Source organism: Pseudomonas sp. NPDC079086, from assembly GCF_044542155.1.
GTDB lineage: Bacteria > Pseudomonadota > Gammaproteobacteria > Pseudomonadales > Pseudomonadaceae > Aquipseudomonas.
Window position 1 is genome coordinate 1,700,685 of record NZ_JBITTY010000001.1, and the last position, 55,172, is coordinate 1,755,856.

At 58.2% G+C, this 55,172-nt stretch carries 58 protein-coding genes (2 of these 58 cut by a window edge); 37 read left to right on the forward strand and 21 right to left on the reverse strand.

Annotated features, from left to right (window positions below):
* Positions 1–871, forward strand: partial view of an NAD-dependent epimerase/dehydratase family protein gene (locus ACIGEK_RS07945; protein WP_397492753.1) — the 3' portion only. Its footprint begins 122 nt before the window's first position; the window shows 871 of its 993 coding nt (coding positions 123–993); its start codon lies beyond the left edge, outside the window; it ends in the stop codon at positions 869–871.
* Positions 872–887: 16 nt separating this feature from the next.
* Here ACIGEK_RS07945 and ACIGEK_RS07950 read toward each other — a convergent pair whose 3' ends face one another.
* On the reverse strand, positions 888–1,199 hold the full coding sequence (locus ACIGEK_RS07950; RefSeq protein ID WP_269380095.1) for a hypothetical protein: 312 nt from the start codon (positions 1,197–1,199) through the stop codon (positions 888–890).
* A 335-nt stretch (positions 1,200–1,534) separates the two neighbouring features.
* On the opposite strand from ACIGEK_RS07950, the gene ACIGEK_RS07955 reads away from it, so the two are divergent.
* Complete coding sequence (locus ACIGEK_RS07955) at positions 1,535–2,380, forward strand: ATPase (protein WP_397492754.1); 846 nt, start codon at positions 1,535–1,537, stop codon at positions 2,378–2,380.
* An 81-nt stretch (positions 2,381–2,461) separates the two neighbouring features.
* Here ACIGEK_RS07955 and ACIGEK_RS07960 read toward each other — a convergent pair whose 3' ends face one another.
* The 3 genes from ACIGEK_RS07960 to ACIGEK_RS07970 are packed head-to-tail and all read right to left on the reverse strand — an operon-like array spanning position 2,462 to position 5,036.
* Positions 2,462–3,511 carry an alkene reductase gene (locus tag ACIGEK_RS07960; protein ID WP_397492755.1) on the reverse strand — a complete coding sequence of 350 codons (1,050 nt, stop codon included), beginning with the start codon at positions 3,509–3,511 and terminating at the stop codon, positions 2,462–2,464.
* Positions 3,512–3,528: 17 nt separating this feature from the next.
* A complete protein-coding gene (locus ACIGEK_RS07965; RefSeq protein ID WP_397492756.1) occupies positions 3,529–4,695 on the reverse strand; it encodes an MFS transporter in 1,167 nt (388 codons plus the stop codon).
* Positions 4,696–4,733: 38 nt separating this feature from the next.
* Positions 4,734–5,036 carry a helix-turn-helix transcriptional regulator gene (locus ACIGEK_RS07970; protein ID WP_090382593.1) on the reverse strand — a complete coding sequence of 101 codons (303 nt, stop codon included), beginning with the start codon at positions 5,034–5,036 and terminating at the stop codon, positions 4,734–4,736.
* A 127-nt stretch (positions 5,037–5,163) separates the two neighbouring features.
* Between ACIGEK_RS07970 and ACIGEK_RS07975 the strand changes: the two genes are divergently transcribed.
* On the forward strand, positions 5,164–5,739 hold the full coding sequence (locus ACIGEK_RS07975) for an ACP phosphodiesterase (RefSeq protein ID WP_397492757.1): 576 nt from the start codon (positions 5,164–5,166) through the stop codon (positions 5,737–5,739).
* On the opposite strand, the gene ACIGEK_RS07980 is transcribed toward ACIGEK_RS07975, so the two are convergent.
* Together ACIGEK_RS07980 and olsB are read right to left on the reverse strand one after the other, a co-directional pair.
* Positions 5,736–6,530, reverse strand: coding sequence for a lysophospholipid acyltransferase family protein (locus ACIGEK_RS07980; protein ID WP_397492758.1), 795 nt, complete (start codon positions 6,528–6,530; stop codon positions 5,736–5,738). The genes ACIGEK_RS07975 and ACIGEK_RS07980 overlap by 4 nt on opposite strands.
* An 83-nt stretch (positions 6,531–6,613) precedes the next feature.
* Positions 6,614–7,363 carry an L-ornithine N(alpha)-acyltransferase gene (gene olsB / locus ACIGEK_RS07985; protein ID WP_397492759.1) on the reverse strand — a complete coding sequence of 250 codons (750 nt, stop codon included), beginning with the start codon at positions 7,361–7,363 and terminating at the stop codon, positions 6,614–6,616.
* Positions 7,364–7,511: 148 nt separating this feature from the next.
* Here olsB and ACIGEK_RS07990 point away from each other — a divergent pair, with 148 nt between their 5' ends.
* Positions 7,512–8,390, forward strand: coding sequence for an acyl-CoA dehydrogenase (locus tag ACIGEK_RS07990; RefSeq protein ID WP_397492760.1), 879 nt, complete (start codon positions 7,512–7,514; stop codon positions 8,388–8,390).
* A 3-nt stretch (positions 8,391–8,393) separates the two neighbouring features.
* On the opposite strand, the gene ACIGEK_RS07995 is transcribed toward ACIGEK_RS07990, so the two are convergent.
* Both ACIGEK_RS07995 and ACIGEK_RS08000 read right to left on the reverse strand, forming a co-directional pair.
* Entirely contained in the window at positions 8,394–9,146 is a 753-nt protein-coding gene (locus ACIGEK_RS07995; protein ID WP_397492761.1) for an anti-sigma factor family protein, read from the reverse strand.
* Positions 9,143–9,649, reverse strand: a complete 507-nt coding sequence (locus ACIGEK_RS08000; protein ID WP_397492763.1) for a sigma-70 family RNA polymerase sigma factor — start codon at positions 9,647–9,649, stop codon at positions 9,143–9,145. The genes ACIGEK_RS07995 and ACIGEK_RS08000 overlap by 4 nt, the downstream gene beginning before the upstream one ends.
* 155 nt (positions 9,650–9,804) lie before the next feature.
* Between ACIGEK_RS08000 and ACIGEK_RS08005 the strand changes: the two genes are divergently transcribed.
* From ACIGEK_RS08005 to ACIGEK_RS08035, 7 genes are all read left to right on the forward strand, one after another.
* Positions 9,805–10,863, forward strand: coding sequence for a catalase family peroxidase (locus tag ACIGEK_RS08005; RefSeq protein ID WP_397492764.1), 1,059 nt, complete (start codon positions 9,805–9,807; stop codon positions 10,861–10,863).
* Positions 10,860–11,393, forward strand: coding sequence for a cytochrome b (locus tag ACIGEK_RS08010; protein ID WP_397492765.1), 534 nt, complete (start codon positions 10,860–10,862; stop codon positions 11,391–11,393). The genes ACIGEK_RS08005 and ACIGEK_RS08010 overlap by 4 nt, the downstream gene beginning before the upstream one ends.
* 92 nt (positions 11,394–11,485) lie before the next feature.
* Positions 11,486–12,271, forward strand: coding sequence for an MBL fold metallo-hydrolase (locus ACIGEK_RS08015; protein ID WP_397492766.1), 786 nt, complete (start codon positions 11,486–11,488; stop codon positions 12,269–12,271).
* A 282-nt stretch (positions 12,272–12,553) separates the two neighbouring features.
* Positions 12,554–13,645: a serine hydrolase domain-containing protein gene (locus ACIGEK_RS08020; protein WP_397493108.1), complete on the forward strand. Its 1,092-nt coding sequence runs from the start codon at positions 12,554–12,556 to the stop codon at positions 13,643–13,645.
* Positions 13,642–13,980 (forward strand): amidase, encoded by a 339-nt coding sequence (locus ACIGEK_RS08025; RefSeq protein WP_397492767.1) that lies wholly within the window; start codon positions 13,642–13,644, stop codon positions 13,978–13,980. The genes ACIGEK_RS08020 and ACIGEK_RS08025 overlap by 4 nt, the downstream gene beginning before the upstream one ends.
* A 103-nt stretch (positions 13,981–14,083) precedes the next feature.
* Entirely contained in the window at positions 14,084–15,241 is a 1,158-nt protein-coding gene (locus tag ACIGEK_RS08030; protein ID WP_397492768.1) for a phosphatidylserine/phosphatidylglycerophosphate/cardiolipin synthase family protein, read from the forward strand.
* 75 nt (positions 15,242–15,316) lie between these two features.
* Complete coding sequence (locus ACIGEK_RS08035) at positions 15,317–15,928, forward strand: DUF2846 domain-containing protein (RefSeq protein ID WP_397492769.1); 612 nt, start codon at positions 15,317–15,319, stop codon at positions 15,926–15,928.
* Positions 15,929–16,003: 75 nt separating this feature from the next.
* On the opposite strand, the gene ACIGEK_RS08040 is transcribed toward ACIGEK_RS08035, so the two are convergent.
* A complete protein-coding gene (locus ACIGEK_RS08040; protein ID WP_397492770.1) occupies positions 16,004–17,179 on the reverse strand; it encodes a thiolase family protein in 1,176 nt (391 codons plus the stop codon).
* Between the two features lie 183 nt (positions 17,180–17,362).
* Here ACIGEK_RS08040 and ACIGEK_RS08045 point away from each other — a divergent pair, with 183 nt between their 5' ends.
* From ACIGEK_RS08045 to ACIGEK_RS08060, 4 genes are all read left to right on the forward strand, one after another.
* Complete coding sequence (locus ACIGEK_RS08045) at positions 17,363–19,045, forward strand: fatty acid--CoA ligase (protein WP_397492771.1); 1,683 nt, start codon at positions 17,363–17,365, stop codon at positions 19,043–19,045.
* Between the two features lie 370 nt (positions 19,046–19,415).
* Positions 19,416–21,311 carry a DUF1302 domain-containing protein gene (locus ACIGEK_RS08050; RefSeq protein WP_397492772.1) on the forward strand — a complete coding sequence of 632 codons (1,896 nt, stop codon included), beginning with the start codon at positions 19,416–19,418 and terminating at the stop codon, positions 21,309–21,311.
* Positions 21,312–21,342: 31 nt separating this feature from the next.
* The gene (locus ACIGEK_RS08055) at positions 21,343–22,710 is read left to right on the forward strand and encodes a DUF1329 domain-containing protein (RefSeq protein WP_397492773.1); all 1,368 of its coding nucleotides are present in this window, start codon (positions 21,343–21,345) and stop codon (positions 22,708–22,710) included.
* A 204-nt stretch (positions 22,711–22,914) separates the two neighbouring features.
* Complete coding sequence (locus ACIGEK_RS08060) at positions 22,915–25,638, forward strand: LuxR C-terminal-related transcriptional regulator (RefSeq protein WP_397492774.1); 2,724 nt, start codon at positions 22,915–22,917, stop codon at positions 25,636–25,638.
* On the opposite strand, the gene ACIGEK_RS08065 is transcribed toward ACIGEK_RS08060, so the two are convergent.
* Complete coding sequence (locus ACIGEK_RS08065) at positions 25,627–26,496, reverse strand: hypothetical protein (RefSeq protein WP_397492775.1); 870 nt, start codon at positions 26,494–26,496, stop codon at positions 25,627–25,629. The genes ACIGEK_RS08060 and ACIGEK_RS08065 overlap by 12 nt on opposite strands.
* Before the next feature lie 84 nt (positions 26,497–26,580).
* Here ACIGEK_RS08065 and ACIGEK_RS08070 point away from each other — a divergent pair, with 84 nt between their 5' ends.
* Positions 26,581–27,261, forward strand: coding sequence for a TetR/AcrR family transcriptional regulator (locus ACIGEK_RS08070; RefSeq protein WP_397492776.1), 681 nt, complete (start codon positions 26,581–26,583; stop codon positions 27,259–27,261).
* Between the two features lie 79 nt (positions 27,262–27,340).
* On the forward strand, positions 27,341–28,282 hold the full coding sequence (locus ACIGEK_RS08075) for an alpha/beta fold hydrolase (protein ID WP_397492777.1): 942 nt from the start codon (positions 27,341–27,343) through the stop codon (positions 28,280–28,282).
* Between the two features lie 108 nt (positions 28,283–28,390).
* On the opposite strand, the gene ACIGEK_RS08080 is transcribed toward ACIGEK_RS08075, so the two are convergent.
* Positions 28,391–29,230 carry a metal-dependent hydrolase gene (locus ACIGEK_RS08080; RefSeq protein WP_397492778.1) on the reverse strand — a complete coding sequence of 280 codons (840 nt, stop codon included), beginning with the start codon at positions 29,228–29,230 and terminating at the stop codon, positions 28,391–28,393.
* A gap of 399 nt (positions 29,231–29,629) precedes the next feature.
* Here ACIGEK_RS08080 and ACIGEK_RS08085 point away from each other — a divergent pair, with 399 nt between their 5' ends.
* Both ACIGEK_RS08085 and trfA read left to right on the forward strand, forming a co-directional pair.
* Positions 29,630–30,649, forward strand: coding sequence for an AraC family transcriptional regulator (locus tag ACIGEK_RS08085; protein WP_397492779.1), 1,020 nt, complete (start codon positions 29,630–29,632; stop codon positions 30,647–30,649).
* A gap of 1,102 nt (positions 30,650–31,751) precedes the next feature.
* The gene (gene trfA, locus ACIGEK_RS08090) at positions 31,752–32,477 is read left to right on the forward strand and encodes a plasmid replication initiator TrfA (RefSeq protein WP_397493109.1); all 726 of its coding nucleotides are present in this window, start codon (positions 31,752–31,754) and stop codon (positions 32,475–32,477) included.
* A gap of 326 nt (positions 32,478–32,803) precedes the next feature.
* On the opposite strand, the gene ACIGEK_RS08095 is transcribed toward trfA, so the two are convergent.
* Positions 32,804–33,538 carry a TraX family protein gene (locus tag ACIGEK_RS08095; protein WP_397492780.1) on the reverse strand — a complete coding sequence of 245 codons (735 nt, stop codon included), beginning with the start codon at positions 33,536–33,538 and terminating at the stop codon, positions 32,804–32,806.
* 318 nt (positions 33,539–33,856) lie between these two features.
* On the opposite strand from ACIGEK_RS08095, the gene ACIGEK_RS08100 reads away from it, so the two are divergent.
* From ACIGEK_RS08100 to ACIGEK_RS08150, 11 genes are all read left to right on the forward strand, one after another.
* Positions 33,857–34,543, forward strand: coding sequence for an OmpA family protein (locus ACIGEK_RS08100; RefSeq protein WP_397492781.1), 687 nt, complete (start codon positions 33,857–33,859; stop codon positions 34,541–34,543).
* A complete protein-coding gene (locus ACIGEK_RS08105; protein WP_397492782.1) occupies positions 34,543–34,842 on the forward strand; it encodes a hypothetical protein in 300 nt (99 codons plus the stop codon). The genes ACIGEK_RS08100 and ACIGEK_RS08105 overlap by 1 nt, the downstream gene beginning before the upstream one ends.
* On the forward strand, positions 34,829–35,161 hold the full coding sequence (locus ACIGEK_RS08110; protein ID WP_397492783.1) for a hypothetical protein: 333 nt from the start codon (positions 34,829–34,831) through the stop codon (positions 35,159–35,161). The genes ACIGEK_RS08105 and ACIGEK_RS08110 overlap by 14 nt, the downstream gene beginning before the upstream one ends.
* The gene (locus tag ACIGEK_RS08115) at positions 35,158–35,694 is read left to right on the forward strand and encodes a DotI/IcmL family type IV secretion protein (RefSeq protein ID WP_397492784.1); all 537 of its coding nucleotides are present in this window, start codon (positions 35,158–35,160) and stop codon (positions 35,692–35,694) included. Before ACIGEK_RS08110 ends, ACIGEK_RS08115 begins: the two co-directional genes overlap by 4 nt.
* A 13-nt stretch (positions 35,695–35,707) precedes the next feature.
* Positions 35,708–36,133, forward strand: a complete 426-nt coding sequence (locus ACIGEK_RS08120; protein WP_397492785.1) for a hypothetical protein — start codon at positions 35,708–35,710, stop codon at positions 36,131–36,133.
* Positions 36,134–36,368: 235 nt separating this feature from the next.
* Complete coding sequence (locus ACIGEK_RS08125; protein WP_397492786.1) at positions 36,369–36,656, forward strand: hypothetical protein; 288 nt, start codon at positions 36,369–36,371, stop codon at positions 36,654–36,656.
* Between the two features lie 25 nt (positions 36,657–36,681).
* Positions 36,682–36,972 (forward strand): hypothetical protein, encoded by a 291-nt coding sequence (locus tag ACIGEK_RS08130; RefSeq protein WP_397492787.1) that lies wholly within the window; start codon positions 36,682–36,684, stop codon positions 36,970–36,972.
* A 1-nt stretch (position 36,973) separates the two neighbouring features.
* Entirely contained in the window at positions 36,974–37,135 is a 162-nt protein-coding gene (locus ACIGEK_RS08135) for a hypothetical protein (RefSeq protein ID WP_397492788.1), read from the forward strand.
* The gene (locus ACIGEK_RS08140) at positions 37,125–37,316 is read left to right on the forward strand and encodes a hypothetical protein (RefSeq protein WP_397492789.1); all 192 of its coding nucleotides are present in this window, start codon (positions 37,125–37,127) and stop codon (positions 37,314–37,316) included. Before ACIGEK_RS08135 ends, ACIGEK_RS08140 begins: the two co-directional genes overlap by 11 nt.
* Positions 37,303–37,839, forward strand: a complete 537-nt coding sequence (locus ACIGEK_RS08145; protein WP_397492790.1) for a hypothetical protein — start codon at positions 37,303–37,305, stop codon at positions 37,837–37,839. The genes ACIGEK_RS08140 and ACIGEK_RS08145 overlap by 14 nt, the downstream gene beginning before the upstream one ends.
* Entirely contained in the window at positions 37,832–40,015 is a 2,184-nt protein-coding gene (locus tag ACIGEK_RS08150; RefSeq protein ID WP_397492793.1) for a hypothetical protein, read from the forward strand. Before ACIGEK_RS08145 ends, ACIGEK_RS08150 begins: the two co-directional genes overlap by 8 nt.
* Positions 40,016–40,053: 38 nt before the next feature.
* Here the strand turns inward: ACIGEK_RS08150 and ACIGEK_RS08155 are convergent, their stop codons facing one another.
* Complete coding sequence (locus ACIGEK_RS08155) at positions 40,054–40,767, reverse strand: hypothetical protein (RefSeq protein WP_397492794.1); 714 nt, start codon at positions 40,765–40,767, stop codon at positions 40,054–40,056.
* 95 nt (positions 40,768–40,862) lie between these two features.
* On the opposite strand from ACIGEK_RS08155, the gene ACIGEK_RS08160 reads away from it, so the two are divergent.
* On the forward strand, positions 40,863–41,360 hold the full coding sequence (locus ACIGEK_RS08160; protein ID WP_397492795.1) for a hypothetical protein: 498 nt from the start codon (positions 40,863–40,865) through the stop codon (positions 41,358–41,360).
* Positions 41,361–41,731: 371 nt separating this feature from the next.
* Here ACIGEK_RS08160 and ACIGEK_RS08165 read toward each other — a convergent pair whose 3' ends face one another.
* From ACIGEK_RS08165 to ACIGEK_RS08200, 8 genes are all read right to left on the reverse strand, one after another.
* On the reverse strand, positions 41,732–42,076 hold the full coding sequence (locus ACIGEK_RS08165) for a hypothetical protein (protein WP_397492796.1): 345 nt from the start codon (positions 42,074–42,076) through the stop codon (positions 41,732–41,734).
* 56 nt (positions 42,077–42,132) lie between these two features.
* Positions 42,133–42,594 (reverse strand): hypothetical protein, encoded by a 462-nt coding sequence (locus ACIGEK_RS08170; protein WP_397492797.1) that lies wholly within the window; start codon positions 42,592–42,594, stop codon positions 42,133–42,135.
* Positions 42,595–42,599: 5 nt separating this feature from the next.
* On the reverse strand, positions 42,600–43,412 hold the full coding sequence (locus tag ACIGEK_RS08175; protein ID WP_397492798.1) for a hypothetical protein: 813 nt from the start codon (positions 43,410–43,412) through the stop codon (positions 42,600–42,602).
* Positions 43,413–43,422: 10 nt separating this feature from the next.
* Positions 43,423–45,975 carry a type IV secretory system conjugative DNA transfer family protein gene (locus ACIGEK_RS08180; RefSeq protein WP_397492799.1) on the reverse strand — a complete coding sequence of 851 codons (2,553 nt, stop codon included), beginning with the start codon at positions 45,973–45,975 and terminating at the stop codon, positions 43,423–43,425.
* A gap of 71 nt (positions 45,976–46,046) precedes the next feature.
* The gene (locus ACIGEK_RS08185; protein WP_397492800.1) at positions 46,047–46,373 is read right to left on the reverse strand and encodes a hypothetical protein; all 327 of its coding nucleotides are present in this window, start codon (positions 46,371–46,373) and stop codon (positions 46,047–46,049) included.
* 15 nt (positions 46,374–46,388) lie between these two features.
* Positions 46,389–47,126: a hypothetical protein gene (locus ACIGEK_RS08190; protein ID WP_397492802.1), complete on the reverse strand. Its 738-nt coding sequence runs from the start codon at positions 47,124–47,126 to the stop codon at positions 46,389–46,391.
* A 10-nt stretch (positions 47,127–47,136) separates the two neighbouring features.
* Positions 47,137–47,970 (reverse strand): hypothetical protein, encoded by an 834-nt coding sequence (locus ACIGEK_RS08195; protein ID WP_397492803.1) that lies wholly within the window; start codon positions 47,968–47,970, stop codon positions 47,137–47,139.
* A 15-nt stretch (positions 47,971–47,985) separates the two neighbouring features.
* Positions 47,986–48,630, reverse strand: a complete 645-nt coding sequence (locus tag ACIGEK_RS08200) for a hypothetical protein (protein WP_397492804.1) — start codon at positions 48,628–48,630, stop codon at positions 47,986–47,988.
* Between the two features lie 299 nt (positions 48,631–48,929).
* On the opposite strand from ACIGEK_RS08200, the gene ACIGEK_RS08205 reads away from it, so the two are divergent.
* From ACIGEK_RS08205 to ACIGEK_RS08230, 6 genes are all read left to right on the forward strand, one after another.
* Positions 48,930–49,250: a hypothetical protein gene (locus ACIGEK_RS08205; protein WP_397492805.1), complete on the forward strand. Its 321-nt coding sequence runs from the start codon at positions 48,930–48,932 to the stop codon at positions 49,248–49,250.
* Positions 49,251–49,252: 2 nt separating this feature from the next.
* Complete coding sequence (gene mobF / locus ACIGEK_RS08210) at positions 49,253–53,785, forward strand: MobF family relaxase (protein WP_397492806.1); 4,533 nt, start codon at positions 49,253–49,255, stop codon at positions 53,783–53,785.
* Positions 53,778–54,143, forward strand: coding sequence for a hypothetical protein (locus ACIGEK_RS08215; protein WP_397492807.1), 366 nt, complete (start codon positions 53,778–53,780; stop codon positions 54,141–54,143). The genes mobF and ACIGEK_RS08215 overlap by 8 nt, the downstream gene beginning before the upstream one ends.
* Positions 54,136–54,546: a hypothetical protein gene (locus ACIGEK_RS08220; protein ID WP_397492808.1), complete on the forward strand. Its 411-nt coding sequence runs from the start codon at positions 54,136–54,138 to the stop codon at positions 54,544–54,546. The genes ACIGEK_RS08215 and ACIGEK_RS08220 overlap by 8 nt, the downstream gene beginning before the upstream one ends.
* Position 54,547: 1 nt before the next feature.
* A complete protein-coding gene (locus ACIGEK_RS08225) occupies positions 54,548–54,721 on the forward strand; it encodes a hypothetical protein (RefSeq protein WP_397492809.1) in 174 nt (57 codons plus the stop codon).
* 137 nt (positions 54,722–54,858) lie between these two features.
* Positions 54,859–55,172 carry the beginning of a metallophosphoesterase gene (locus ACIGEK_RS08230; protein WP_397492810.1) on the forward strand. It continues 424 nt past the right edge of the window, so the window shows 314 of its 738 coding nt (coding positions 1–314); it begins with the start codon at positions 54,859–54,861; the stop codon falls past the right edge of the window.

Genomic DNA, 55,172 nt, shown 5'->3' on the forward strand with positions numbered 1-55,172 from the left:
CGCGCGTGGCGCGGAGTTTGTCCAGGGCGATTTGTCCGACCCCGAGCTGGTGCAGCAGCTGTGCCGGGATGTCGACGCGGTGGTGCACTGCGCCGGCGCGGTCGGGGTGTGGGGCCGTTACGAGCACTTCTATCAGGCTAACGTCACGGTCACCGAGAACGTGGTGGATGCCTGTCTTAAGCAAAAGGTGCGGCGGTTGGTGCACCTGTCTTCGCCATCGGTGTATTTCGACGGTCGGGCGCATGTTGGTCTGCGTGAAGAACAGCTGCCCAAGCGCTTTTCCGATCACTATGGCAAAACCAAGTTTCTCGCCGAGCAGCAGGTGTTTGCCGCCCAGGAGTTTGGTTTGGAGGTGCTGGCGCTGCGTCCGCGCTTTGTAACCGGTGCGGGCGATACCAGCATCTTTCCGCGCTTGATCAATATGCAGCGCAAAGGGCGTTTGTCGATCATCGGTAACGGCCTGAACAAGGTCGATTTCACCAGCGTGCATAACCTCAATGAGGCATTGATGAGCTGTCTGCTGGCCGCCGGGCCAGCGCTGGGGCAGGTCTACAACATCAGTAATGGTGCGCCGGTGCCGCTGTGGGACGTGGTCAATTATGTGCTGCGCAAACTCGACCTGCCGCTCGTGACCCGCCATCTGCCCTATGGCCTGGCGTATGGTGCGGCGGCCTTGAATGAGGGAGTGTGCAAGCTGCTGCCGGGGCGACCTGAGCCGACCCTGTTCCGCCTGGGTGTGGCTGTGATGGCCAAGGATTTCTCCCTGGATATCAGCCGTGCGCAGCAGTACTTGGAGTATGAGCCCAAGGCCAGCCTGTGGAGCGCGCTGGATGAGTTCTGCGCCTGGTGGCAGGCGCATCACCCGAGTTGACTACGCGAGGCGCGGCTCAGGCGTAGACGCGTTGCCCGCGATACATCCGTACCGAAGCGCTGGCGGGGCGTTGAGCGAGTTCTTCCACCAGCAGCGGGTGCCCGGCCTGCATACGTGGTGCGGCGCTGGGCTGAGCGAAAGGCCGGTCGCTGTATTGGGCCAGCAGCTGTCCCAGTTGCCGGGTTTCTTCGCTGCTTGAGGTGAGGCAGGCGCTGAGCATGCTGTTAATCGCATCTGGCTGGCTCATGCGGATGTCCACAGTCAGTTCTTCGCGCAGCCTGCGGCGCAGACTCTTCATGCAATCCAACACTTCTCTGTTCAGCTCCATGGATCTTTCCCCCCTAGCTATTACAAGTGGGCATGTGGACTGGGTGCCATCCATCCGCAATGCCTCCGGCCTGGTCTCGCCGCGTTTCCCGCGTGCGGATCGCGCCTGCAGCACCTTTGCTCCCTGGTGCTACGAAAACGTCGCAAATAGACAATTGCAAAGCGCATACCAGTTCACATTCTGTGGAACTGCGCAGGCTGCAGCGAGTCGATGGCCTGTGCCGTGCCCTTCGTCGGTGCGCCTCGCACTGGCATGGCGCGACACTGAAGCGCTGCGCGCGAACCGTTATACTGCGCGGCAAATTGCTATCCCCGCGCTTTCTTGAAGGTTGACCCATGCGTAACGATGCCCACGACGAACTCGATCACGTGCCCAGCCTGCGGGCTGATCAGCGCGATCACGATGACTACGCCACCGATCACCCGGAGCCAACACGCGGCAATACCTATGGCCGCGCGCCGGTCGCCGCACCGGTTAAGTCGGCCAGTACCGGCCCACTCTGGGCGCTGGTCGGCGCCTTGATGATTGCCCTGGGCGGGCTCGGCTGGTGGAGTTTTCAGCAGATCAGCCTGATGGAGCAGCAGCTGGTGGCCACCCAGGAAAGCTTTGCGCGCATCAGCGAGGAAGCTGCCGGGCGAATTCAGGATATTTCCGGCAAGGTGGTGGCCACCGAGTCCACGGTCACCAGCGGCAGCGAAGCGCTGAAGCTGCAGGTCAAGCAGTTGGAAAGCAAACTGGCGGAGCTGAGCAAGCAGCAGCAGGGTGCAATCAGTAAACAAAGCGAGCAGAGCAAAAGCCTTGAGCAGTTGGCCGCGCAGCTGAAAGGCCAAGCTGGTGGCGGTGAGAAGCTTGAGGGCATGCTCAACAAACTCAGTGCCGATCAGGCTGTGTTGAAGAACGAGCAAGCCACTCTGAAAAGTGCGCTGGCCGGACAGGCTAAAGTTGATGAGAAAATTGCCGTTTTGAGTGCTGAAGTCGCCGCGCTTAAGAAGCTGGGCAACCCTAACCAGGCGATCGCCCGTCTGGAGCAGGATTTGCTGGTGGTGAAAGGTGATCTGGAGACCCGCTCCGCCGGTAGCAGCACCGCCGAGTTCGATGCCTTCCGTGCGCAGATGACCCGCAACATCAATACCCTGCAAGCGCAGGTGCAGAATTTGCAGCAGCAAATCGACGCCCGCTAAGCGCCGAGACACGTGCTTATACCGCAGCAAAGAAAAAGCCCGCCAATTGGCGGGCTTTTTTATGCCGGTGTAACCGCCGTCTTACAGCGTTGGGTAGTCGATGTAGCCGACCGGGCCTGAGCCGTAGAAGGTTTCCGGGTGCGGTGTATTCAGTTCGGCATCCTGGGCCAGACGTGCTGGCAAGTCTGGGTTGGCGATAAACGGAATACCGAAGGCCACGGCATCGGCTTTACCGCTTTGCAGCCAGGCGTTGGCCTGATCTTTGGTGAAGCGCTCGTTGGCGATAAACACGCCGCCGAAGGCTTCTTTCAGGCTCGGCGACAGGCTGTCGTCGGCTTCTTTTTCACGGGCGCAGATAAAGGCGATACCACGCTTGCCCAGCTCGCGAGCGACATAGGTAAAGGTCTCGGTGCGGTTGGCGTCGCCCATGTCATGGGAGTCGGCGCGCGGTGCCAGGTGTACGCCGACGCGGCCAGCGCCCCAGACGTCAATTGCGGCATCGGTGACTTCCAGCAGCAGGCGCGCACGGTTTTCCAGGCTGCCGCCGTAGCGGTCGCTGCGCTGGTTGGTGCTGCTCTGCAGGAACTGATCGAGCAGGTAACCATTGGCACCGTGAATTTCTACGCCATCAAACCCAGCCGCTTTGGCGTTTTCGGCGCCCAGGCGATAGGCATCAACGATGTCGGCGATTTCTTCAGTTTCCAGCGCGCGCGGGGTAACGAAGTCCTTCATTGGACGTACCAGGCTGACATGCCCGGCTGGCTGGATGGCGCTCGGCGCTACCGGCAGTTGGCCGTTCAGATAGATCGGGTCAGAAATGCGTCCAACGTGCCACAGCTGCAGAACGATCTTGCCGCCAGCGGCGTGCACGGCTTTGGTGATATTGCTCCAGCCACGCACCTGCTCATCCGACCAGATGCCGGGGGTGTCTGGGTAGCCGACGCCCATTGGCGTGACGGCGGTGGCTTCGCTGATGATCAGGCCGGCGCTGGCACGTTGCACGTAGTACTCGGCCATCAAGGCATTGGGTACGCGGCCTTCATCGGCGCGGGTGCGGGTCAGCGGCGCCATGATGATGCGGTTGTTCAGTTCAAGCTCACCGATTTTGATCGGGTCGAAAAGTGTAGTCATGGGACGGTCCTCTCAGGTTATTCGTTGAGTGCAAGTTCAGGTGCAGGGGTACGGGTGCTGAAGGTCAGCAGGGTGGCGAGCAGTGCCAGTACGGCCAGGGCTGCCGCGGCCAGGGGGACGCGGGTCAGGCCAAAACCTTCGGCAATCACCAGGCCGCCCACCCAGGCGCCGAGGGCATTGCCGAGGTTGAAGGCGCCGATATTCAAGGTCGATACCAGGTTCGGTGCGCCGCTACCAAAGGCCACCACATTGACCTGCAAGGCCGGTACGGCGGCAAAGGCGGCGGTGGCCCAGAGGAACAGGGTGATCTCGGCCGGGATCAGCGCTTGGCTGGTCCAGCTGAACAGGGTGGAGACCACCGCCATGGCAACGAACACGCCGAGCAGGGTGGCTTTCAGGTTGCGATCAGCCAGGCGCCCGCCAAGTACGTTACCCAGGGTCAGGCCGAGGCCGATCAGCAGCAGGGTCCAGGTCACGCCGTTGGGCGACACCCCGGTGACATCACCGAGCAGCGGCGCGATATAGGTGAATAGGGCAAACATCGACGCGGAGAACAGTACCGTGGTGCTCAGCGCTAACCACAGGCCAGCACCGCGCAGGGCACGTACTTCGCTGGCAAAGTCGGCCTTGGTTTCATCGGTTTTGTTCGGCAGTACGCGCCACAAACCGATCAGGGCGATTACGCCAATCAAGGTCACTGCCCAGAAGGTCGAGCGCCAGCCAGCGTACTGACCGAGCGCGGTGCCCAGCGGCACGCCGAGCACGTTGGCCAGGGTCAGGCCAGTAAACATCAAGGCCACTGCCGAAGCGCGGCGATTGGCCGGTACCAGGCTAGCGGCGACTACCGAGCCGATACCGAAAAATGCACCATGGCAGAGGGCGGTGATTACCCGGGCAAGCATCAGCATCTGGTAGTCGCTGGCCAGGGCGCAGAACAGGTTGCCGGCGATAAAGATGCTCATCAGCGTCAGCAAGGAGGCTTTACGCGGCCAACTGGCAGTGGCCAGGGCCATAAAGGGTGCGCCAATGGCCACGCCGAGGGCATATCCGGTGACCAGCCAGCCAGCACCGGGGATAGATACACCAAGGTCGCCAGCCACTTCCGGCAGCAGGCCCATGATGACGAATTCCGTGGTGCCAATGGCAAACGCGGACAAAGCGAGGACGATAAGCGCTGCAGGCATGCCGTCAGCTCCTGAAAAATGGTGGATGAAAAGTTGGGTTAAAGCGCTTGGCTGATGTGGTTGAGGAACGCCTGGATGGTCTCTTCATTGCGCTTAAAGAAGTTCCACTGACCAACCTTTTTGCTGCTGATCAGGCCGGCGCGTTGCAAGGTCGCCAGGTGTGCAGAGACTGTCGACTGCGACAGTCCGGTGCGTTGGTCGATCTTGCCGGCGCAGACACCGATTTCCAGCGGGTGGTCCTGGTCGGCGAAATACGCCTGCGGGTCTTTCAGCCAATGCAGGATGTCGCGCCGCACCGGGTGGGCCAGTGCTTTGATTACTTCATCAATGTCGAGTTGCATGCGGGTTATCCCCTGTAGCCTGTAACGCCATATCGCGATGGGACGAACTTTATATCGGTTGTTAGCGATATACAGATCGTTCGTGGCGATAGTCATCATCATGCCGGCTGATGTGTAAGCTGTGACCATGAACTATCTCGCGCATTTACACCTCGGCGGCGACGCGCCGGCCCAACTGCTGGGCAGCCTGTATGGCGATTTTGTCAAAGGGCCGCTGGCCGGGCAGTGGCCGGTGGATATCGAGGCCGCGATTCGTCTGCATCGGCGTATCGATGTGTTCACTGACAGCCATCCGCTGCAATTGCAGGCGCGAGCACGCTTTGCCGCAGAACGGCGGCGCTACAGCGGCATCTTGCTGGATGTGTTTTTCGATCACTGCCTGGCGCTGAACTGGGCCGACTATGCCGCAGAGCCGCTGCCGCGCTTTACCGGGCGGGTGTATCAGGTGCTGGCCGCCGAGCCGTGCTTGCCCGAGCGCCTTGCGCTGATCGCGCCGCGCATGGCTGCGCAGGACTGGCTGGGCAGTTACCGCGAGTTTGCCGTGCTGGAGCAGGTGGTCGCGGGGATCGACCGGCGCCTGTCGCGGCCTGGCTTGCTGATAGGCGGCCTGGTTGAACTGGAGCGGCTGTATCAGCCGCTGCTGGAGGATTTTCGCCAGTTCTATCCTGAGTTACAGGCCTTCGTTGCCCGCGAGCGCGGTTAGGCCGCCTGGCTTTCTGTTTCAGGCCGTTCTGTTTCAGTTGCGTCTGCCGCGCCAAACAGCGCCTGGCTGATCGCCTGCTGCGCCGCGCGGGCCAGGGCATTGCGGTTCAGCTCGCTGCTGGCAATCGGCGTCAGCAGCTGGATCTGCACTTCGCTCAGCTCGCTGCCGAGCAGGCGCAGCAGGTGCGAGAGCATGTCGTCATCACCGATAAACGGCGCCACGCTGCACGGCTGGCCATTGCGCAGGTAACGGATGGCCACCGGCTGCACAGACACACCGCTGTCGATCGCACTGCTCAGCAAGCGGCCATGAAAGGTGCGCAGGCCGAGGCCATCGGTGGTGGTGCCTTCGGGGAAGATCAGCAGGTTGCGCCCGCGTTGCAAGTGGTTGCCCAGCTGCTGGCTGAGCAGGCCGCTATCACCTGAGCCGCGGCGGATAAACAGCGTGCCGGCCTTATGCGCCAGCCAGCCAGCCACTGGCCAGGTACGCACCTCGGCCTTGGACAGAAAGGACAGCGGGGTGAGCATGCCGAGCAGCGGAATATCGGTCCAGGACACGTGATTGCTGACCCACAGCATCGGCTGACGTGGCAGCTCGCCCTGTACCTGCAAGCGGAACGGCAAGGCCGCCGCCAGGCGCGCGAGAAACCAGCGGGTCAGGCGTTGCCGAGTCGGCATCAGGTCATGCCGCACCAGGCGTTCGAGCAGGGTGATAGCCGCCGCCAGCAGGGTGCCGAGGCTGATCACTAACAGCAGGCGCGCCAGGCGCAGGTACAAACGCACTTTCTTCATCGAACTCTCTCGCGGCAAAAACACAAACGCCGGCACTGTCTACAGAGTGCCGGCGAGTTGCGCAACATTACTCCGACCTGCTGTTAAACAGCGGCTTTGAAATGCCGTGCATAGCGCGGGCACAACTCGTCACGCTTGAGCAGGATAAATACGTCGGCAACCTGGAAATCCTGGTCCCAGCATGGCTCGCCGCAGATCTTCGCGCCTAGGCGCATATAGGCCTTGAGCAGTGGCGGCATTTCGGCGATCACGTTACTCGGCACATCCAGCGCCGGCAGCGGGGTTTTCGGCTCGGCGCGCAGGTGTTCGTTGCACAGGTAGCGCTCACGTAGGCGCTGCATGATTGCCTGGGCCTGAATGCCGCCGTCTTGCATGGAGATGCTGGCGCAGCCCATTAGGTAGCGGTAACCACCTTCGTTGAGCACTTCGGCCAGCTCGCCCCAGAGTACGGCGATGGTCGCGCCGTTGCGGTAGGCGGCGTCGACGCAGGTGCGGCCGATTTCCAGCACCGGGCCTTGCAGTTGCACCAGACCGTGCAGGCTGAATTCTTCTTCGCTGTAGAAGCGTCCCAGGCTGGCGGCGGCGCGGTGGTCGAGCAGGCGCGTGGTGGCGACCAACTCGCCGCTGTTCAGGTCGCGCACGCCGATGTGCTGGCAGTGAATGTCGTAATCGTCCATGTCCAGGCCCAGCTCAGCACCCTTGAGCTTGGCGTCGAATTCGGCGCTGAACACGCGAAAACGCAGTGCCTGGGCTTCGCGCAGGGCGGCGGCACCGTGCAAACGTTCGGCTTGTAGGCGGCGAGCGGGAGTAGCTTTAAGTGCCATCTGAGTCATGCCTGAGTCTCCGTTAGCCGGCTTTTTGCCTTGCAGCCGGTCGATCTTGTTGGACAAGCTCAGGCTAGGTAGCGGCGGTGTCACCTCCGTGAAGATTCAGTGATGCTTGTGTGACACTGTTTTCCATATCCCATCAAAGGAGTGCGGCATGCCCTGGCAACAGTTGTTGAGCCCTCAGCCCCGTTTGCCCAGCGCGAGTCTGGAGGAGTGGTACGCCAGTCTGCTGGAGCGTTTGGGGCCAGTAGCGCCCCTGCAAGTGGCTATGCTCGGTGGCCGTTTTGCGGCTACGCCGGGCTTGGCCTTTCTGGCCGGCTACCAAGGCGCGTTGCGCGCACTCTGGCCAGCCGCGCCCTGGACGTTGGGCGCGTTATGCGTGACGGAGAATCGCAGCACGCGACCGGCCGACATGAGCACACGCATCAGTGCGCTGGTGCTGGATGGGCGCAAAGATTTTGTCACCGCTGCCGATGCCGCTGATTGGCTGCTGGTGGCCGCCCGTGAGGATGAACCCGGGCAGCCTGTGCAGTTGGCCGTCGGTGTCGTGCGCAATGGTGCGCCAGGTGTGCGCATCGAAACATTGCCCGCGTTGCCGTTGATGCCGGATATCGGTCACGCCCGCCTGCACCTGGATCACGCGCTGTGCGAGTTGCTGCCCGGCGATGGCTGGGATGCCTACGTCAAACCTTTTCGCAGCATCGAGGATTTGCATGTACTGGCTGCGCTTACCGCCTGGCTGTATGGCGTGGGCCAGGACAATGCTTGGCCGCAGCCGCTGCTATTGCGCCTGCTGGGCCTGCTGGCAGGGTGTGCGGAGGCGACTCGCCTGTGTCCGAATACGCCGAGCAACCATCTGCTGCTGGCAGGGTTGTTTGCCCAGTTCGCCGCACTACGGCCTGATATCGACACTGCCATGACGGCCGGCCCCGCCGAATGGGCGGCGCTGTGGCAGCGCGATCGCAACCTGCTGGAGATCGCCCGCACGGCGCGTGAGAAGCGTCTGGAGAAGGCGCTGCAGACGCTGGTCTGAATACTAGAGGCGCAAGGCCTGCTGTAGCGCCGCGCTGCGTGGATCGCCGGCGTCGCTGACCAGGGCATAGTTGTAGCCGGCGCGTGACCAATAGCGGGCCTGCAAGGGGCCGTCTGCGCGTTCGCCGCTGGGCATGTTGGCGTACAGCGCCCCGGGCTCGCGCAGGTAGAGGCTGATGCGTCGGCCCTGAGCATCCTCGAACAGCAACAAGGCGGCTGCTCCCTGCTCGGTGGTCAGCAGCCGCGCGCCGACTGCCTGCAGGCCCTGGGCGGCGAGGTCCGGCAGAGGCGTGGCCTGGGCGAAGTGTCCGGCCAGCCAGCGCTGCAGCTCGGCCGGCTGGCTGACTTTCACATCCACCATGGCGGCTTTGTCGAGGGCAAACAGGCGATGGGCCTCCAGGGCATCCTGCATCGGCGGGTTGGTGGCCAGCAGGGTCTGGTTGCGCGCCTGCCAGCCGCCCAGGCCGCCCAGGCCGATGGCCAGCACCAGGGTGGCCGCAGTGGCCAGGCCGCGTTGCCGGGCTGCGCGCTGGCGGCGGCGAATGGCCAGCGGGTCGAGCCTGCTGTTGGCGGCCAGCGGCTGCAGGTTGGCCAGGGCCGTGCGCAGAGCCAGGGTGTCGCGCCGCCAGCCAGCTACCTGCTCCGCCACGGCGGGGTTGGCGGCCAGATAGGCTTCTACGGCGTGACGCCGCTCAGCTGGCAGGCGATCGTCGAGGTAGGCGTGCAGGTCGTCTTCGCTGGGCTGCATAGGGGTCATTTCAGTCTCCGCAGGGCGGGCAGGGGGCTTTTGCCGTCACTCAGGGCGCGCAGTGCCTTGCGCGCTCGCGACAAGCGCGACATTACCGTGCCAATGGGAATATCCAGGCTGTCGGCGGCTTCCTGGTAGCTCAGGCCTTCGACGCTGATCAGCAACAGCAGGGCGCGTTGCTCGGTCGGTAGCTTGGCGAAGGCATCCAGGGTGGCATGGGCGATGATCACATCGTCAAGGGTCGTGGTTTGCGGTTCTTCCTCATGACCGAACAGGCTGAGCCAGCGTGCGTGGCGTTTGGCGCGGCGCTGGCTGTCGAGAAACTGGCGATAGAGGATGCTGAACAACCAGGCGCGCAACTCGCCGTCCGGGCGTTTGCTGCGCCACCGCGACAGCGCGCGCTCCAGGCTGGCCTGGACCAGGTCGTCGGCGCTGGCCGGCTCGCGGGTCAGCCAGAGGGCAAAGCGGCGCAGGCGCGGTAGCAGTTCGCGCAGCTCGTCGTCGTCAATCATCGTGGACTCGTTCGGCAGGTGCAGGGGCGATTGTCCGCTGCTCATGCAAGGAAGACGCTACAGGTTGAACTTTATTCCACGGCGGCGGGAATAAAGTTCGCGGGGCTGCGTCCCACAGGCTCAATGATCGGCCGCAAGGCCCTGGAGTCCTGTTCATGAGTCAACCCTCCCTGCCCTGGTCGCGCCAGCTCGGGCGCCTGTCGCTGATTGCCCTGAGCGTGGCGACGCTGGCTGGCGGCTTTGCCTATGCCGCCGGCTGGCTCGATCCGCAGCGCCTCTCGCCGCAGCGCTTTGTCGACAGCTTCGAAGCTAATTCTGGCGTCCACCCCGGCTACCGCCGGGTCCATGCCCGAGGCCTGTGCATCAGCGGTTATTTCGAGAGTCAGGGGGCGGCGGCCTCGCTGTCCAGCGCCGCGGTGTTTGCCGCCGGGCGGGTGCCGGTCAGTGGCCGGTTGTCCATCGGTGGCGGCAACCCGCATGCGGCCGATACCAGCGTGCCGGTGCGCAGCATGGCGCTGCTGTTGCAGCAGGAAGATGGCCAGCAATGGCGCATGGCGATGAATACGCCGCCGGTGCTGGCGGTGGGCACGCCCGAGGAGTTTTTCCAACAGGTGCAGGCGATGCGTCCGGATCCGGCCACCGGCAAGCCGGACCCGCAGCGCATGCAGGCGTTCTTCGCCGCTCATCCACAGAGCGCGGCCTTCCGCCAGTGGGCGCAGCAGCATCAGCCGAGCAGCAGTTTTGCCAGCACCACCTTCAACAGCATCAATGCCTTCTATCTGGTGGACGCCGCTGGCCGCCAGCAGGCGGTGCGCTGGTCGATGCTGCCGGCGTTGGCGCCGCAGCCGCTGGGTAGTGCGCCAATGGCTGACGATGGCTTGCAGGTGGACCTGCGCGAGCGTCTGGCCGCCGGACCGGTACGCTGGACCCTGCGCCTGACTCTGGCCGAGGCAGGTGATGCAGTAGACGATGCCACGCGCCAGTGGCCAGCCAACCGCCGACACATCGATGCCGGCCAACTGGTGATCGAGCAGGCCAGCGATCAGCTGGACGGTGAATGTCACGCGGTGAACTTCGATCCGCTGATTCTGCCCAGCGGTTTGCGGCCCTCGGCGGACCCGATCCTGCTGGCGCGTTCGGCGGCCTATGCCGAGTCCTTCAAGCGCCGCATCCGCGAGGGGACGCCCAGCGCCAGCCACGGAGAGCATCCATGAACTACGCCACCTACAGCCTTCCCGCTCGTCTGCTGCATTGGCTGATGGCGCTGCTGATCCTGGCCATGCTGTTCATCGGTGTCGGCATGGTCAGCAGCCTGGGGCCCTGGCAGCACCGCCTGGTGAGTTTGCACAAGGGTGTCGGGCTGGTGCTGCTCGGCCTGATGCTGTTGCGCGTGGTTATGCGCCTGCGCCAGTCGCCGCCCGCGCTGCCGGCGAACATCCCGGCCTGGCAGCAACGCCTGGCGCACTCCGCCCATGGTCTGCTGTACGGCCTGATGCTGGCTCTGCCACTGCTCGGCTGGGCCATGCAGTCGGCGGGCGGTTATCCGCTGGTGGTTCTGGGCTGGACACTGCCTGCTATCGCTCCGCAGGATGTCGACCTCTATGCCGGGCTGCGCCGTGCTCATGGCTGGTTGGCCTACCTGCTGTTCGCCAGCATCCTGCTGCACGTGGCCGGAGCGTTGTTCCATGGCCTGATCCGGCGTGACGGGGTGTTGGCCAGCATGCTGCGGGGCAGGGCGCGTTAGCCCATGGCGAAGGGTTGCCCTGCTTGATCCAGGTCAGTGAAGCAAGAGTGGGCTTCGGCTATGGTCACCGCGCATTTTTCTGTGAGGTTTCCATGCGACGCGAGCCCATAATGCTGTTCGATAACGGCGAGCATCAGTGCATGATGTTCGATGACCTAGTGAGCGGGGAGGGCGTGCAGTCCAACCAGTTTCTGATCACCGATAACGAGCAGTACCTGTTGCTGGATCCGGGCGGCGACTTGACCTACACGCCGCTGTCGCTGGAGTTGTCCAAGCACATTCCCGTGCAGGACCTGACCTACATCTTCGCCTCGCACCAAGACCCAGACATCATCGCCTCGCTGGACAAGTGGCTGCTGCACACCCGTGCGCGGGTGATCTGCTCCAAGCTCTGGGCGCGGTTTTTACCGCACCTGACGGCCAACTATTTGGCGTTGAGTCATGGCATCAATACCTTTGACCGGATCATCGCGCTGCCGGATCGCGGCCAGTCATTTGCCCTGGGTAAATGCATGCTTAAGGCTGTGCCCGCGCATTTTCTGCATTCGGTCGGTAACTTTCAGGTTTATGACCCAGTGAGCAAAATTCTCTTCTCCGGCGACATGGGCGCTTCGATGGTCGATGACGCGCACCCGGTCACCGATTTCGTCAACCATGTGCCCAACATGCTCGGCTTCCATCGGCGTTACATGGCCGGTAACAAGGTGTGCCGTTTGTGGGCGGCGATGGTGCGTGAGATGGATGTGTCGATGATCGTGCCGCAGCATGGTCGGCCCTTTGTCGGCGCGGAAATGATCAACGCCTTCCTCTACTGGATCGAGAATCTGGAATGCGGCATGGACTTGATGGGACCTGACGATTACCGGCTGCCGAAATAGTGCGTGATCATTTGATGGGCAGAACGATCAGCTGAGGTACGCAACGGGTGTGCAGAAAATGGTGGGAGGGGCTTTAGCCGCGATTGAGCTGCTAGGACCTTAATCCAGCTATATGGGCTTTGCCGAATGTCCCGGATCATGCACTGACGTTTCGCGCCGAATCACGGGATAAAGCGGCGCGTTCGGCGCTGTTGGATGTCATCCGCGCCATGCTAGGGTGCCGCCTTCGATCTCAGCAGAGGCGGCTTTATGTCCCTGAATACCTTCCCCGCACGGCGGCTGATGCTGGCGTGTGCTTTCGCCCTAGGCTGCGCCACGGCGCAGGCCGAGAACTGGCCCGGCAGCGACTGGGACAGCCAGTTGGCTGCACCGAGCAGCGCGCTCAGCGAGCTGGAGCACTACGCCTTCCCAGCCCGTGACGATGTCACACGCAAAGGCGTGCGCACCGATGCCCTGCTGGTGATCCGTGATGGCCAGGTGGTCTACGAGCGCTACGCAGCGCCCACCACGGCAGCGACTGCGCACCTCACTTGGTCGATGGCCAAAAGCCTGCTGGCCACCACCTTGGGTGTGGCATACGGCGAGGGGCGCTTTCGTCTGGATGCCCCGGTGGCCGACTACTACCCACCGTTTGCCGCCCATCCACAGATCAAGGTCGGGCATTTGCTCAACTGGGCCTCGGGCTTGGACTGGCAGGAAGACTACGAATACGCTCCGCTGAAATCGTCGGTGGTGGCCATGCTCTACACCCGTGGCCGCTCAGACATGGCCGCCTTCACCGCCGCGCACAGCGCCGATGCCGCGCCGGGTGCGCGTTTTCGCTATTCCAGCGGGGACAGCAACGTACTGGCCGCCGCGTTGAAGAACATGGTCGGTGCCGAGGCCTATGCCGACTACCCCTGGAAGGCGCTGTTTGAACCGCTGGGCATTACCAGCGCCGTGTGGGAGCGCGATGCTGCCGGCACCTTTGTCGGTTCTTCCTATGTGTACATGAGCGCCCGCGACCTGGCCCGTGTCGGCCTGCTGATGCAGCACGAGGGTCGCTGGCGCGAGCAGCAGTTACTGCCCAAAGCCTGGGTCGACTTCAACCGCACGCCGTTTGCCAACTACCAGCCGCAAGCCGACAAGCCTGGCGAAGCGGTGCCCGGCGGCCAGTGGTGGCTGAATGCGGCGGTGGCCGGCGCGAGCAGGCCCTGGCCGGATGCGCCGGAGGACACCCTGGTGGCGTCCGGGCACTGGGGGCAGGGGCTGTATGTGATCGCCAGTGAGAACCTGGTGATCGTGCGCTATGCCGATGACCGCGATGGCAGCTTTGATCGCAACCATTTCCTCAAACTGGTTCTCGCCGCGATGGCCGATGAGGTGCAGCCATGATTCGTCGTCGTCCGTTCAGCAGCCTGTTGCTACTTATTCTGCTATTGCTCGCCGCCTTGGCCTGGCAGAACCGCGCACACCTGCAAGCCTTCCCTGGGATCATCGGCGCGTACTCGGCCAAGGAATATTGTTCGTGCCGCTATGTGGCGAACAATCCGGCCGACTACTGCGAGGCGTATGTGGCGCAGTATGTTTCGCTCTCCGGCTTTTTTGATGACCAAGCTAATAAGCGTGTGACGGCGCGCGGCTTGGGCAGTACCCAGAGTGCGCAATGGTTGGGTGAACGGCAGGGCTGCCAGTTGTTGCCGGAGGCAGCGCCGCTACCTGACGCCTGAGTGGCTTGCGGTAGATCTGCCAGGGTTTGCAAGGCTCTGCCAGGCGGCTATGGTGGCGACTCCCTTTCACTGGCGTGAGACGCAATGTCCAGAGTGAACTGTCATGCCCGATAACGTCTTTCCCTGGCGGCGCGGCAATACGCTGACGCTGCTGATCGACGGGCCACAGTTCTTTGTGCAGATGTTGGCGCGCATCAATGCGGCGCAGCAGCAGGTCGAGCTGGAACTCTACCTGGTAGAAAGTGGAACCTGTAGCCGTACCTTGCTGGATGCGCTCTGCGCTGCGGCGTTACGCGGTGTTGCGGTGCGCTGTCTGTTTGATGCTTTTGGCTCGCAAGGCCTCTTAGCGGTTGATCGACAGCGCCTGCTTACCGCCGGTGTGCAGGTGCAGTGGTACAACCCGCTGCGCTGGAAGCATGGCTTGGGTAATTTTCACCGTGATCACCGCAAGCTGTTGCTGGTCGATAAGCAGTTTGCTTTTGTCGGTGGAAGTGGCGCGACCGATGATTTTTGGCAGCCGGATCAAGCCAGCAGCCGCTGGCACGAGGTCATGGTGGAAATCGCCGGGCCGCTGGTCATCGACTGGCAACAACTGTTCGAGCGTCAGTGGCAGGCGTGTCAGGCCTGGGTCGTCTGGCGACCGCGCATGCCGTTGCGTTTGAAAAATCTGCCAGCATTACCGGCTTTAGGCCTGGGGCTGGGACGCGTTGCCTTTGCGGATGCTCTTCAGCATCGCGATATTCTGCTTTCACTGGTGCGTGCGTTACGCGGGGCCAAGCAACGTATTTGGCTAGCCACACCTTATTTTCTGCCGACCTGGCGCGTGCGGCGTACCTTGCGCCGTGCTGCTAAGCGGGGGATCGAGGTGCGTCTGCTGCTAGCTGGGCGACACACCGATCATCCTCAGGTGCGCTTTGCAGGTCAGCGCTATTACGCCAGCTTGCTCAAGGCTGGGGTGCGTATTTTCGAGTACCAGCCGCGCTTTCTACATTTGAAAATGGTACTGGTGGATGGCTGGGTCAGCGTCGGTTCCTGCAACTTCGACCATTGGAACCTGCGCTTCAACCTGGACGCCAATCTGGAGGCGCTTGACCCCGTGTTTACCGCCAGCGTTGCGGCAAGTTTCCAGACGGATTTTGTCGAGAGTGATGAAATCACCCTGGCGGACTGGCGCGCGCGGCCATGGTGGCGGCGTCTGCAGCAGTCGATCTGGGGGGCGCTGGATCAGTTGCTGGTCAACCTGCTCGATCGTCGTCGCTAGCCCGCACTTTTGTCTGGTGTAGGCCGAGCAGGGCGCGGTTATGCTCGGCCGATAACTCCAATAAGGATGCTGTCGATGCGTGGTCTGCCCTGGCTTGCGATGCTGCTGTTGGTTGCCTTGAGTGGTTGCTCGACCCCCGGCGCGTTTTTTGGTGCAACCCAGGGCGAAGCGTTCCGCGAGCATGTGCTCAGCGATGACAACCATGCGCTGGTCTACTTGTACCGGCCGCAAAGCGACTGGGCCGATCAGGAGCTGGAAGCCCCCGCGCTGTTTCTGAATAACGCGCGCATCGGCAGCTTACCGAGTAATGCCTATTTGGTGCTGGAGTTCGATATCGCCAGTTACCAGCTGGAGATGCGCCGGCCGTTGTTCGGTACGCACTGGACCTTTTTCGCCGACGGCCCGCTGGACTTCACCCTGATCAGCAGTTTCACTCTGGATGCCGAAGCAGGCGGTATCTACTACCTGCGTTATGACGAACTTAACCCGCCGCCGGTCAATGAACAGGCGCCCAGCCAGGGCGATGGCCCGCTGCAACTGGTATCCCGCGAAGTGGCAGCGACAGAAATCGACGCCACCCGTGAAGCCCAGCCCTTCGAACAGATTGCCGCCAGCGGTGAAACCGAGCGTATGCAGCGCAGCTTCTGGCGCAAGGTTGGCAAGTCGCTGGACAAGATCGGCATCTGAAACGTAACGGGCCAGCGCAAGGCTGGCCCGTTACCGCAACGTGAGCATGGCCATTGCGGCCATGCATCGATCCTTTTAGATCAGTTCAACCGCTACAGCTGTAGCTTCGCCGCCACCGATGCACAACGAGGCAATGCCGCGTTTGCCGCCGGTGTTTTTCAGCGCGTTGATCAGGGTCAGGATAATCCGCGAGCCGGTCGAACCGACCGGATGGCCCTGGGCACAGGCGCCGCCGTAGACGTTGACCTTGGCGTGATCCAGGCCGTGCTCACGGATGGCCAGCATGGTGACCATGGCGAAAGCTTCGTTGATTTCGAATAGGTCGACCTCAGCCTTGTCCCAACCGGTTTTCTTCAGCAGGTTGCTGATCGAGCCAATCGGCGCGATGGTGAACTCGCTCGGGTCCTGGCTCTGGGTAGCGTGCGCGACGATCTTCGCCAGCGGCTTGAGGCCACGCTTGGCGGCTTCTTCGGCGGTCATCAGCAGCAGCGCCGAGGCACCGTCGGAGATCGAGCTGGCGTTGGCCGCGGTGATGCTGCCGTCCTTGCGGAAGGCCGGCTTCAGGCTGGGGATTTTTTCCAGGTTGGCGTTCAACGGCTGTTCGTCATCCTTGACCACGACTTCGCCCTTGCGGCCGCTGACGGTGATCGGGACGATTTCCGCATCCAGCGCACCGCTGGCGATGGCGGCCTGCGCGCGTTTCAGCGACTCGATGGCGTAGGCGTCCATCTGCTCACGGGTGATGCCGTACTGGTCGGCGGTTTCCTGGGCGAAGGAGCCCATCAGGCGCCCGGTGCGCGCATCTTCCAGGCCGTCGAGGAACATGTGGTCCTTGATCTCGCCATGGCCCATACGCAGACCCGCGCGGGCCTTAGTCATGATGTAGGGCGCGTTGGACATGCTTTCCATGCCGCCGGCGATCATCACGTTATTGCTGCCGGCCTTGAGCGAATCAAACGCCATCATCACTGCTTTCATGCCCGAACCGCAGAGCTTGTTGATCGTGGTACAACCGGTGGCGGCGGGCAGGCCGGCGTTCAGCGACGCCTGGCGGGCCGGGCCCTGCTTCAGGCCGGCCGGTAACACGCAGCCCATGATCACTTCCTGCACGTCGGCAGGGGCAATGCCGGAGCGCTCAACTGCCGCGCGAATGGCGGCCGCACCCAGGTCAACCGCAGCAATGCTCGACAGGCTGCCTTGAAAACCACCCATCGGCGTACGTGCGCCGCTGACGATGACGATATCGGACATCGGGAAACTCCTCGTTTTTGTAGTAGATCGCAGGCCAAACACATCGAATGCGAGCCACCGATTCTACTGCGTGACTAAAAATGCCCAAAGAGTCACGCGGAAAATCATTCTTTGGGCTGATTTGACTATGCGTCGAGCTCTCTAGATTGGCCGCACTGAAGAAAGCCAACAATAGGTACCGCCATGCTGCAGACCCGTCTGATTGCCCCCGCTGACAACGCTCACCAAGCACCGCTGTTGATCAAGCGCCTGCTGCTGTCCGGCATCCGCTACGAGAAAACCCGCGAAATCGTCTACCGCGATCAGTTGCGCTACAGCTACGCGACCCTTAACGAGCGCGTGGCGCGGCTGGCCAATGTGCTCACCGAAGCCGGGGTCAAGGCCGGTGACACTGTGGCCGTGATGGATTGGGACAGCCACCGTTACCTGGAGTGCATGTTCGCCATTCCGATGATCGGCGCGGTGCTGCATACCATCAACATCCGCCTATCGGCCGATCAGATTCTCTACACCATGAACCATGCCGACGATAAGTTCGTGCTGGTCAACAGCGAATTCGTACCGCTGTACAAAGGCATCGAAAGCCAGCTGACCACGGTGCAGAAGACCATCCTGCTCACCGATGCAGCCGAGAAAACCGGCGATTTGGGCGGCCTGGTCGGTGAATACGAAAACCTTCTGGCCGCCGCCAGCCCGCGCTACGACTTCCCGGATTTCGACGAGAACTCAGTCGCCACCACCTTCTACACCACCGGCACCACCGGCAACCCTAAGGGTGTGTACTTCAGCCATCGTCAGCTGGTGCTGCACACCATGGCCGAAGCCAGCGTGCTGGGCAGCCTGGACAGCATCCGTCTGCTGGGTACCAACGACGTGTACATGCCGATCACCCCGATGTTCCACGTGCATGCCTGGGGCATTCCTTATGTCGCGACCATGCTGGGAATCAAGCAGGTCTATCCCGGTCGTTATGAGCCAGACATGCTTTGCCGTCTGATCAAAGAGGAGAAGGTGACCTTCTCCCATTGTGTGCCGACCATCTTGCAGATGGTATTGGCCGCGCCAGGTGCTCAGGGCCACGATTTCGGCGGCCTGAAGATGATTATCGGCGGCAGCGCGCTCAACCGTTCGTTATATGAGGTCGCCAAGGCTCGTGGCATCCAGTTGACCGCCGCCTACGGCATGTCGGAAACCTGCCCGCTGATCTCCTGTGCACATATCAATGATGAGCTGATGGCCGGCAGCGAAGATGAGCGCACTACCTACCGGATCAAGGCCGGCGTGCCAGTCCCGCTGGTTGAGGCTGCGATCATGGCCGCCGATGGCACCCTGTTACCGGCCGACGGCGAAAGCCAGGGCGAGCTGGTGCTGCGGGCACCATGGCTGACCCAAGGTTACTTTCGCGAGCCGGAGAAGGGCGCTGAATTGTGGGAACACGGCTGGCTGCACACCGGTGACGTGGCGACCATTGACGACTTCGGCTTTATCGATATCCGCGACCGCATCAAGGATGTGATCAAGACAGGTGGCGAGTGGATTTCCTCCCTGGAATTGGAAGATCTGATCAGCCGTCATCCTGCGGTACGTGAGGTAGCGGTGGTGGGCGTGGTCGATCCGCAGTGGGGCGAGCGGCCGTTTGCCCTGTTGGTATTGCGCGAAGGCCAGAGCCTGGATGCCAAGGGCCTTAAGGAACATCTCAAGCCTTTTGTCGACCAGGGCAGCATCAACAAGTGGGCGATACCATCGCAAATTGCCCTTGTTACCGAAGTTCCCAAGACCAGCGTCGGTAAGCTGGATAAGAAACGTATTCGCCTGGATATCGTCCAGTGGCAAGCCGCCGGCAGCCCGTTTCTATCGACTGTTTAAAGCGTTGGGCTAAGGGGGAGGCGTAAGCCTCGCCCCTTGAGGTGCTTGCCTTGCAAGATCGCTAAAGCCCATTGGATAAAGGCTTTCAGACAGATATGCAGGGTTTCCCTGAGTGGTTAGTGTCACGTTGCAGGGTGTTCAGTTCGCGTCAAACTAGGTCGTTTTTGGTGACTGGCTAGTCAAACAAGCGTTTGGCTTGCTAATTGCTCATTCCAAGCCATTCTTGGTTCTGCCGGTTGCGGACAACACGCCGAAACCTGCGAGCCAGAGTGCCTGGGGGCTGCAAATCACACTTTAGAGGGATCAAGCAGAAGTACCCGCTGGCTATAGTCCGCACCATCCATAACAAAAAACACATGGAGTAGCGTCGATGACAAAAACAAAACAAACCTGGCGCCTGGCAAAACTGCCACTGGCCGTCAGCCTCGCATCCACCCTCGCCGCACCTGCATTCGGCGTTACTTTCAATATTGGTGAAATCGAAGGTCAGTTCGACTCATCGCTGTCGGTTGGCGCCAGCTGGTCGGTGCGTGGCGCTGATCCAGATCTGATTGGCTCCAACAATGGTGGTAAAGGACTTTCTCAAACCACCGATGATTCGCGTCAAAATTTCAAACGCGGCGAAACCTTCTCGAAGATCTTCAAGGGTATTCATGACCTTGAATTGAAATACGGTGATACCGGCGTATTTGTCCGTGGCAAGTACTGGTACGACTTTGAGCTGAAAGATGAAAGCCGTCTGTTTAAAGACATCAGTGACAGCAATCGCAAAGAAGGTGCTCAGTCATCCGGTGCACAAATTCTCGATGCCTTCGTTTACCACAACTACGCCATTGGTGATCAGCCGGGCTCCGTTCGTTTGGGTAAGCAAGTTGTAAGCTGGGGCGAAAGCACCTTTATCCGTAATAGCATCAACGAAATTAACCCGGTTGATGTGTCTGCTTTCCGTCGCCCAGGTGCTGAAATCAAGGAAGGCTTGATTCCGGTCAATATGTTCTACATCTCTCAAAGTCTAACTGAGAACCTTTCGGCTGAAGCGTTCTATCAGCTGGAGTGGGACCAGACTGTAACGGATAACTGCGGCACCTTCTTTGCCCAGCCCGATATCATCGCTGATGGCTGTACCGACAATTTGGCCGTTCTGAGCAACAATCCGGCTGCTAAGGCTGGTATTAACAATACAGTTACTGCTCTAGGTCGTCCGGACCTTGCAATACAACAAACAACCGAGGGCGTGGTCGTCCAGCGTAGCGGTGATCGTGATGCCCGTGACAGCGGGCAGTTTGGTACTGCCTTGCGTTATTTCTCGCCAGAGCTGGATACAGAGTTCGGTGCTTATTTCATGAATTATCACAGCCGTACCCCTGTGTTTAGCGCAGCGGGTCCTGGCGCCGATGTTTATACAATGGCAAACAGTGCTCCGTTTACGACCAACCCTGCACTGCAGCCATTGCGTCCATTATTAATTGCAGGTAATTCGAATTATTTTGTTGAGTATCCTGAAGACATTCAACTTTATGGCCTCAGCTTCTCGACAACCTTGCCTACTGGCACAGCTATGGCTGGGGAGTTGAGCTACCGTCCGAATGCGCCAGTTCTGTTGAACACCACTGATATTCTCTTTGCCGGTGTTAATCCGCTGGGTGGCTTGTTTGGAAACGCATCGCTGATCGATGGCCAGCCTGGCCAAGAGGTTAACGGTTATAAGCGTAAAGAAATAACTCAGTTCCAAACAACCTTCACTCACTTCTTCGATCAGGTCATGGGAGCTAGCCGCCTTACTCTGGTAGGTGAGGTCGGTATCGTTCATGTGGGCGCTCTGGAAAGCTCCGATAAGGTTCGTTACGGCCGTGATCCAATTTATGGCCCGGGTCCTTTACCGGCTACTGGTGCCTTAAATACCTGTAGCACGCTTAATGCTAGTACGCTTGGAACGGCTAGCCGTGAGAATCAAACCAAGTACTGCGAAGACGATGGCTTTGTTACCAGCACTGCTTGGGGCTACCGTGCTCGCGCTATCTGGGATTACCCGGATGTCTTCGCCGGTGTAAACCTGAAGCCAAGTGTTTCTTGGTCTCATGATGTCGACGGTTACGGTCCGAATGGTCTGTTCACTGAGGGTGCCAAGGCCGTTAGCCTGGGTCTGGATGCTGAATATCAGAACACCTACACCGCCAGCCTGGCGTACACCGATTTCTTTGGTGGCAAGTACAACACCGCTGTTGATCGGGATTTCGTTGCACTCAGCTTCGGTATGAACTTCTAAGCGGACGAGATTTTTGAGGACGAATATGACTATGAAAACAACAAAAAGTCTGCTGCAAACCGGTGCCCTGACACTCTCGCTGCTGGCCAGTGGTGTTATGGCGGCGGTATCGCCGGATGAAGCTGCCAAACTGGGTACTACGCTGACGCCAGTCGGCGCAGAAATGGCGGGTAATGCCGATGGCTCGATCCCCGCGTGGACTGGCGGTCTTCCAGCCAGTGCCGGTACTGCCGATGCTGCTGGCTTTCTCTCGGACCCGTTTCCGAATGAGCAGCCACTGTTCACCATCACCGCGCAAAACGTTGATCAGTACAAAGACAAGCTGACCCCAGGCCAGCTGGCGATGTTCAAGCGTTATCCAGAAAGCTACAAAATGCCGGTGTTCCCGACTCATCGTACGGCGACCATGCCGGATGATGTTTTGGCTGCTGCGAAGAACAACGCAGTGAACACCAAGATGGTTGAAGGTGGTAACGGTCTGGAGAACTTCGACCAGGCTTATCCTTTCCCGATTCCGAAGGATGGTTTGGAAGCGATTTGGAACCACATCACCCGCTACCGTGGTGGCAGTGTGAAGCGCCTGGTAACCCAGGCTACTCCGCAAGCTAACGGTTCCTACAGCCTGGTTTACTTCCAGGATGAGTTCACCTTCCGCGGCGCGTTGCAGGATGCTGATAACAGTAAGCCAAGCAACGTATTGTTCTACTTCAAGCAGCGAGTAACGGCTCCGTCGCGTCTGGCCGGTAACGTGCTGCTGGTGCACGAAACGCTGAACCAGGTTAAAGAGCCGCGTCTGGCATGGTTGTATAACGCCGGTCAACGTCGTGTGCGTCGCGCTCCACAGGTGTCGTATGACGGTCCAGGTACTGCGGCCGACGGTCTGCGTACCTCCGATAACTTCGACATGTACAACGGTGCACCTGACCGTTATGAGTGGAAACTTAACGGTAAGAAGGAAATTTACATTCCTTACAACAGCTACCGTCTGGACTCACCGAAGTTGAAGTATGACGACATCATCAAAGCTGGCCATATCAACCAGGATCTGACCCGGTACGAGCTGCACCGTGTATGGAATGTGACTGCGACCCTGAAGTCGGGCGAGCGTCATATCTATGCCAAACGTGACTTCTACCTTGATGAAGACACCTGGCAAGCTGCTGTGATTGATCACTACGACGGTCGCGGTACTCTGTGGCGTGTGGCTGAAGCCCAGGCTCAGTATTACTACGACAAGAAAGTGCCGTGGTATAGCATTGAGACCCTGTATGACCTGCTGTCCGGTCGCTACCTGGCTCTGGGTATGAAGAACGAAGAGAAGAGTGCTTACGAGTTTGGCTACCCTGCCAAAGAAAGCGATTACACCCCGGCGGCCCTGCGCCAGGCGGGCGTTCGCTAAAACCGAGTAACGCTGCATAAAGAGCCGGCCCATATGGGCCGGTTTTTTTATGCCTGGGTAAAACCCGTGAACGTGCAGCAGATGGATAAACAATCATTGCTGTTTGCTACCTGGTGGCCACAAGGGCTTCAAATGCGCGCATCAAGAGGCTAGTCTGCGGGGCATTGGTAGTGCCTCTGCCTGACTACTACAAGAAACTGGTTGATGACTGATCTGATCCGCATTCCTGGCTTGGTTGCCACGCCCAACGTATTGGGTGGGTATTTTTATCGACCCCCTTTGCCGGCTAGTTACGTAGCGCGCCCTGGGTTGTGCGAGCGCCTGTTGGGCGGCTTGGCGGGGCGCTTGCTGCTGGTCAGTGCGCCGGCAGGTTTTGGTAAAAGCTCATTGGCCATAGAGTTCTGCGAGCACTTGCCTGAGCAGTGGCAAAGCCTGTGGCTGGGCTTGAGTTCGCGGGACAGTGATCCAGGGCGCTTTCTCGAGCGTTTGCTTAGCGGCCTGCAGCAGTTTTTTCCCGGCGTTGGGCAGGAAGCGCTGGGGCTGCTGCGTCTGCGCCAACGGCATCAACCCTTCGCTTTTGAGGAGTGGCTCGATGGTCTGCTCGATGAGCTGGCGCTGCGCCTTGACCCGCAGCAGCCATTGCTGCTGGTGCTTGATGACTACCACCTGGCCCAGGGCGCGGTACTCGACCGCTGTTTGCAGTTTTTCCTAAGCCACCTACCGCCCGGATTGGTGATGCTGGTGACCAGCCGGCAGCGCCCGGATTGGCACCTGGCGCGCTTGCGTCTGTCGCGTCAGTTGTTGGAATTACACGAGCAGGATCTGCGTCTGACCTATGCAGAAAGTACTGCGCTGCTCACGCTGCAGGGAGCCGCGTTGTCGGCTGAAGCGCTGGCCGCCTTGTTGCAACGCAGTGAGGGCTGGGTGGCGGGGCTGCGCCTCTGGTCGCTTGCCGCCAATGAGGCGCAGGAGTCGGCGAACTTACCGGCGCTGGCACAGGGCGGTGACGGGCTAATTCATGACTACCTGCTGGAAGAGGTGATCGAGCGCCAGCCGGCCGATGTGCAAGCCTTTCTCTATGAAACAGCTAGCCAGGAACGCTTCTGTGCCGAGCTGTGCGACGCCTTGCGTGATGCTCATGACAGCGCCGCGATTCTCCGTCACCTGCAGGCGCACCAGGTATTTCTGGTGCCGCTGGATGAGCAGGGCAAATGGTTTCGCTATCACCACCTGTTTTCCGATCTGCTGCGCAGCCGTCCGCAGCCAACGTCAGGTCTGCACTTGCGCGCATGCCGCTGGTTCAGTGCCGAGGGGATGCTGGATGAAGCCATCGAGCAGGCGTTGCGCGCCGGTCAACCGGACGTGGCAGCCAACCTGGTACAGAACCTCTCCGAGGAACAACTGCTGGCCGAGCAGAACGTCGCGACCTTGCTGCGCTGGAAGATGGACTTGCCGGACAGCCTGCTGACCAGCACGCCGCGCCTGATTCTGCTCTATGGCTGGGCGCTGGCGCTGGCCTGTCAGCTGGATGCCGCCGAAGAGCTGCTGGCTGAACTGGGACGCTTTCTCCCTGCGCGTGAGCGCAGCGAACAAGAAGGCTTGCTGGCCCAGTGGCTGGCTCTGAGCGGGGTGATTGCCCGTGGCCGCGGCGATAGCGCCAAGGCGCAGGCTTATTGCACTGAGGCGCTGAGTTGTTTGCCATTGGACCGTTACGGACAGCGCCTGATGTGCTTGTCCAGCTTGGCCAACCTGGCCATTGTGCACGGGGATCTGTGGCGTGCTCGCGGGCTGAACCGGGAAGCTCTGGAGTTGGCGCAACGTGTCGGCAATCCGCTGTTCGAAGCGCTGGCCCATTACGATCGCGCGCGAGTGTTGCAAGCCCGTGGTGAAGTGCTGCGTGCGCTGGACGAAGTGCGTCAGGGCCAACAGCGTTTGGCCAGTCTGCCGGCACAGCGACAGTACGCCGCGCGCGGGCGGCTGACCCTCTACGAAGGCTATCTGCTGAGTCTGCGCCTGCAGCCGCAGCAGGCCCGCCAGCGGCTACTGGCCGGGATTGCAGAGGCGCGTGGCTGCCGAGATATCAGCGTGCTGATCGGTTACTGCGTGTTGGCCAGCCTGGAAGGACGCAGCGGCAACCTGCCGGAGGCTTTTGCTCAGTTGGCCGAAGCCGAGCGCCTGATGCACATCTGGGACATTCCGGCGATCTACTACCTGGCGATGATCACGCTAACCAAATGTGAGCTGTGGTTGCGTCAGGGCCAGACCGAGTTGGCAGGTGTCTGGCTGAGTCGTTTGCTGGATGCGTATGGCGGTGAACAGGCGGCTGCCGCACCTGAGTTCCATCCACAGCTGCCGTTGCATGTTCAGCTGCACCTGGCTACTTACGAGCGTTTGCAGGGCGAGGATGAACAGGCGGAGCGGCGCTTGCGCGGTTTGAGTCAGCTGGCGCAGAACGCCGGTGGTCAGTTGTTGGGGGCGATTGCGCAGATGCAGCTGACGGATCTATTGCATGCCGCCGGGCGCGAACGCGAGGCTCAGCAGCAGCTGCGCAGTGCCCTGCAAACCGCGGCCGGCGGTGGATTGTTACCTTTCCATGGGCTGTTGACGCGACAGCCCGGATGGCTGCATGAGCAGTTGCTGACGCAGGACGCCAGTCCGTTGATTGAAGCCTTGCAGCAGCACTTGCCGCAGGCACTGCCGCTGGTCAGCCAGGACGATTATGCCAGTGTGGTCGACGCGCTCAGTTCGCGGGAGTTGTCAGTGCTACAACTGATCGCTCAGGGCTGCTCCAACCAGGAAATCAGTGACAGTCTGTTTATCTCCCTGCACACGGTGAAGACCCACGCCCGTCATATCAACAGCAAGCTCGGCGTTGAGCGGCGTACCCAGGCGGTAGCGCGGGCCAAGAGCCTGGGTCTATTGCGCTGACTCCACAGGTACTGACAGATCAAGGCTGCGCGTAGGTGCCTTGCGCGGTTGTGCTGCAGCGGCCGCGAGCTTCTCCTGAACATCCTGCTGAATGGCCAGCAGCACTGGCTGCAGTTCGCGCATGTTGGACTGCACTTCTGCGTAGGCATGCTGCTGCGCCAGTTGTTCGACGCGTTGCAGCAGGGTTTCACGCACCTCTCCGCTCAGGTGGATAAACAGCTCGGGTAGCTGCTTACTCAGCTCAGCGCTGTAGAGCACCAGTTCCTCACGGCCAAATTGTTTGGTCAGACCCAGGTAATCCAATGCGCTGGAGGTGAGCATGGCCGCCGCTGCCTTGGTTTCATGCAGGCCTTGCAGGCGCACCGGGTTGCTTTGCTCGCTTTCCGATAGGGTCATCCAGAATTCGGTGGTCAGGGTAAATAGAACCGCCTGCTGGCGCAGTGAGTAACTCATCAAGCCCAGCGCCTCGGCGGCATAGGGCTGTTGCACGGCGCGAAAATCGAAATACAGGCGCATCAACTCCTTAAGGCGAAACAGTGCTTCGCGGGCTTCGTTCTGCCGTAGTTCAAGCGGTGCGTAGATATTCAGCTGCGGACGGAAGTTCTCCTCGCTGACCATGCGCTGGTAGATCGGCCCGGTGAACTCGCCGCTGCGCCGGGGCAGGGCGTTGAGCTGAGTGCTGTCGACCTTGCTCAGTGCCTCCAGCAGTTGCTGGTAGTCGGCGCTGTTCCAGGGCTTGTGGATGTCGGGAATTTTCTGCCCGAGGTAGAACAGCTCGGTGGCCTGCACCGGAGCGAGCAGAACCAGCAAAAGGATGGCCAGCGGTAAGGTACGGCGTGATGGTAGCGTGTGCGACACAAGAACAATCCTGCGGAGTATGCGTGGCCCAGCGTAACCAGCTTGGCAGCTCGCGTCACCCGCGCCTTGGTTGGGAAGTGTGCGATGCAGCAGGCGTTGGCAGAACTGGGTGCCGTTCGCGCGGTATTTGAAGACCTCGGCGGATACGGCGCGGTGGCCCAGCAGCAGGAACAGGACGGCGACGGGCCGTTGATCGGTCATCTACAGCGCACCAATATCCAGCTGGCGGCGATTCCGGTATTCGCCCGCAAGGGTTTGGCGGACACCACGGTGAACGATCTGCTGGCGTCGGCTAATGTGTCGCGGCGCACTTTCTACAAATACTTCGAGAACAAGATGCAGGTGCTCGAAGGCATCTACCAGACGGCGGTGGCCCTGCTGCTGTCGCGCTTCGGTGAAATGCAGAGCCTCGCCGGCAGTCCGCAAGCCTGGTTGCAGGGCATGGTCGGGCGTTACTTCGATTATCACTTGGCCGTCGGGCCGATTATCCGCCTGATGCAGGAAGAGGCTTTGCGCGCCGACTCACCTTTGGCCGCACACCGGCAGCGGGCGCATATCGAGATGGCGCGGCTGCTCGCCGAGCGGCTGCATAACACGACCCAGGCGGCCGAACCGCTGACCTACCGTGCGCTGATCTGGGCCATGGAAGCAGCCTCGCTGGAGCTGCTTGGCCGCGCCGCCAGTCGCGCGGAAATCGAACAAGCCAAGCGCGTGCTCAGTGAGCTGCTGATCGCCTCGCTGTGTCCCGCCCCACGCTCAACCTAGGTTAGGCGTCAGCTCTAGGTGGACATGCTCTGATAGACCGGATGCGTCTTTCCCATAACAACAATCTAGAGGTGCCTGCATGTCTGCTTCCAGTCTCCCGCTGACGCCACCGCTGGCGGCCGGTTTTGCCCGTCTGGGTTTCGGCGCCCTGCCGCTGGAGCGCCTCAAGGCGCGCTATGGCAATGCCGCCAATGGCTCGCGTTACATCGAACTCGACGGTTTCAACCTGCATTACCGCGATGAAGGCAGTCGCGACAAACCGGTGCTGGTGCTGATCCACGGTGTGGTCGCCTCGCTGCACACCTGGGATGACTGGTTGCCAGCCTTTGCCGCCGATTACCGGGTGATTCGCTTCGATGTGCCGGGTTTCGGCCTCACCGGCCCGGCCCGCGATGGCTTGTATTCCGCTGAGCGGATGATCAAGGTATTCGGTCTGCTGCTCGACTACCTGGGCGTGAATAAAACCTCGATTGTCGGCAACTCGCTGGGCGGTTATATCGCCTGGAACTTCGCCCTGGCTCAGCCACAGCGGGTGGAGAAACTGGTGCTGATCGACCCCGCCGGTTATCACATGCACAAGGTGCCATGGATGATTGCCGCCGCAGCCTTGCCCGGCGCCACTGTGGCCATGCCGCTATGGATGCCGCGCGCGCTTATTGCTCAGGGCATCAAGGAAGTCTACGGCGAGCCGGCGCGGATCAAGCCCGGCGTGGTGGACCGTTACAACGACCTGACGCGGCGGCCGGGCAATCGCCGGGCGATGATGGATATCTTCCGCGTGCTGCTCAAGGTCAATAAAGAAGAGCTGCACGGCACTTCGGCACGGGTTGCGCAGATTCAGGCGCCGACCCTGCTGCTGTGGGGCGAGCGTGATCGCTGGATTTCACCCAAACACGTGCCGCTGTGGCAACGTGACCTGCCGGGGATTCAGGTAAAAACCTACCCGGGCGTGGGGCATATTCCGATGGAAGAAATCCCGCAGCAAAGCGCGGCCGATGCCCTGCGTTTTCTTCAGGACTGACAGCACAGAATCCGATTGCGGCGGCAATAGCTGTCGCAATCGGTGAAAAACAGAAGAATAAAAAAGGGAGCCATCTGGCTCCCTCGCTTTAATGTTTCATCGCCTGGGCTAGGCTGCCTGGCTTTGTGCGGGTAGATCAAACTCCGTACGGGCCTTGTAGAGCAGCTCCAGGTTGTTGTGCTCCCAGGGGTGGAAGTTGGGTTTGAAGAAATCTCGGTAGGTGTTGATCAGTGGGCGGAATACGCCTTCCTTGCCCCACATCCACTGGATGCCGTCGCGCCATACGCGCCAGTTCCACAGCAAACCATCCTGCTTGAGCATGTGTGCCAGGCCGCGTGTGGTATCGAGCACGAAGAAGAAGGTGCCCATGATCATCGCCCGGCGCAGCAGTTTGCGGCTGCCGCAGACCTGGTTGTAGACGTCGAAGGCCACCGCCTTGTGCTCGGTTTCCTCCAGCGCGTGCCAGCGCCACAAGCGCACCATGGTCGGGTGGGCGCCTTCCAGGTGTTTCGGGTCTTTGAGCAGCCCGTCGGCCATGATCGCAGTGATATGTTCAAGCGCGGCTGTGGCTGCCAGTTGTCGCTGTGGCGAGAACTTCTTCTGGGTGTAGCGAATCCGCGCCTGGGCGCGTTTCTCAATGCGGGTGATGTTGTACCCCAGGTCGCGCAGGCGGTTGCTGTATTCAAGATGCTCGCGGCTGTGGTGGCCTTCCTGGCCGATAAAACCACGGATCTGTTCTTTCAGCACCGGATCATCGATCTGGTCGCGGAAGTGCCGCACCGAGTCGATAAAGAAGCGTTCGCCATCGGGGAAGAGCACCGACATGGCATCGAACAAATGGCTTTTGAAGGCATCACCGCTGTGCCAGTGGCGCGGCAGCGGATTAGGGAAATCGAAATCCATATGCCGTGGACGAATCTGCAAACCTTCCGGGGTAGTGCTGACCATGCTGACTCCCTGAGTCTGTGACTAAAGCGTGGTTTAACTATGGATTCGCCAAGCGCTTCGGCAAAGGTTCACAACAGCCAATGTTTCGGTCATTTATGGCCAATGTTGTACGCGTGTACCAACCACTGGAACCCATTAGCGCTGTGGGTATTGTTGCGAGTGCCCGTACTAGAGCGTTATCAGCGTGACGAAGGGTATTTGCTGCAGCAATAGCATGCATGCGCCCAACCTTCGGTTGTGGTGAGCGACCGACCAAGTCCTGAGTATGGGTAAGCCTTTGCGTGATCTCGGTCGGTTTGCCGGCCATGGCCCATGGTGCAGTGATGCCCTTGTCGGCTTTTGTCGAACAAGGTTATCGTCGCTGCCAGTGGTCATATCTGGCCAGATAATAAGAAGCCCATGAAGCCATCACTGAATTTCTCCGCTGAACTGGTTCCCGTCGCCTACGCTGCCGCCTTGCTCGATTTGGTCGAGGAACTGGGTGTGCCTCGTGCGCAGCTGTTTGCCGAGGCGCGGGTACGCCCCGAAGTGCTGGGCAATCCTCAGGGGCGGTTGTCCTTTATCGACTTTACCCAACTCACCAGCAGCGCCTTGCGTCTGTGTGATGAGCCAGCGTTGGGCCTGCTGCTCGGGCAGCGCCTGAATGTCTCGACCCACGGCATCCTCGGCTATGCGGTGCTGTCCAGCGCCAATCTGGGCAAGGCTATGCAGTTTGCCCTCAAGTACTACCGGGTGCTGGGCCTGACCTATGAACTGGAAATGGTCGAGCTGGGTACGCGGATTGAGTTGCGCGCCAGTGAAACCATGCCGCTGGGCCCGCTCAGCCGCTTCGCCGCAGAAGGTTTGCTGACCAGCCTCTATACCATCGCGCGCTTTCTGGTGGGCGAGCGTTTGCAGGAGGTCGAGGTGGGCTTTGCCCATGCTGCGCCGCATTACGCCGAGCGCTACGAGCGGTTGTTTGGCGTCGCGGTGGCGTTTGAGCAGCCCTATCACCGTCTGAGCATGCCGATCACCTACCTGGACCGGCCGATGGCCCTGGCCAACCCGGCCACGGTGCAAATGTGCGAGCAACAATGCGAAGCCCTGCTGGCCAGTCTGGATGTGCAGGACGGCCTGCTGACCCGCGTGCGCCGCTTACTGCTGGCGCGGCCCGGCGACTTCCCCGACCTGGCCAGCGCCGCCAGTGCCCTGCACACCAGTGGCCGCAGCCTGCGTCGACACTTGTCCAGCGTGGGCACCAGCTACCAGCAAGTGCTGGATGAAGTGCGCAAGAGCCTGGCCCTGCAGTACCTCACCACCACCCACCTGCCGCTGTATGAAATCGCTTACCTGCTGGGCTTCAGCGACCCGTCGAATTTTCGCCGTGCGTTCAAGAAATGGACGGGTAAACTGCCCAGCGATTACCGCGCTGAGGAATAACCATGAGTTCTGCCGCAACCCCGACCCTGATCCGCGAAACCTTCCCCGTCGGGCCTTTGCAGTGCAACTGCAAAATTTAGCGTCCTCATGATGCCTGAAAACACGACCTGTTCGGTCTGTAGCCCTTTGTTTATCTGGTTAGAGCCGGCCTAGGCGATAATCGGCGATCACGCTGAATCATCATGATTCACAGGTTCAGTGTGACAAAAGTGTGCCAAGGTGGTTGAGGTAATTACCGCCGATGATTAAGATAGAGGCAATCGAACTGGCGGGGTCCGAAAATGGCCCTGGTCTCTAGATGCTCGGCAGCTGGCCTGCAGGGTATTGATGATGAGTCGCAGGGTGCCTCGGTCCAGTGCCACCCATGCAAAAAGCGGATTGTAGTGCGGGTGGAAGAAAGGATGCCTCTTATGAGGTGGTCGCCTGACGACGCGAAGCTGCCAGCTTTTGATGGGGCTGGATTCCAATCAGTGGAGCGCGGAGGAGAGCGAGAAGCAGATGAGGGCACAACCCCGCATCCGAATGGATCCCGTCTGATGTGCTGAGCCAGAAGCCACAGACGGTCAATCATCGGTGCTGCCGCGAACCCATCCAATCCTGACCTTACGGTTGGGGGAGGATGTTGTTGTGTCTCTCGAAAAACTACTTACTGTTGATGATCTCGCTCTGATCCTTGACCGTGCCCCAGGCACTATCAAAAACCAGCACTCTAAGCACCCCTACAAACTACCTCCTGTCTGCCGCATCCCTGGGGCGGGCCGGCTGCTGTGGCGTCGAGAAGATGTTGAGCGGTGGCTTCTGCAGCATGTTGTCCGGCTCGATGAGCCTGTTCTAAGTGCCGAGAAGCGGAAGGCGGGTCGGCCGCGAAAGTCTGAAACGATAGCTCGCACGGGGCTTGCGGTGCGGGAGGCTCAGTATGCATGAGCCTCGGTCGGGGGAAGGCACTGCGTACGGCACTTCTTCAAGAGTCCATGCAATTTTGCATCGACGATCACAAGAGGCAGCTGAGCGAGAAAATTCTAAGAAAGCCATACAGGCCGAAGTTGGACGTCCAAGCAGCGAGTTCGCGCCTGCTCAATATGAATTTCCGTTTCTACCTGCCATGGCTTCAGCAATGCCGACGCACTGGACTAGGACTAGTTTGTTTTCAAATCTTAAGAAGGGAGAGCGGAGAACTTTAAAGAATCAAATTTTGGAGGGAAGATCTGACTGCTTAGTAAGAATGTCAGGCGAGGAGCTAGACATGTATGACAATGATGTCTTTTTGCATACAGTTCAGTTGGCTCAAGGCGCACATTCAGGCGAAAGAATATTTTTCGAACGATCATCCTTTTTACGCGCGATTGGTCGTGGCAGTGATCTTTCTTCAGAAAGTTATCGGCGTCTGCATGAATCCATGGAGCGTCTTACAAGTGCCACTATATTTGCGCAAGATCAGATGGGGGGTGAAAGTTTTAGGTTGATAGATAAATTAAGGTGGGGCGTGAATGGCCAGTATTCCATAGAAATGGATGCGGAGATTGTTTCGATATTTGCAAATGAGTTTCTTGCATTTATTGATATGGATGTTCGGTTGAGGCTAAAAAGCCCTTTGGCAAAATATCTCCAAAATTATATAGCTGGGCATAAGGTTGGGGTGCATGGAATAGGTTGTGACAAACTCAGAGTTTGGAGCGGGTCGCGAGGGCGTGCACGGGACTTCGATTGTCGGGCGTTACCGAGTGCACTCGGCGAACTGGAGGAGGAGGGGGTTATTAGGGATTGGTCAATCGGAGACGGCACCGTTAGATGGACAAGGATTCCTCACACCAAAAGCAGGAGGCTTTGAGTTATCCACAGGCGTCGGGGTTGCTGCGCGGTTTTCATCGGGGTAGCTGCGCGCTGCTTCGGGGTTACTGCGCGGATTGTCGGGGTTACTGCGCGCGCGCACAATGCGGAGCCCCGTATTTACTAGGGCTTCAGGCATTGGCTGTGACCCTTAACATGCTTTTAACATTGTATTTAACATCAAGGGTTCGGGATTTCTCAGGCGTCGGGGTAACTGCGCGGAGGTAAGGTTCGGGTTGACCATGCCCCACTAAGCGCCTAACGGCGCTTAAAAGCCCCCAGAAGGGAAAGGGATGGATTGAGGCGCGGTGTGGCGGCTTCGCCGCATCAGACCCAGGCGATCGACAGAGAGCTGAGCAGCATCAGGTGGATCGGATAAATTGGGTACATCCATGTGCTAACCGGCTTGATCGACCGGATACGGACATGCAGTAGCGCCAGGCCGAGTAACGGCGCTAGGGCGGCTGCAGAGATACCAGCCTGAGCCGCTGGCGGCAGATCGCGTAGGATCAGGATGCCAGCACCGGCGTTTGCGACTGCAGCGATTAAAGCAGCAAGCGACCAGGTAGCGATTCGAGTTTCAAACTCACGCGCCTGGAGGGCTGCTAGGAGACCGACTGGTAGCAGCACACCGGCTAGGCCGAAACTCAAAATCGGTCTATAAGCTGCGGCGATAGCCAAGGCAACGACTCCCGCAGTGATAAGTGATGGCGTCCGGTGATGAATCGCCTGAGTGATAACTAGACCAAGGCCCAGGGTGAAGAGGATATTTAAATAATTCCCCTCGAAAAATCTTGAATATGGCTGCTGGCTTATCAATGCAAATAAAAAAATGCCACCGAGATATTTCCATCCTCCTGTGTATGCAATAGATTGGCGACAAACGTTTACGGCTATCGCAAGGCAGAAGAGTGGGAATGCGAAGCGTCCAATGGTGCGCATCCAGCGGAAAGGCTCTTGTAACTCAGGGGGCAATACGTACCAGGCATGATCAACTATCATCGTAAGTAATGCGATCCATTTAATAAGATCAAGCGAGTTGTTTCGTTCGAAATTTTTCATTAGCTAACTCTAGGGTTGCTTTGTGTTTCGGATTCTGTACTTATGATACTTGTTTGATATATATAATTCATTGCTTTTTGGTGTTTGATGCTTGCGTGTTTGGTCGTGGTGGCTAATAATTGTAGGTAAGGGTTACTTATTCAAGTAATAGCGTTAACCGAACCTCCCAGGATCAGCGACAGGGGAGGCAAGGCAATAAAAAGAAATGCTCTGTCGAGTGCTCGCTGTGACCTCAAGTTGATCCGCCGCTAAACCGGCTTCGCATGCAATCGCGTGCAATTTCAATCAACCCGTCGCAGTAAGAAGGACTCGACATATATGAAAAAGATCATCTCCACATCGCTGATCATCGGCGTCATCTCACTCGCCGGCTGCGCTGGCATGGGCCCGACTGATAAAGATGGAAGCCGCAACCAAACCCTCACCTGGAGCAGCATCGGCACCTTGGCCGGCGCAGCGGCAGGCGCTCTGATCAATCAAGACAACCGCGGTAAGGGCGCTCTCATCGGTGCAGGTATCGGGGGCCTCGCAGGCGCTGGCTACGGCGTGTATGCAGATCGCCAAGAATCCGAGCTGCGCAAGGCAACCGCCGGTACCGGCATCGAAGTACAACGCCAGGGCGACGACATCAAGCTCGTGATGCCCGGCGCGATCACCTTCAACACTGGCTCGACCGAACTGTCGCCTGCCGCCCAATTCAACCTCGACAAGCTTTCCGGCAGCTTCAAGCAATACGGCGACAACAACATTGAAGTGACCGGCCACACCGATAGCGTGGGCAGCAACGCGAGCAACATCGAGCTCTCGCAAAAGCGCGCAATCAGTGTCGGCAAGCACCTCATCGGCCAGGGCATCGATAAGAACCGCATTCAGGTCTACGGCGCCGGCCCGTCTCAGCCTATCGCCAGCAATTCGAGCGAGGAGGGGAGGGCGCAGAACCGTCGCGTCGAGATCCGCCTGAAGGCACCGCTGCAACCCATGGCCATGGAAAAGGGGGCTCTGTAATGACCCTGCGCCTGGCACCTCTGCCAGGCCTCGACACCGCCCTGCTGCTACAGCAGGGCGAGATCCTGGAGCACGCGGCGCTGATGATCGAATCAGCGACCGCCAGCCGGGACGAGATCGAGGAGCTGCGCATAAGAGCAGAAGAGTATTGCGTCCTGGCCGATTCCGGCCGGATTGCACTGGTCCCCGGTACTGGAACGAAGCTGCGCGCCGGCGCCGATGAGCTGAAGGCCTTGATTCGTGACTGGCGTGCTGCGCAGCAGGATCTGGCCGAGGAGTTGAACGATGAACGTGCTTAATATCGTATGGCCAGGGTTCACTGCAGCTCGCCGGATTGCTCGCAACCCCGTGCGCTTCCTGGTCGCCGGCCTGGAGGCCTGCATCATGTTCCCGCTGGAGCACGCACCGTGGGGTTTCCGCATTCTCGCCGGCCTGGTCATGGTCGCCCTGGTGTTCGGCTGTGGCGCCGCGGCGCTGGCCTGGCCGTTTGCAATCGCTGGCCTGACGTACGTAGCTCACACCGGACAGGCAACTGCTGGATCTGCTGTTTTGGGCATGCTGTACGTGACGATTGCAGCTTATTTGGCGCTGCTTACCCATCAGGTTATTGAGCAATGAGCGCCTTGAAAGGTGTCCTGGCCGCGGTGATCCTGCTGGCCACCGTCCAGGCCGAGGCGGCGAGCGACAAACCAAAGCCAAAGCCTCATCCGATCCCGCTGCTGGAGTTCAATCAGAAGTGTGTTTTGCAAGCATTCGAGTTGAACTACGGCGCGTATATACGACAGCTTCAAGATCTACATTTGGCATGTTTGACAGACAAGGCCTACATCGATTGGCGAGAAAACTTGCAGCGCGCTAAAGCGCCGCAACTATCGATCATGGATCAGCTTAAGAGCTCGAAAGACCGCCTTGTTCTTTCAGCCAATGTCGAGGCAGGGCAGATTCTGAGTGAAGATGTTAAGGCAATTGGGAAAAATGTAGGTTGGAAACGCTACACCGCGACAATCAGCACTCCTGTTCAAATTGTTTTTAACGGTGATGTGGCAAGGGCCCTGAGAGGATATATTGAAACTGATGTTATACGGATTCGCCAAAACGACAGGCCCAGTGGGTACGCGATAAACGCGATCCGCTTTAAAGCTGATAAGTAAAAGGACTAACAACATGAAAATCAAAATTACCCTGGTAGTGCTGGCACTTTTCGCCCTGGTGGGCTGCGGTGAAACTGACGTAAATAAGGTGATGCCGAAAGCAGCCACTACTGACGCGGTTTACAGTGAGAAGGCCTCACAGTATCTAGAGGATGCACTCGGCACTCCCAAGGCCAAACGAATCGAGCTGATGTTCTGGAATGAGGCAAGCAACCCTGATACTGGCTATCTGTCGCTTGTAGTGGACGGTGTTGAGAAGATTCGACCGATTGACAACTTTGGCGGCTATCGTCGTCGCACTGCAAGTTCGGAAGGTTTCAAATTCGTGTACAGCGATGGTGCCTGGAAGGCGTATGTGGCGACGAAGGAGGCCAATACTCATGGCGAGAATCCTCAAGAGTTCTTCAATGAAATCACTGGAATAATTCGCAGCTACTAAAGATAAGCGATTCAAATAAAGCCCCTGTCGAGGGGCTTTTTTGTGGGTGATAGTTACAGTTAATCAAATTATCAGTAAATGATTCGAGAATATTCGATATCCGTTAATTTTATATGCTAACGCAATTGCAAAAGCATCCGAGGCTTTAGATAAATGCAATTAGTTTGAGTGGCGTGCTAATCCTATAATAAAGGCATCAGTCACAGAGGTCTGAATAAATATTGGAGTTAAAGAGATGTGCAATATTTCAGCTGCTGTATACGCGCTCGAACAAGCGGATGAATACAATCGCGCCGAAGCATGGAAGACAATACAGATAAGTAACAACGGCAAGCCGTATTTTCTTGCGAAGGCTGGCGAATACGATGTAGGTACGAAGGTTGTTGAGTATAAGCCGGTTTCTACTGAGCGCTTTAAAAAGCCTAAAGAGTTTACTAAGCACTACGATGGTAGGTCGGTTGTAAGCGTCGGTAGAAAATTTATGCTGGGCGAAGATGAAATGACTTATTACTACATTGGTTGAAGACAGTCGATCAGGGAGAGAAACAATGGAAATTACGGTTACTCGTTGGGATGCTGGTGATGTATTTATTAAGGTCGAAGGTGATAGAGGTAATGAGGTGTGCGCAAGATGGGAGAGCGGCTGGTTTGACTTCTGGTACGAAGATCAGGGCGAAAATTACAGCGCTAACCTAATTCTTTTCTGCAAAGAAGACCCTAAACGGATGACCGACGAACAGCTGATCGTGACTGTTAAAGAGTTTTTTAAGGATGGTAATTACGGGCAGTCTCCGAGCAAAAGCGAAGTGTCTTGCAGCCACCATTACGAGTTTGACTGAAATGAAAGTATACGAAATCCAGCGCGCTCTTGCCGCTTTGCGCGAGATCCAAGTTAAGGCCGTAGAGCTACCTCCGAGCTGTGAGCATGACGCGCATGTCATCGCAGCTCTTGCGGTCACTGTAGAACAGATTTTGAGTCAGGAGATTCAAGATGCTGCTTAAAGAAGCCCAAGTGAAAATCCCTCGCGCTATCGGCATTGGTTTGATCATTTATTTCGGATTAGTCGTGCCGGGACGCGATGTTATCAATCGTGTCGATCCAGTTTCACAAGCTAAGGTCGTTGAGCCTGAAACTCCCGTTCCACCTATTTACACGCCCGAGGTGAATAATGAGCAAGATTAAAACTGCTGCTGCCTACTTGACCGGCTACGCGCAAACGAAGAAAGCTGTTCGTGAAGTTAAGACCTCGGCCAGCCTTCCTATAAATTTTCTACGCGGGATATGGAGTAGCGTTCAAGAAATTCGCCGCGAGGCTAAAGAAGCCAAGGCTCTGGCAGAACTTGACGATAAGGCGCTATGGGACGACATGTGCCGTCAGTACGCAGTGACAACTGAAAGCGTGCGACTCAAGTACAAGATCGCTCTTTTCACTAATCTGCTTTTAGTTATGGGCCTCAGTTTGATAGTGGGCAACTTGCTATCGAATATCGATGCTGGGTCAATGATGATTTTTGCAAATCTCGTGTTCATTAATCTGGTGCTTATGATCCTTTTTCAGAATGCATACCGCCTGAACATGGCATATACCCAAGCCGCCCCGCCGGTTATGAAGTTCTTTAAAGAAACCTTGAGGAATCCGACTCTGTTGATTGGTCGGACACTACCAAAAAACTATAAAGTTCGCCTGGAGAATTATAATGAATAGCTTCTCCCAGCTTGTTCTTGCCTGGATGTTTGGGCGTTGGATTTTTGATGGTTCTGAAGTTTCGCAGGTAGTAGCTCAAGACGTAACTCCCCTAACCATTTTCGCAGCGGCTTTTTCACAAACCGGCCTGCTGATGTTCGGCGTGCTGGCATCCTGGGCGATGTTCCTAGGAATTTTCCGACTGAAAAACAACGGAAACTTCTTCGGCGCAAAGGATGGCAACGAGGCTTTTTTCTACCCGCTGCGAGTAGTGGTCGCATTGATCCTCGTTGCTCCAGTTGTCCCGGTCTCGAGCGCAGGTGGAGTACCGATTACCCTGACAACAGGCCACGCTCTAATCGCAGGCGTTTCAAAAATGGCTGCAGAATTCGGCGACACTATGCAGCACGACGCTTTTGAGCTGATGCACCGTCACAACCTGTTCAGCGATCCCCAATTTCGTGTCGAAGTAGATCCAGGTGTTGCCCTAGAAATGCTCAATTCCTGGAAGTTGTCAGCTGCGCAACTGGCCGGCTTTGCTGTTTTTAAAGACCCGAGTGAGACGAAAATTGTAGCGGGCCTTTCTGGTGAGCAGCTTGCGCTAGCTGCTTTGCGAGTGCGTTGGAACGAAGTTTACGGCCAAACACATCCGGCACCAACTCAACTCGAAGATGCCGAGGCGTTTATCAGTGTTGGCGGCAAGTCACTGCAGATTCCACTAATCGCGCCAACTGATGACTTGGCCCGATCAGTCGTTATCGGAGTAAATGGTCTGATCGATCCAAATGCTGTTGGCGGTACAGTTGAGAGTGAACTTGAAACAGAGGGTTGGTTTTGCCAACTCGGCTGGATGAGCTCAATGACATGCTCTGATGAATATGAGCAAGTTAAAAATAATAATGCAGCTTCCATTGAGGCGGGCCTCGCTGCTGCACAGCGTCAGATATGGACTAATCTTGTAGCTCATTCTTTTAAATACGCTAAGTCACTTCAAGATGGTGGTGTTAGCGAAATAGAGCATAAAGACTATTTCGAGAAATCGATTTATTGGACGGCGCAGACAGCTGATTGGTATAGCAAAACTGTTGAAATGACAATTGCAAATACTTTAGCCGGTGATCAGGCGCAACGGGCAGAACCATATTTTGACGAAGTTAAAAATTGGGGTTGGATGCTTGGTGGTACTTTCGTACTACGCGCTGCGAGCGATTTTAGTCGTGCAGCCAGTTATGCGGAAGGTGCGACAAGCAAAATGATGCCGAAGTCTGCATTGTCTACATTGACTAGTGGTGATGCGCTTTCCAAAGTTGTAGAGCAGGAAGCTTTGAATCAAATTCAACCGGGAAACACTGGAATGGAAAAATCGCTGCTAGCTCGCGTTTTTAGCCTCGACATTCTTAAAGAAACTACCGGGCCAAGCGTTCAAAATATCCACACTATCGCTTCCTGGGGCCGATCGCTTGTTGGTACTGGTATCGGTTTTTTCGCAGGCGGAACAATTGCGCAATACATACCAGGGCTTAAATCGCTAACCGATGGAACGCTGCCGAAATCAATCGGGGGGGTGATGATCATCGCGGGTGGAATACTCGGCTATGTAATGCCTTTGCTGTTCGCGGTCTATGGGCTGATGGGTGCAATCAGCTGGCTTGTAGCTGTAGCTACAGCATTTTTCGGCGTGACGCTTTGGAGCGCTGGTTTTGCCGCACCAAAAGGCGAAGAACACACGTCTCAGATGAGTGCTAAGGGCTGGAACGCACTCATTTTCATTGGCCTTTACCCGGCTCTGGCAGTTGGCGGTCTGGCAGCTGCGATTGTGATCAGTGCAATTGGCTTGGCAATGGTGCAGGCGCTGGCCATGGGACTCTGGGGGATGTTTGACCCGGGCACTGCTGAAGTAGGCCGCCCCCTCGAAAGCCTCGGCGGAATCCTGATCGGCGGTTTGCTCCTGGTGGTAGTAATCATTCTGCTGAGCTGGAATGTCGTTGTGACAAGCGCCCAGCTGATCACAACGTTCCCGCGCACTGTGCTCAACATGATCTCGTTCTCTGAACCGGGCCTGAACCCCTACGAGAACGCACCTCAGAATTTGATGGGCGGATTGTCGACGAGTGCGCGGCAAGTACTGACTGGAGCAATCAGTAGAGCGGTTACGCCGTCGAGGAACCCTAGCCCGTTGCAGGGCGGGGGACGCTAAATAGTCTTGCTTGTGTCTCTCAGTCGCGTGTACTGATCTCAGATAACAGGCGGCTGGGAGGTCTTCCGGTGTGTCACCCTGCATTTTTCAATAACTTGGGAAATATGCCTTGATCTTATGATATGAGGGTTCAGATCCTGAGACTTCTTACTGAAAGTTGGAAGTGGAGTGCTGCCTCCTAGTAGGTCGTGTAGCTCAAGCGAAAGAAGGACTAATGTTTTGAAGGACAGTAGTACGTCCTGTTCGAATTGCTTCGATGACTTTTTCGCATCATCTACAGCTGATTCTAGAGCGAGTACGTCTCCATAAGGCATTGGTTTAGACTTGTGGTGTACCAAACGATTTCGCGCTTGGATGAGGGAGTTCAGATTGTTTAACGCAGGCCCATTCTCGCGTAATGATTGTCCGCAGACGAGCTCAGGGACGACCCGCCATTTCCCCTCCAACGTCAGCTTATCTAAATGACCCCTTGCTAACCCATCGCCTAGGTTGATGGCGGCGAAGTCGAATACACCTGCCTCCAATGCCATCGCTGTGAAAACGATCGCCTGGACACCGAGTTTTGCCAATCTATCATCCTGCTCCATTCGATCAGTTGGGTTCTCGTCGACCGAAGGCTCGGGGATACGGTTGTCCATTTCACCTAGGTAGCGGTCGTAGGCGTCTTCGGCCATCTCGGCGTAGAGATGCGTAAGCGTGGCCATCCTGCCCCAGCTTTCTTGCACGTAAAATGTCTTTTCAAACTCTGGCATGAAGACCTCAAATAATTATCGGTAATGTATTTTATCGTGAATTTTCGATCCTGCTGGGAATTGAGGCGAGGAGGGCGGGCCGGTAGCATCCAAGCATGAAACCTCACCTCGCTGACCTGCTCCTCGATCACATCGACCGCACCGTGCCCGTCCTACAGATCGGCCGAGATCGAATGATTTACTACCCGGGCGCTGCTTTCGCTGGCCTGGCCAGCAATGCCTACCCTCAAGCCTGGAAAGCATGGCCATCGAAAGAGCCAAGCGGATCGCTATGGTTCTCCATCTTCCTGGATGCAATCGGCATCGACTGGCCCGTCGACTATGTGGTCTGGGGTAAGGGCTGCGCCCTGGTGGCCACGCGGGATCATCGTTTTTACTGGAATCACGGCAAACCCGGGCTGGCTTGGCGCGTGCTGCGCCCTTTGTACCTGGACTGGATGCTGAAAGGGGCGCTTGCGGGAGAGTTCGGGGCTGACTATCTGCGTGGTCTGGCATCAGATCCGGTGTTGCTCGATGAGTACGACGAACATCTGGAGGAGATGGCCACGTTGTTGGCCAGGTACGACATCGAGGAGAGGGGCAGAAAAAACTAACCCCCTGGTGCGCAGTACGGGACAGGTCCCGCCCGAGGCGTGGGGGTTATTCTTGCCGATCAGGGTATGGAGAAGGGGCGCAGACGTCAACACGAATCCGGCGCACGTTCCGCCCTTTTGCGACCCTGGCCCGCGCAGCGGGCATAAAGAACCCGGCCTTGGCCGGGATCATTGCGCCTATTCGCCAGGTTCTGGCTCAGACGGACCATTCTTTTCTCTCAGGGCTTTTGCCCTGGTATGAATGTCCTGGACATCCTCCCATGCCCTCTTGAGCGCCGGCCGCAGCATCGCGGAAAGCACTTCTGGGGGAGTGTTCCGAAACAGCTGGTAGAACGGGCTTTTGGAATTGCCTTGGGTCATAGCGGTTGCGCTCAGTAAAGCCTTGCTGGACAGCAGATATTGACCTCGAAAATGAAGTGACTGTTTATTGCGTGGCAGTAGAGCCCCAGACTGGGAACAAAGAAGATATCGCGCCCATTCAGCTCCCCAACCACTTTCTGATCCTTACAGTCTGTGAGCATTTCTTCTATCGAGATCCCGGACTCACAGAAGCTTTTTCTAACGACAAAATCCGGTGGATTTGTCCTTATTTTTATTCGTGGAGCATGGGATCTATAGCTGCGCCATTCTTTCCTGGTCATGCCTTCTCGAATATGTCGAAGGACTATCTGAATGAAGGCCTCTTCATACTCACTGAAGTTGATTGTTCTGCGCATTTCGTTCTCCCTGGAGGGAAAGCAGCCCCGGCAAAGCCGGGGCCCGCGGTCAGGTTTCAGTAGTCAATCAGACCCGCTTGGCGCAGCGCCAGGATCTTCTCTGCGTCTTTCATCACAGCAGCTGCATGCAAGTCGTAGATCCGATTAGCCACGCGATCGAGCTGGGGCGCTTGGCCAGTTACTCCTGACTGCAGGAGATCACTAGAGAACGCATCGACAACGGTGTGATCGTTCGGATACAGACGAACAGAAGTCATGTCGACCGGCTTGCCCGTAAGTTCTGCATAACGCAGGGCTCGAACTTCAGCCATCAGTCGAGCGCGCTGCAACCATACGAGCAGCGAACCAGCGGCAATACGCATATTTTCCGGTTTCTTGATATCGAGTTGTATCCACTCATCGGGCACCGCAGGAGCACCGGCGGATCCTTCCGGCATGCATTCGTGAAGCGGGCAGGCCGCGGCTACGCTAGTGGTCAGCAGGGCGATAGTTGCGAAAAGTACGTGCATGATTTTCATCTCTCTCACCAATCCTGGACTTGATAAACGCCTGGTTTCGCCGTGGGTACGGACTTCGGCTTGGGTGCTTGGACAGGGGCGCTTTGGCTGATGGGCTTCGGCTTGGAGGCCTCCTGCTCGATTACCTGGGAGTAATCGAGCGGCGCCGGCGCAGCTGGGAAATTGAAGCGCTCAGAAGCTTCCGGCTGCGCCGGGGCTTGCTGAGCCTCCGGCTCAGCAAGCTCTGTTTTAGAGAACTGTTTCAGCTCATAGGGCAGCGAACCCCCGTAGCGCGAGGCATCCACCGCCTGCCGCATTGCCTGCGCATACGTGCCGAGGCGTTGAATATCGCTCTGGAACTGATCAATACGGGCGTCGATGTTGTGCGCCTTACCCGACTTCACGAACTCTTCCTTGTCGAGCTCGTAGGCCTTATCGAATCCGTAGCTGGCCAAGGTCGGAACTTCCGGCATCGGGTGATCTGCGATCAGCCGGCGCAGCGTTGCAGAGGTTTTCGACTCGTCCGACAGCGCCTGGAACTGCTCGCCAATTTTCGCCAGCAAGGCCTGGGCCTGCTGTTCGGTTTTGTCGACGCTCAGAACCAACTCTCCAATCCGGCTTTCGCGAACCTTAGCAATCCGCGCTTCTTCCGCTTTGGCCTCTGCGCGTTCAGCCAGGTAACGATCGGCAGGGCCGCTGATCGCGTACAGGAAAATCGAAATGACCATCCCGCCAGCGATAAGCGACTTCATCAAGCCAGCGCTAGGCAGCGGCAACTGGACATTGCCCGGGGTTTTCGGCTGCAGCAGAGCAGCATGTTTTTCAGTGATCGATTGCATGCTCATATCCTCAGGCAGCGAATTTCTGTTTGAACGCGGCCAGCTGATCGGCAGAGCCGAGCTGTTCCAGCATCACCACGTCCGAGCGTTTCACTCCACCGCGATTGATGATCGCGATCGCCGCGCCGGGAGCGCGCAGGGTGAAATCGAACTCGTCAGGCGTGATGATCGGCATGACACCGACCTCTACCTGGCCGAGGCCGGCTTTCTGGCGGCTTACCAGCCCCAGGTTCTTCAACGCGGCCGGAATGCCGGTCCAGGTGATGAGTCCGGAGAGGATTGCGCCGAGCTCCGAAGACGTGCCACCAGCGCGCCGGATCTCGCGCAGGATGTTCGAGCGATGGTGAGCGGCGCCGGCGGCTGAATCAGCATCGTGCTGCGCATCGAGCTGCAGCAGCGCCATGGTGCCGGCTGCGTCGTTGGCACCCGCCTGCACAGTCTTGAAGACCGCACGAGGCGCCGCGCCCACACGGCCGCACACGAACTCGCGGGTTTTCTGGTCGCCGGTGGCCAGGCAGATCACATTCAGGAAGTTGGCGAGCAGGGCCTCGACCTTCTTGTCGCCTTCGCTACCCAGCTTGGCGAATGCGTCGTACAGCGCGGAAACGCTCTGGGTGTACAAGAACACCTTGCCGCCCTTGCTCCTCAGACGATCCACGGCATCGGCCTCGTCGGCTGTTACCAGCTTCTGAGCCTCGTCGATATGGACATAGAAGGGCTTTTGCGCGGGATCCTTCGCCCAGTCATGCTTGCGTTGCCGACCAGCGACGTAGATACGAGCCTTGGCCAGCTTAGTGATCACCTTCGCCGCATCCTTGAAATTGTCGACCGGGAGCGAGAAACCGAATCTGGCGCCCTGGAGTACGTCCTCGATCAGAATGCCTTCTTCAGCATCAATCCAGGCCGACAGCTCGGGGTAACGCAGGAAGGCATCCAGCCAGTTTTTGATAGTCGACAAGATGCTCTCGCGGGTTTTCTCCGAGGGCATTTTCGGGAACGCCAGCCATTCGTTGTAGGCCTCGCGAACATGCGGAGCCAGCAGTTCCATCTGAGCGTCACCGTCGCCCTGGATCGTCTCGCGCAGCGAAGCGATAAACTCCTGGTCAACGAACGCGCGGTAGATGTCGCGGATGGTGTAGCGGGCGACCGAAGCATCGATTTGCTTGGCCAGCAGCACCACCCAGCCGGCGGCGCGGATCTGCAGTGCAGCCTGGGCATCGAAGAACGAGCCGTTGTCACCACCACTGCCGCCAAACTCTTCTTTCAGCTGATCAGCGAACTGGACAGGGCTTACGTTCTGCAGCGCTGCATAGGCCTGCTGGCCAGGGGAGAGAATCACGTAGTCTTTCGAGCCGGCCACCAGGTAAGGCAATTCGTCCTTGGCATCGAAGATCGCCATGCCGACATCGGTTTCCATCAGCTGCAAGATTGCAGGAATGGCCATGCGCGTGCTCTTCCCGGAGCCGGTTTCACCGAAGCAGATTTGGTGCACGGAATCGTCGTTGATGCTCTTCGCGACCACCTGTCCAGGATCCGGCGCGTACAGGTCGCCACGGGCCTGAAATTCGCCGGTGGTGAATCCGTAGCTCAGGATCGGGCTGCTATCAGCACTGGCGCGCTGGATCTGCGCTTTACGTGCTGCAGCAACCCGGGCGATCGGATGGTGTTTCAGGTTGGCGAACAGCTTCACCAGGCCAGCGGCCTGGCGCACGTCATGAGCGATCGCAGCTCGGCGTTCAGCGATACGAGGCGACACCAGGGAACGGACAACAGCGAAGAAGGCACCGACCATCGCCAGTACGCCGGCCAGGCCAACGAACACAATGCCGGGACCGGTTTTGGTAGCCGCCATCACGGCCCCCAGGCCGAGCATCAGCAGCACACCGGCGAAGCCGGCGACCCAGAAAAGAGTTTCCTTGGCCACCTTCAGAGCATACGACTCAACGAAATCGGCAGAGACGATCTGGCCGTCAACCGGGTTGCCCGACTCATCGAATGTCAGTGGTCGGAACACATCCTGTAGATCGCGAGGCGCGTTCACATCAGGAGCGCGTACCAGGACGGTGCGCGTGAAGCGCTCAGCCGCATCGATGTCGCCCTCAGTGAGCATGTCGCCCTGAGGCGCGAGCAGCCAGTACGAGTTGGGGCTCAGGCCGAGGGCCATGACACCGTAGTAGACCCCAGCCAGAAGCGCAGTAAGCCCGCCGACGATGAGTGCTGCCATGGTGACCACGCCGGTGGGTTTCACCGCGGCATAGCCGACTACGGAGCAGAGCACCAGGATAGCGAAGGCGAGTACCACCAGATTGCGGTGGCCCTTGCCTTCGCAGCGGCTGGCGATCGCCAACCCGAGTTGGTTGTGATGAAGACGACGAACAGTCGCCTCGTGAGAACCTGCAGCACGTTCTGGCTCGGCGCGGTCATCGAAAAACATCTCCATGACGTTGCCGTGCGAGAAGAGAGAGAACGCGCCACGGGCGGCGTTCAGCTGGCGGCGCAGCAGCGCCGGCATGATTGCGGAGGGTTCCGCCCAGAATTTCTTAATTTCAGCGATAATGCTCATCGCTAGTCCTCTATCCGTTTTTGATGATTGGCAGAGCGCTCAGAGGTGGCCGCCTCTGAGTGCTCACTCTTTCAGTGCTCGATGTGCTGCTGTGCGGCGCGTTCTTCCTGCTCTTGTTCGGAGCGCTTGATTCCCTCCTCCTGGCTTTTCGCCTGCTCCTGGCCTTGTGCGTCACCCTGCTTGAATCCTTGCTGAAACTCGCTCAGCAGCTGATCGGCAGAAACTTCGAGGCTGATGCTGCTACCGGCCTGATCCTCCAGGGCTTGCTCAACTTCCTGCTGGGCTTGGGTCAGCGATTCACGGCCGTTGCGTTTCAGTTTCGCCTGGAGCTGCGCTTGCCGAGACTTCACGAACTCATCGGAGTCCAGTTGCTTAAACAGTGGGTTTTCATGGTGCATTGCGTGATCCTCAGGTCAGGCGATGATTGGTTTCAGATACATGCCGATGGCAACGCCAGCGCTCATGAACAACGAGCCGCTGATTGCTACGCTGAATGTCTGTTTCGCCATGCTGCTCGACTCACGGAGCTTGCGAAGCAGCAGAGCTGATTCGGTCACCGCTTGGTTTGCAGTTTCACGGGCTGCATTGGCCTTCACATCGGCGTCATAAACGAGGTTCCTCAAGCGGATGATTTCCTCGTTCGCCATCTGAAGATCTTGCTCAGCGAAACGAAACTCAGTGATCTGGCGTGTAGCAATTTCAGAGTCGATTGCTTCGGCCAGAGCCGTGATATCGCTCGATATCACTTGTTCACGCTCGGCCATGAACTCAGTCAGCACACGGCGAAGGCGCTCATCGCTCAGGTCCAGAGCGAGGTTCAGCGCCAGGCGCTTGTGGTACATGGCCACGCCGGCTTCAAGCTCCGGATGCTGCAGCAGGCTCAGCAAGCGCTGAACCACGGCCTCATCGGCAGTTGCCAGGATCGCGTCCAGCTGCTGCCGAACCGCCGACAGAGCACCCGTGATGTCGCCGGCCTGGTCGTTCTGCCGACGAATCTCATCTGCAACGCTGGAGGCGCGCAGCGCGGCGTCATCGATCTGCTGGACGATCCCAGGGATGCCGCGCTCCTCAATACCCGCGAGTACCAGGAGCAACGCATCCAGGGTGTCTTTCAGACCAAGAGCCTGTTCGAGGGGCGACATTGACGACATGGCGGTGCCCTCACTTAGCCTTTGCGGCTTTGGCAGGCTGCGCTGCCGAGTCGACGCCGATAATGCGATCGATCTTGCTGTGCAGATGCTGGATCAGCGGCAGCGCCTCGACGGCCTTGCTGTATGCCGCTTTCAGTTCACCGAGGCTTCCCAGTTCATCGGTACGACCAGCCAGGGCCAGCTCGCGCATGGACTTCGAAATGTCCGCCAGAGCCTCAGGGGCGCGCATTGCGGCTTCGTACACAGTCATGCCGAGGTCACGGCAGAGCCATACAGCATCGCAATGCGGGAAGATCAGGATGTGCTCGCGAGGAATCCGGAATTCCTGGGCCAGCGATCGAGCCGTACGGAATGCGCCGTCCAGGATCGAATCGTCTGCCGGGTTGCGTATGTCCTGATAGGTGCGGGCAATCACGATGGTTCGGCGTACATGTGGCGCCACTTCGTCCAGCATCTCCAGAACGTTGCGCGCCTTCATGACCTCAATGTCGGGGTTCGTGACCGGCACCATGATCAAGTCTTGCAGTTCCAGAAGACCGTTTGCGGCCATCTCTCGCGACATAACCGTGCAGGTACGGTTACCGCCCAGATCGATAACAGTGGGTTTACGCAGGCTAACCAGAAGCTCCTGTGCAGCTTCTAGAGCGCGATTCTCCGAACCCAACTTAACTTGCTTGGCTTCAATCGCCGAAGAAGTCAGAAATGCACAGTGCATATTCTGATCGTCCTGCTCCAAGAGTTGACTGGCACCATGGCGAGCCAGGTTATAAGTTGCTGCGATTTGCTGGGCCGTGGTGGATTTAGCGCAACCACCCTTTTCCTGAATTAGGGCCATATTTGCCATTTCACTTCCTCACTTCTATTTGAGGCGCAAACTCGTTTCGAGGCTTTTCGTTTCACTCGAAATGAACATGCGCGCATTGATGTAACTTTTAACTCGGTTTTCTTTGACCTTCTCGGCCAACCAGGGAAGCCGGCTGGCTATCAAGTCCCAAGCAGCTGCGTCATCGGTAGTTGCACTGACTTCGCGCTCAACCATTTGCAGTTGTTCCAACTTCTCTTGTGCATCTTGCGGATTAGCAACCGGGGTGGCCGCTACCTGTTGTTGAGGTTTCTCTAAACGCTGTACTGGGGTTGCCTGAAAGCTTTTGATCTCCTCTTTTTCAGCACCTACAGGCTCGTCTAAGAGGCGATTTTTAAGCTGACCTCGTGCGGTTCGGGCGAGGTATGCAGCCCACTCTTCGGGGTAATACCTCTTGAAGAAAAGGCGCAGCGAGGGAGCGGTTGTCTGGATTCCTGCGGCTTGCCAGATCCGTTGCTGCTCGCGCAGCGGCAGATTGGCACGAAGCATCTTGAGTGCCTTTTCCTCGCGTCCGGCGAGCTGTTGCCGAGTCGATCCTTTAGTGCGGGCAGCCTTGTCAGCGTTCTGCGCAGCCGCCTCGATCATGGCTTCAAGTTCGTCGTCATCCACGGGTAAACCTATCCGGCTGTAGTCCTTGAACATTTGGGGTGTCTCCTCTGCTTGTTAAACGCTTTAAGCGTTTGTAAAGCATATCACCCCCTGGTTGATCTCAGAATACTTAACAAGCTAAAACACGTCAATACTAGATCGCACAGACGTTAAAAAATCTTGTCAAGCTATGAAGAGCTAGTAGTATCTAAAGCAAAAGGCCAAACACGTCTCGCAGCCCCTTCGGGACTGCAGAGCCGCAAAAGCCCCGCAGCACGCGGGATGTACCGAGTAGGCCGCCGTATTACTGCGTATTACAGCCTCGCCAAGGCGAGGACGATGAGGGTTGATAGATGAGAAAGGTTCTCAGCCAGTCTTTGCGAGACGAGATGCAACTGCTCGAAGTCGAGCGCGCTGCGCGGGATCTCGGGGTGCCGAAAACAGGCCTACTGCAGCGACTGCTGGATCAGTACCAGGATGGAGTTCAGGCGCCTGCTGTTCGCGCAGTGAAGTTGGACGCCGAACAGATCGAGGCCTTGCACCAGGCCCTGAGTCATCGTTTCACCCTTTTGCAGGGCCGTGTCGAGGCGGCAGCCGAGATTGGTGCGGCGCGTGGCGCCGCTAAAGAGCATCAGCGTCTCTTGAGCAATTTGGTCAACGCCGAGGATCTATAAAGATGGCTGTGTTTACGATTGACCAATTCAATAGCGGAAAAATTGAGAGTCGCGCTGACTACATGGAGCGCGGCGAAGGCAAGATCCCTGAGGAAGCAAAGGAAGTTCGCCGAAGTGGTAAGGAGGACTATTACCAAAATTCTGTTGATACCTTGGATCGTGAGTTCTGTGGAACTGGCGCAGCGATTCTCAACCTAGGAACAGATATTAAGGATGGCGATTATTCCGCGTTGATGCGAGGTTTTAATCCCCGCACGAATGAGAGCTATGTCGACCCTGTTAGGCGTGGCCAGCTTGATAGCGATATGGAAACCAGGGCCGGGTACTCCACCAGCTACAACGTAGATAAGTCTATCTCTTTGCTTTGGGCTGCTGCGCCTAGAGATACACAAATCGTCATTGAAAAAGCTCTGATGGAAGCAGCTAGAAAGACTCAGGAGTATTCGGAGAAGAATGGATACTTTCGATATCGCAACGGAGAGATAGGCAACATTATTTCTATGCATTTCCTGCACTTCACTAGCAGGGGAGCGGATATGCATTTGCATGTTCATTGTGATTTGGTCGCAATGATCCGTTGCCAGGATGAAAAGTGGCGCGCTCTCGATGCTAGTGAGTTATTTGCACGGCAAGCGGAAATGGCAGCGCTTTTCGATGGATACCTTTACGAAGCGCTTCAACGTGACCTTCCAGAGAAGGCCAAATTTTTCGATGCCCACTACGAGCGCAGCGGCCTGTATGTAGAAGGGATCAGCGATGAAGATCGCATGGATAACTCCAGTCGTCGGCGCCAAATCACTGCTGGCCTTTCCGAAATGGGGGCAAGTGGAGCTGCTGCAGCTTTGGCTGTAACGAAACGGACTCGCGATGCCAAAGATAAAAATCTCGATACGGACAAGCTTCGTGATGAGTGGCGACTAAAGCTTAAGGACCTCAAGCCAGAGCAGGCCAAACGCCTACCTCCGACCATGCTTGAAGTCGAGTATATGGCCTTCAAGAACAAGTCTGTATTCACTGAGCGCGACTTCGATCGCACAGTTGCTCAGCTGGGGATCTGTCATGGCGGCAGCGCCGCAATGCCTGGTATTCGTAGCGCCATGGTTGAACAACTCGGGGTGATTCCCGTCGCCGATCAAGCAGGGTTGAAGCGGTATACAACCGAAGATTTTCGCCGTATGGAAGGCGATGTCGTCAGCTATGGAATCGCTTGTCAGAAGCCTACAGCACGATTCGCGCTAGTCGACCATACCATCCAGCAGGCAATTCGAAATGTGCAAGCAAGGAAGGGCTTTGCACTTTATCCAGAGCAGTTAGCTGCCGTTTTGCATTGCGTAGGCGGTCAGCAGATTTCGATCGTCGACGGCGCTGCTGGTACGGGTAAGTCGATCTCGCTTGAGGGTGTTAACGAGGCCTACACGCTCGCTGGCCACCGAGTTCTGGGCGTTGCGCCGAGTGGCGTTGCCACCGGTGCACTGAAAGATTCGGCGAACATCGAGGAGGCTTCGACCCTTCACTCATTACTGATGAAGCTTGAGCATAAGGATCCTCAGTATCGTGAAACGTTGACTGATACCGATGTGATCATTGTCGACGAAGCCGGCATGGTTGATCTGCGGACGCTGCATAAGCTGTTCAAGCATACGTCCGATGCTGGAGCCAAGCTCATTCTGGCCGGTGACTCGAAGCAACTTGAAGCAGTTGGTTCAGCCTCGAATCTCCAAATGCTGATCGACCAGGTTGGCTCGGCTGAGCTGGTTAAGATCGCTCGCCAACCTGACCCCCTAATCAACGACATCTCCCAAACCTGGTTTTCCGGCCCAACCGGCACAGATCGTCGTGATGCCCTGGAGAAAATGGAGGATCTAGGGCTTATCAAGCGGCCCGATCAGCCAGGCCAGGAAGCCATCGACGTAATGATGTCGCACGTCCAGTCAACCCATGAAAAGGGTGTCGATTGGAAAGACATGGTTCTGCTGGCCGACCGTAACAAACAGGTGCGGACGCTGAATGAGCGGGTACGTGACTACCGGAAGAGCATCGGTGAGCTTGATGAATCACAAGAACTGACTATCCGCATAGCTCGGCGCCGGAACGGTCCCCGTGAAATTGATCTGGCACCTGGTGATCGAATTATGTTTCGCCGCAATGCTGTGGTCGGGAAAGACCAACAGCAGGTATTCAACGGTGATCGTGGTGAAGTTGTCGGGTTGCGTCTGATTGAGGCTGAAAAAGAAGGCGGTAAGGACGATGTAAGTATCAGCATTCAATTGGATCGAACCGGCGAGGTCGTGAGTTTCCTTGAGTCCGAGTACAACGCGCTCGACCAAAGTTACTCAATGACAACTCATAAGTCGCAGGGCTGCACCTACCTTAATGCTTTCTACGTGGTAGGGGAGACCACTGACAGACGCTTGGCCTATGTCGCATTCACACGGTCCAAAGAGGCCTGCCTCATTTTCGTCGACCGCGACGAAGATGTGTACGAAGCACTGAAGAAGAACACTGCTCAGTTCGCTTCGAAAACCTGCGCTCTCGATGCCGACCCGGCCACGAAGGAGCTGATCATCCGCTCGGCCGGTGAAGATGGCCACGTCACAGAGTTCCGCGCTCAACCGGAAGTGAAAGTGCTGCTGGAGAAGGCCGGAATCCGGTTCCAGCACCCTGCAGAGCCGGAACAGCCTGCTAAAGACACGCCGCACATGGTTGTGATCGCAGATACCCCGGAGGCGCGCAGCCTGGCCAAGGCCAAGGGTTACGCCGTCACCAACCTGATCGACATTCCGGCCGACACCCCGTATCGGCCAGGCAAGCCCTACGTCCTGCCCGAGGGTGCCACCAAAGTGGCCCTGGCCGCTGGCTTGCTACCACCCGTCCCTGAATTCAAAGCTGAGGCTCACGTCGAGCCTGCGCCTACGCACGAGGAAAAAAACCATGACCGAGCCGAACGATCCGAGCGATCTGGAAGCCTTTCTGAACAGCAGTATGGACGAGATGCTGGCAAGCCTGCCGACCGAAGCGCTCCAGGAGCAGAGTACCGAGTCCTCCCCGAGCACGAGCGCTATCGCCCATCCGGCGGCTACATCGTCCACAAGGTCGGCGCAGAGCTCAATGACCCTTTCAGCGCTTTCCGGCCCGGCGATCCAATGCGTTTGCACTGGGTGCCCGGCGGGGGTGTGGTACATGCCGGAAGCGGAGAACGAGCCGCGGGTTTACTGCCGCCTGATGCACCGGAACATGGAAAAGGAGAAGCCGATTCTGTCCGACGGGAAGGCGATCGCGTTCGAGGCCCTGCAGGGCTAAAGGAGCATCAGCCAGTGGGTAAGCGCAAAGGCCTATCAGCTGCTGAGCTGCGCGAGAAACGTGATGCCCAGCGTTCTCAGACCAATGAGATGAGAAAGGAAGCTGATCTGATTCGATATGCCGAATCACTCGGCTATCAGATCGAGAAGGGCCATGGGAAGAAGTACACCTTCATGCGGAATCCTGAGGCATCCACCGATATGCAACTTATCGGAATCCGAGAGGGCACGCAGGGCCAATACTGGGTAGCAGCTCCGCATGGACAGGCGGGAGGAGATGTTTTCCGCCTCTATGAGAGCTTCACGGGACAAGACTTTCTGAAAGCCCGTGACGATGTTCGTGCCTTCCTTGGGCGTGGTTCGGTAGCTGAAAAGTCTGACCGGCAACCAGCTGCTACTCCGGTTTCCCAGGATCATGTTTCGCCGAGTGCTGCAGAACGTACGGCGAATGCCGCCTTTGAGTACCAGGCAGGCAATCGAGGCCGCGGCAACAGCTATCTGGTCAGCCGAGGTTTTACGCCTGAAACACTCGCTTCAACGAGCTGGACGACCGGCCGCTACGGCAATGCCCTTTTCGCTCACCGTGGCCCAGATGGACGCTACATCGGGCACGAAAAGCGAGGCGTTAACTCAAAAACTGGCGAGAAAGTTCACTTCTTCAGCGAGTCCGATCGCGGCATCTACATCGCCAACCCGAAAGCCTCGGCGGCAACTGAGATCAAGGTCAGCGAGGGCGGGATTGATGCACTGGCTTTGTACCAGCTCGCCACTACCGAAGAACGCCAGGGCGCTCTATTCACCAGCACGGGGGGAAACCCGGGGCCGGATAGCGTGGCTGCACTCGTCGGCCTGGCAGATCGACTTGGCATCACTGACGTATCGCTTGTGTATGACAGGGATGAGGCGGGCGATCGCCATACCCTGAAAATGCTCGAAGCACTTCGCGAGCATGCCCCCCACCTCAATGTGCGCGATGCCCGCGACGAACACCAGCTGCAGCCTGGTGAGGATCCGCATGACCGGATGAAGCGTGAGGCTGAACAGGCTGTAAGTCCTGCACCTGCACCTGCACCGGCTGCAAAACCAGCACTGACCCAAGAGGCCACCCCGACCAGCTCCGAGCAAGAGCCGACTCCGGCCGAACCTGAAACAACCCCTGAACAGCAGCAGGCCGAGCAGGACATCCAGCCCATCGCCGAAGAGCTGCTTATCGACGAGGACATTGAATATGACTGATACCCAAATCACCCCCGCCGACTTACCAGGCGCCCGCCTGTGCCTCCTCACACCAATCTCTGCCGGCCGCGGCTGGCTGCCGCTCGTGCGCGAAGCGCTGGCCGTGCTGCCGGCCGGTGCGGAGATCCTGCAGATCAAGGAGAAATTCGGAGCCCTGCGCGTTATTACGAACGCCCGCTCTCCCGATGTACGCAAGGCGCTGCAACCGATCGAGCACAGCTCCCTGACCGTCTGCGAAATCTGCGGTGCGGATGGCCACCTTTGGCATGACGGCGACCCGGGCCAGCCGTCAGGCTGGCTGCGCACCCGCTGCCAGGAGCACGCCCACACGCGAATCCTGGAGGTGGGCGGTGTCTGACACCCTTTCCGAGATCCAGCGCCTGGCCGGGCGTATGCGCGATCACCAGATCGCCACCCTGGAGGCGCAGCTCGCCGAGCTGCGCGCCTCTCCAGGCAACGGCTTGGCCGGCCCGTTCATTCTGACTATGGCCATCGCCAACCTCGTTGTTCCGGTCAGTGCTGCCTATGCCGTGCCGAGCCAAATCCTTGGCCTACCAGGCGATCCCAACACCAGCTGGCACCTGGCGCTATTCACGCAATGGGAACGGACTGAAACCGTGCTGCTGGATCTGCGCAACGCCCTTTTCGATGACGCCCCGACCAGCGTTCGGGATCGAGTCGAACTCTTTTGTTACGACAATTCCGCAATGCTGGCTAAGTGCCAGACAAACGGTATTCAGATGCACTTGCACGGACAATAAAATGACCAGTCGGACAATTTTTGCCCTCGATTTGAACGAAAACGACCGCGATGCGTTGCGAACTCTGCTGGATCACCCGGAAGAAGTCGCCAAGGCAGCAGCCCCCCGCGATCCACGAGAGCAAGCGCGGATCATCGATCTGCTCGTTGAGATCAAGGCCCAGTTGCCCGATTAACCACGGAAGAAGGGGCAAGGCCCCTCACAACATGAAGAGGCAATTAAGAATTACGAATTGAGATCAAGCGTTCCGGGATTGGAAGGCTAAAAAACAACCTATGCACGGTGCATAGCTCAACGGAGCAAGAAGACGTGATGCGTATCCACCTGCTGTCCGACCTGCACAACGAGTTCGATCCCTTCATTCCAGAGCCACTGGACTGCGATGTGGTCATTCTGGCCGGAGACATTGACCTCAAAGCCCGCGGCGTTGAGTGGGCCAAACAATCCTTCTCCAGGCCGGTGCTGTACGTCCCCGGCAACCACGAGTTTTACGGTGGCCACCTGACCCAGACCCTGGAAAAACTCAGGGCTGCTCAAGATGATCGCGTGCGGGTGCTGGATCGTGATGAAGTGATCCTGGCCGGCGTGCGGTTTCTCGGCGCGACCATGTGGACCGACTTTGCAGC

Bases quoted from the DNA above. Each gene is read 5' to 3' on its own strand.
- ACIGEK_RS07995 (WP_397492761.1), bottom strand. From the start codon at position 9,146: ATGACCCCTATGCAGCCCAGCGAAGACGACCTGCACGCCTACCTCGAC.
- trfA (WP_397493109.1), top strand. From the start codon at position 31,752: ATGGCTTCAGCAATGCCGACGCACTGGACTAGGACTAGTTTGTTTTCA.
- ACIGEK_RS08175 (WP_397492798.1), bottom strand. From the start codon at position 43,412: ATGCAATCGATCACTGAAAAACATGCTGCTCTGCTGCAGCCGAAAACC.
- ACIGEK_RS08005 (WP_397492764.1), top strand. From the start codon at position 9,805: ATGAGTCAACCCTCCCTGCCCTGGTCGCGCCAGCTCGGGCGCCTGTCG.
- ACIGEK_RS08195 (WP_397492803.1), bottom strand. From the start codon at position 47,970: ATGGCAAATATGGCCCTAATTCAGGAAAAGGGTGGTTGCGCTAAATCC.
- ACIGEK_RS08045 (WP_397492771.1), top strand. From the start codon at position 17,363: ATGCTGCAGACCCGTCTGATTGCCCCCGCTGACAACGCTCACCAAGCA.
- ACIGEK_RS08115 (WP_397492784.1), top strand. From the start codon at position 35,158: ATGAGCGCCTTGAAAGGTGTCCTGGCCGCGGTGATCCTGCTGGCCACC.
- ACIGEK_RS08125 (WP_397492786.1), top strand. From the start codon at position 36,369: ATGTGCAATATTTCAGCTGCTGTATACGCGCTCGAACAAGCGGATGAA.
- ACIGEK_RS07970 (WP_090382593.1), bottom strand. From the start codon at position 5,036: ATGCAACTCGACATTGATGAAGTAATCAAAGCACTGGCCCACCCGGTG.
- ACIGEK_RS08085 (WP_397492779.1), top strand. From the start codon at position 29,630: ATGAAGCCATCACTGAATTTCTCCGCTGAACTGGTTCCCGTCGCCTAC.
- ACIGEK_RS07950 (WP_269380095.1), bottom strand. From the start codon at position 1,199: ATGGAGCTGAACAGAGAAGTGTTGGATTGCATGAAGAGTCTGCGCCGC.
- ACIGEK_RS08015 (WP_397492766.1), top strand. From the start codon at position 11,486: ATGCGACGCGAGCCCATAATGCTGTTCGATAACGGCGAGCATCAGTGC.
- ACIGEK_RS08020 (WP_397493108.1), top strand. From the start codon at position 12,554: ATGCTGGCGTGTGCTTTCGCCCTAGGCTGCGCCACGGCGCAGGCCGAG.
- ACIGEK_RS08140 (WP_397492789.1), top strand. From the start codon at position 37,125: ATGCTGCTTAAAGAAGCCCAAGTGAAAATCCCTCGCGCTATCGGCATT.
- mobF (WP_397492806.1), top strand. From the start codon at position 49,253: ATGGCTGTGTTTACGATTGACCAATTCAATAGCGGAAAAATTGAGAGT.
- ACIGEK_RS07980 (WP_397492758.1), bottom strand. From the start codon at position 6,530: ATGAAGAAAGTGCGTTTGTACCTGCGCCTGGCGCGCCTGCTGTTAGTG.
- ACIGEK_RS07990 (WP_397492760.1), top strand. From the start codon at position 7,512: ATGCCCTGGCAACAGTTGTTGAGCCCTCAGCCCCGTTTGCCCAGCGCG.
- ACIGEK_RS08060 (WP_397492774.1), top strand. From the start codon at position 22,915: ATGACTGATCTGATCCGCATTCCTGGCTTGGTTGCCACGCCCAACGTA.
- ACIGEK_RS08155 (WP_397492794.1), bottom strand. From the start codon at position 40,767: ATGCCAGAGTTTGAAAAGACATTTTACGTGCAAGAAAGCTGGGGCAGG.
- ACIGEK_RS08025 (WP_397492767.1), top strand. From the start codon at position 13,642: ATGATTCGTCGTCGTCCGTTCAGCAGCCTGTTGCTACTTATTCTGCTA.
- ACIGEK_RS08055 (WP_397492773.1), top strand. From the start codon at position 21,343: ATGAAAACAACAAAAAGTCTGCTGCAAACCGGTGCCCTGACACTCTCG.
- ACIGEK_RS08030 (WP_397492768.1), top strand. From the start codon at position 14,084: ATGCCCGATAACGTCTTTCCCTGGCGGCGCGGCAATACGCTGACGCTG.
- ACIGEK_RS08070 (WP_397492776.1), top strand. From the start codon at position 26,581: ATGCAGCAGGCGTTGGCAGAACTGGGTGCCGTTCGCGCGGTATTTGAA.
- ACIGEK_RS08130 (WP_397492787.1), top strand. From the start codon at position 36,682: ATGGAAATTACGGTTACTCGTTGGGATGCTGGTGATGTATTTATTAAG.
- ACIGEK_RS08095 (WP_397492780.1), bottom strand. From the start codon at position 33,538: ATGAAAAATTTCGAACGAAACAACTCGCTTGATCTTATTAAATGGATC.
- ACIGEK_RS08135 (WP_397492788.1), top strand. From the start codon at position 36,974: ATGAAAGTATACGAAATCCAGCGCGCTCTTGCCGCTTTGCGCGAGATC.
- ACIGEK_RS08200 (WP_397492804.1), bottom strand. From the start codon at position 48,630: ATGTTCAAGGACTACAGCCGGATAGGTTTACCCGTGGATGACGACGAA.
- ACIGEK_RS08035 (WP_397492769.1), top strand. From the start codon at position 15,317: ATGCGTGGTCTGCCCTGGCTTGCGATGCTGCTGTTGGTTGCCTTGAGT.
- ACIGEK_RS08000 (WP_397492763.1), bottom strand. From the start codon at position 9,649: ATGATTGACGACGACGAGCTGCGCGAACTGCTACCGCGCCTGCGCCGC.
- ACIGEK_RS08165 (WP_397492796.1), bottom strand. From the start codon at position 42,076: ATGCGCAGAACAATCAACTTCAGTGAGTATGAAGAGGCCTTCATTCAG.
- ACIGEK_RS08110 (WP_397492783.1), top strand. From the start codon at position 34,829: ATGAACGTGCTTAATATCGTATGGCCAGGGTTCACTGCAGCTCGCCGG.
- ACIGEK_RS07975 (WP_397492757.1), top strand. From the start codon at position 5,164: ATGAACTATCTCGCGCATTTACACCTCGGCGGCGACGCGCCGGCCCAA.
- ACIGEK_RS08170 (WP_397492797.1), bottom strand. From the start codon at position 42,594: ATGAAAATCATGCACGTACTTTTCGCAACTATCGCCCTGCTGACCACT.
- ACIGEK_RS07965 (WP_397492756.1), bottom strand. From the start codon at position 4,695: ATGCCTGCAGCGCTTATCGTCCTCGCTTTGTCCGCGTTTGCCATTGGC.
- ACIGEK_RS07955 (WP_397492754.1), top strand. From the start codon at position 1,535: ATGCGTAACGATGCCCACGACGAACTCGATCACGTGCCCAGCCTGCGG.
- ACIGEK_RS08205 (WP_397492805.1), top strand. From the start codon at position 48,930: ATGAGAAAGGTTCTCAGCCAGTCTTTGCGAGACGAGATGCAACTGCTC.
- ACIGEK_RS08150 (WP_397492793.1), top strand. From the start codon at position 37,832: ATGAATAGCTTCTCCCAGCTTGTTCTTGCCTGGATGTTTGGGCGTTGG.
- ACIGEK_RS08120 (WP_397492785.1), top strand. From the start codon at position 35,708: ATGAAAATCAAAATTACCCTGGTAGTGCTGGCACTTTTCGCCCTGGTG.
- ACIGEK_RS08010 (WP_397492765.1), top strand. From the start codon at position 10,860: ATGAACTACGCCACCTACAGCCTTCCCGCTCGTCTGCTGCATTGGCTG.
- ACIGEK_RS08185 (WP_397492800.1), bottom strand. From the start codon at position 46,373: ATGCACCATGAAAACCCACTGTTTAAGCAACTGGACTCCGATGAGTTC.
- ACIGEK_RS08190 (WP_397492802.1), bottom strand. From the start codon at position 47,126: ATGTCGTCAATGTCGCCCCTCGAACAGGCTCTTGGTCTGAAAGACACC.
- ACIGEK_RS08105 (WP_397492782.1), top strand. From the start codon at position 34,543: ATGACCCTGCGCCTGGCACCTCTGCCAGGCCTCGACACCGCCCTGCTG.
- ACIGEK_RS07960 (WP_397492755.1), bottom strand. From the start codon at position 3,511: ATGACTACACTTTTCGACCCGATCAAAATCGGTGAGCTTGAACTGAAC.
- ACIGEK_RS08145 (WP_397492790.1), top strand. From the start codon at position 37,303: ATGAGCAAGATTAAAACTGCTGCTGCCTACTTGACCGGCTACGCGCAA.
- ACIGEK_RS08160 (WP_397492795.1), top strand. From the start codon at position 40,863: ATGAAACCTCACCTCGCTGACCTGCTCCTCGATCACATCGACCGCACC.
- ACIGEK_RS08100 (WP_397492781.1), top strand. From the start codon at position 33,857: ATGAAAAAGATCATCTCCACATCGCTGATCATCGGCGTCATCTCACTC.
- ACIGEK_RS08040 (WP_397492770.1), bottom strand. From the start codon at position 17,179: ATGTCCGATATCGTCATCGTCAGCGGCGCACGTACGCCGATGGGTGGT.
- ACIGEK_RS08050 (WP_397492772.1), top strand. From the start codon at position 19,416: ATGACAAAAACAAAACAAACCTGGCGCCTGGCAAAACTGCCACTGGCC.
- olsB (WP_397492759.1), bottom strand. From the start codon at position 7,363: ATGACTCAGATGGCACTTAAAGCTACTCCCGCTCGCCGCCTACAAGCC.
- ACIGEK_RS08225 (WP_397492809.1), top strand. From the start codon at position 54,548: ATGACCAGTCGGACAATTTTTGCCCTCGATTTGAACGAAAACGACCGC.
- ACIGEK_RS08080 (WP_397492778.1), bottom strand. From the start codon at position 29,230: ATGGTCAGCACTACCCCGGAAGGTTTGCAGATTCGTCCACGGCATATG.
- ACIGEK_RS08180 (WP_397492799.1), bottom strand. From the start codon at position 45,975: ATGAGCATTATCGCTGAAATTAAGAAATTCTGGGCGGAACCCTCCGCA.
- ACIGEK_RS08215 (WP_397492807.1), top strand. From the start codon at position 53,778: ATGACTGATACCCAAATCACCCCCGCCGACTTACCAGGCGCCCGCCTG.
- ACIGEK_RS08075 (WP_397492777.1), top strand. From the start codon at position 27,341: ATGTCTGCTTCCAGTCTCCCGCTGACGCCACCGCTGGCGGCCGGTTTT.